Source organism: Mesorhizobium sp. C277A, from assembly GCF_040324395.1.
Classification (GTDB): Bacteria; Pseudomonadota; Alphaproteobacteria; order Rhizobiales; family Rhizobiaceae; genus Mesorhizobium.
Window position 1 is genome coordinate 2,189,519 of record NZ_JAMYVW010000002.1, and the last position, 56,370, is coordinate 2,245,888.

Sequence of the window (56,370 nt, forward strand, 5' to 3'; positions counted from 1 at the left end):
AGTGTCGGGATGTCCTGGCTCATTGTCGATCCTCCGCCAGCCCGGCGCCGGCACGACGATAGCGGAAATCGCGCCCTGCTCAACCTGCCTCGATGGCGAGTGTGAACCCGCCGCGCTACAATTTGGCCGGCGCTTCGGCCTGGGCGTTGGGCGACGGCGCCACGCGGCAGTTCTCAGCTTTCGGCACCGACTTGCAGATGCCGGGACCCGTCAGCGCATCCACCGGCTGGGGCCCGGTCGTCAGCCCGACCTCCAGCATCATATCAGGGTCGAGCTCACGCTCGGCGAAACGGTCCTGAAGCGCTGTGAACAGACGGGGGCTGATCGCCATCTCATTCAGATACGTCTTCACCAATTGCTTCTGTCCCATCAGGTAGAAGCTGAGTCGCGCCTGGGGGCCGACAAACCGTCTGGCGCCACCGGCCAGCATGAGCGCGCAGGCCGAATCGCAGTCGGCTCCGGCGTCGAAGCTCAGCCCGGCATAGATGCCGTCCTCGACCGGGTCACCGATATCGGTGCGGCCAACGGCGACGTCGAGCTTCTTTTCATGGATGATCCGTCCGGTCGCCAGAGCGCTGAACAAGTCTCCGCCTCGTGAGCTGATCACCACGGGCAGCCGCCGGTTGCCAAGCGTGTCGAGTAATTGGCGCAATTTTTGCGGTGTCTGAGGCGTGATCGCGCCTTGCGCAGAAATCCATTGCGGACACTGCGGCGTGCAATGCTGGTCGCTGCCGCGGACCACGACAAAGCTCATATCCACACGAGCCGCTGCGGGGTCCGGCAAAGGCTTTGTGACAGCGGCGGGCTTGGCTGCCACATTCGCGAGCTTGACTGCGACCGTCGTGGCAGCGACCGGCGGCGTCGGCTTGCCTGCCGGTCCAGGCACTTCCCGGCAGTTCGGAGCCGGCGGGTCGAACATGCACAAACTTGCTCTGGTAAACAGCTCAAGAGTGTCCGTGCTGGTCGCCAGTTTCATCGTCAGCATATCGTGGAGGCCGATCTGCCTGATGTCGCTCGCCGGCGTCGCCTTCATCAAGTCCAGCACGCCCTGCCCGATACCCATCTCTCGGAGATAGGCCGAGATCTTTCTCGCGTACCCCTTGCTCATCTCATAGGTCTTGTAGCTTTCACCTTGAGTGACCGTTTGCGTGGTGACCCGATATTTTTTGCCCCGTTTGACGCGATATGTGGTCCGGTAGTGCGTTGTGGAGGGGAACCAGGTGGTGGTGATCTGATGAACACCCAGATAGTTCCAGCCGCCGGCCACGCGGCGGACGCCACCGGCAAACATCAGCGGACAGGCGGAGTTGCAGCTGGCGCCATCAGACGCCCGGCCGAGATAGGCGGAACCTTTGCCGTAACTAAAACCACAACCATCCGTCCCGGGCCAACAGTCGGAAAACTCGGTCTTGCCTACGGCGATATCGAGCTTGTTCTTGCGGATTATCCGGCCAAGTTCGAGCGCTGCATTGACGTTGCCGCCAAAGGAATTGACGATGATGGGCAGTTTGCGGCTGCCAAGCTTCTTCAAGGTACGCTTGAGCAAGGCTGGCGTGCCGGCTGAGATGTCGCCTTCGGCGGAGATCCACTCCGGACAATTGGGCTCGCAGCCAGGTGCGCTGCTGCGCGTGACGACAAACTGCATCTCCGAGTGATCGTCGGTCCATATCGTCGGATCGGTCGGATAGAGCACTCCCTGCAGAGGGGGTACTGTCTGCCATGTCCCGGGGGAGGCATCCTCGGCCTTCGCGGCGAAGGCAGCCATCGCCATCGCGGCCACCGTCGACAGCCGGACCAGCCCGCGCCGCCACCGTCCCACAGTGTCTGAACGTTGTCCCAAAACCACGCCCGGCAAACCCCTCAATGCAATCCATAATAGTTGCGGCGACGGTGCTTGCAATAGCTTTGAAACAATCGTGCAATACTTGTGCCGCGCAACGCCGGAAACAAAAAGGCAGCCCCAAAGACCGCCCTTTTCCTGGTCCATCCGGCTGACACCGGCTCGACTATTTCTCGATGGTGATGACGACGCCGGCACGACGGTGCGGCCGCCTTCACGGAAGGCGAAGCAAGGCTTCTCTTCCATGACGATAGGCGCGATCAGCCATTGGACGACGGCACCACGCGGCAATTCTCAGGTTTCGGCGCCGATCTGCAGATGCTGGACCCCGTCAGCGCATCCACCGACTGGCGCCCGGTCGTCAGGCCGACCTCCAGCATCATGTCGGGTTCGAGCTGACGCTCGACCGAACTGCCCTGGAGCGCCCGGAACAAAGCGGGGCTGATCGCCATCTCGTCGAGGTAGGATTTGACCGCCTGCTTCTGCCCCATCAGATAGAGGCTGAGCCGCGCCTGGGAACCGACAAGCCGCCTGGCGCCACCGGCCAGCATGAGCGCGCAGGCCGAATCGCACTCGCCGTCGCCATCGACGCTCAGCCCGGCATAGGCGCCGTCCTTGGCCAGGCAATTCCACTCTGCCGGGTCGCAGCCGACGAAATCGGTGCGGGCAACGGCAACGTCGAGCTTCTTTTCATGGATGATCCGGCCCGCCGCCAGGGCGCCGGAGAGGTCTCCGCCTCGCGAGCTGATCACCACCGGCAGCCGCCGGTTGCCAAGCGTGGCGAGCAATTGGCTGAGTTTCTGCGGCGTCTGGGGCGTAATCGCGCCTTGCGCTGCAATCCATTCCGGGCAGTCGGGATTGCAGAGCGGGTTGCTGCCGCGAACCACGACAAAGCGCATGCCGTCATCGTGCGGCGCGCTCTCCGGCTTCACCGGCAGCGGCGCAGCCTTTGCCACGTCCGGCAGGCCGCCGGCTGGCTTGTTCTCCGGTATCTCCCGGCAATTCGGAGCCGGAAGGTTCAGCCTGCACAGGCTTGCGCTGGTCAGCAAATCTGCAGCGTCGTCGCTGGTGACCAGCTTCATTGTCAGCATGTCGCTGAGGTCGATCTGCTGGATGTCGCTGGCCGGCGTGCTCTTCATCGTCTCGATGATGCTGAGGTCGACACCCATCTCCTTGAAATAGGCGGACAGCTTGCGCTCCACCCCCTTGCTCATCTCGTAGGTCTTGTAGCTGCCGGTGTTCTTGCGGCTGACGACCTTCTTGCTGATGACCCGCTTCTTGCCTTTCACGATCCGGTAGCGGACCTGATACTGCACGTTCATCTGCACGATCGTGGTCGTGATCTGGTGGACGCCGAGATAGGCCAGCGGCCCGACCAGGCGCCTGGTGCCGCCGGCCAGCATCATTGGACAAGCGGACGCGCAATAGCTGCCGAGCACATAGGGGCTGCCGATATAGTGCGCGCCTCTGGCGTCGTTCTCCTTGCAGTTTTTCATCCCCGGCTCGCAGCCGACGAACCACGTCCTGCCGACCGCGATGTCGAGCTTGTTCTTGCGTATCATCCGGCCCATGGCGATGGCCGCATCGACATCGCCGCCCGGAGAGTTGATGACGATCGGCAATTTGCGGCCGCCGAGCGTTTTCAGGGCAGCCTTGAGCAGCGCCGGCGACTTGGCCGATATCGCACCCTCGGCCGATATCCATTCCGGACAGGTCGGCTCACAGCCCGCCGCGTCGCTACGCACGACGACGAACCGCATCGGCGGATCCGGATCCGGCTCTGAATTTTTTGTCTCGGCCGCCAAGGCGGCAGTGCCCATGGCAAACATCGACACCAGGCAGATCAGCCCCAGTGCCCACCATGACCGACTATGCAAACGGTGCTGTGGAACCATCCGACCAAGCCCTCAATGCAATCTATACTGTAGAGGCTCACAGACTTGCAACAGAGATTGGGACCCCAAAACAGGCACATCTGGCCAACGAAAAAGGGCGGCCCGAGGGCCGCCCCTATCCGTTTCGATCCGGCGATGCCGGGCTCGATTACTCTTTGATGGTGACGACGATGCCGGCACCGACGGTGCGGCCGCCTTCACGGATGGCGAAGCGCAGCTTCTCTTCCATGGCGATCGGCACGATCAGCTCGACATCGACCGTGATGTTGTCGCCGGGCATAACCATCTCCGTGCCTTCCGGCAGCGACACGATGCCGGTCACGTCGGTTGTGCGGAAGTAGAACTGCGGACGGTAGTTGGTGAAGAACGGCGTGTGACGGCCACCTTCGTCCTTGGTCAGGATGTAGGCTTCGGCCACGAACTTCTTGTGCGGCTTCACCGTACCGGGCTTGGCCAGAACCTGGCCGCGCTCGACGCCTTCACGATCAACGCCGCGCAGCAGCGCGCCGATGTTGTCGCCGGCCTGGCCCTGATCGAGCAGCTTGCGGAACATCTCGACGCCCGTGCAGGTCGTCTTGGTCGTCGGACGGATGCCGATGATTTCCAGTTCCTCGCCGACCTTGACGATGCCGCGCTCGACGCGGCCGGTCACGACCGTGCCACGGCCCGAGATCGAGAACACGTCTTCGATCGGCATCAGGAACGGCTTGTCCAGCGGACGAACCGGCGTCGGGATATAGGCATCGACCGCAGCCATCAGCTCGCGGATCGCGTCTTCGCCGATGGTCTTGTTGGAATCTTCCAGAGCAGCCAGCGCCGAACCCTTGACGATCGGAATGTCGTCGCCGGGGAACTCGTTCTTCGACAGAAGCTCGCGAACCTCGAGCTCGACCAGTTCGAGCAGCTCGGCATCGTCGACCTGGTCGACCTTGTTCAGGAACACCACGATCGACGGCACGCCGACCTGACGGGCAAGCAGGATGTGCTCGCGGGTCTGCGGCATCGGGCCGTCGGCGGCCGACACGACCAGGATCGCGCCGTCCATCTGCGCAGCGCCCGTGATCATGTTCTTCACATAGTCGGCGTGGCCGGGGCAGTCGACATGGGCGTAGTGGCGCGCAGCCGTCTCGTATTCGACGTGCGCCGTCGAAATCGTGATGCCGCGGGCCTTCTCTTCGGGCGCCGCATCGATCTGGTCGTAGCGCTTGTATTCGCCAAAATACTTCGTGATCGCCGCCGTCAGCGACGTCTTGCCATGATCGACGTGGCCAATCGTGCCAATGTTCACATGAGGCTTGTTACGCTCGAATTTACCTTTTGCCATAGTCTCTTTCCTTGGACGGCCTTGACCTTCAGTTCAGTCGAATGCGGGGCGATTAGCGACTACGGCCGAAAAACACAAGTGCCTTGTGGCCGGGTGCGCTGTCCACTCGGTGCGAACCGATGATCCGATTGCGGGGATGTGGCGCTGATATAGGAACGCGCGAACGGAAATGAAATGGGGGCTGCGGGCTCCAGCACCTGTTTGCTATTCCCGCCCATGTCCTGTCCCGCCCATGTCCTGGCCTTTGCCTGCCGGATGTGCAGCCGGCGCCTGGCCCATTGCCGCTGCGGCGGCGGTCTGATTTGGTTGCCCCATGCAATTCATACCGACCTCCATACGCGGCCCGCTGTTCATGATCGTTTCGACGGGGTCGTACCTCGTCAACGACACGATGATGAAGCTCGCCACAGCGGGATTGCCGTCCTATGAAGTGCTGTTCCTGCGCGGGGTCGCGGCCACGCTATGGGGCATGCCGCTGCTGTTCCTGCTGGGCTATGGCAGGCAGATCCCTTTGATCTTCGACAAACGCGTGCTGCGCCGCAACCTGCTCGAGCTGGCGGCCATCCTTTGCTACGTCGTGGCGCTGGCCAACATGCAGATCGCCGATTCGACCGCGCTCGGGCAGATCACCCCGCTTTTGATGCTGGTCGGCTCCTCCATCCTGTTCGGCGAACGGATCGGCGGCGTGCGCATGGCGCTGATCGGGCTCGGCTTCATCGGTGCGCTTATGGTGGCCCAGCCGACCATGCAGGGCATCTCGGTCTATGCGTTGCTGGCGCTCGGCAACGCGGCATTGGCGGCGGCGCGCGATCTTGCCGGCAGGCGGGTCGCGGCCGAAGTGCCGGGCATGATCGTCGCCATTTCCGCCGTCGTGGTGGTGCTGATCGGCGCGGGCGCCGCGCATCTCGTTTCCGAGCGCTGGGTGATGCCGGAAGCCCGGCACCTGCTGCTCATGGCCGGCGCCGGATTCTTCCTGATCTTCGGCCATTTCTTCATCTTCATGGCCTATCGCGTCGGTCCGACCGGCGTGGTGGCGCCGTTCTACTACTGCTTTACCGTCTGGGCGGTCATCTCAGGCGTGCTGGTATTCGGGCAGTTCCCGAATGCCCTGGCGGTCTGCGGCATCCTGCTGGTGGTCGCGAGCGGGCTGACCATCGTCTCGCTTGATGAACGCAAACGCAGGCTGACCGTCGTCGCCTGACCTTCAAGTCAACGCGTCGAAGCAGGTTTGGCCGTCCTGCGGTCAGCCAGTCGGCAGACTGGTGCCTAAAGCGTTCGCTTGCCGGAGAACTGGTGATAGGCCCACAGCACGACCACCGCGCCGATGACGGCGACGATCAGGCTCCAGATGTTGAGGCCGGTCACGCCCGTGGCGCCAAAGGCGCTGAAGATCAGCCCGCCGACGATGGCGCCGACAATGCCGAGCACGATATCCATGATCAGGCCCTGGCCGGTCTTGTTGACGATCTTGCTGCCGATAAAGCCGGCGATGACGCCGAGGATGATCCAACTGATAATGCCCATTTTTCCTCTCCATTCCCCCGCCGGCCGATCATGGTCACATGATTGTCAAAAGCTCAAGCCAACTTGAATTTCCGCCCGCATGCTCCATTGTAGCCGGCGGGACGGGCTTGGTCGTTATGGAGGATTGACCTATGGGACTTTTTGACAACGCCGTACCTGGCGGCAACATCACCAAACCGCTCATGATCGCGCTCGGCGCGCTGCTGGTGGGAAAGATGCTGAGCGGCAGAAGCGCCGAACAGACGAGTGCCGAAGAGACGGGCGAGCCCGCCCAGCCTCAAACGCCAGCCCCCACCGGAACCACGGCCTCAGGGGATGGCGGCCTGCTTGGCGGACTGGGCGGACTGCTCGACAAGCTCAAGACTGCCGGCCAAGGCAATGTCGCTGACTCCTGGGTCGGCACCGGACAGAACCAGCCGATCAACGCCAATGATCTCGGCAAGGCGATCGGCCCGCAGGTCATTCGAGAGATCGCGCAAAGGACCGGACTGGACGAGCAGGAGTTGCTCAAGCAATTGTCCACAGCCCTGCCCGGCATTGTCGACAGACTGACGCCGAACGGACAGGTGCCGCAGCAACACCAGGTCGCGTCCGCCTTCAACAGCTAGACTTCTGCGCCTGCATCACGCGCAAACACGCCCGGCACCGCCTTGCGGCTGTCGGGCGTTGCTGCGACCAGCGCCGCGAACCGCCTGGCAGTCGACGCATCGACCGGCGTGTAGACGGAAACCGAGAAATCACTGTCGCGGCCGCCCGGCTGCACGTGGCGAAATCGAACGACATCGCGCCGGCGACAGGGTGCCGGATGGATTTCCGCCAGATCGGTGGCTCGGCGATGTCGCGGCTGTTCCAGCACGTGGCGAACGCTTCGCTTGCCGCTTCCAGTGACGAAACCAGCGCAGCCAGCACCGGATCGCGAGTCATGGCGACAGTGGCAAGCCGGAACTGCGCCGCCGCCGAGCGCAAAACCTCCGGCCAGTCGACAAAGCGCTGCCGCCATTCCAGGTCGAGAAACAGCCGGGCGAGCAGGCTGCCGGACCACTCATCATCCGTCTCGAAATCCCCAAGCAGCACCGCCGCCGGATGGTTACAGGCGACGACCTGCCAGTAGCGATTGACGACATATGCCGGGTGCGGCGCCAGCCCGTCGAGCAGGCTGAGCAACGGCGCGCTGGGCAGGCCTTGCGCGCCGAGCCGGTTTCGCCAATCGAGATCGGGCCGCGCCAATTGGAAGAGATAGGCCTGCTCCGACCGGCTCAGTCTCAGCACCCGCGCCAGCGAGCGAAGCACCTGCGGCGACGCGTTCACCTCCCGTCCCTGCTCGAGCCAGGTGTACCAGGTGGTGCTGATCCCCGCCTGGGCGGCGACCTCTTCGCGCCTGAGGCCCGGCGCCCGGCGGCGGCCATTGGCGCCATCGATCCGCGGCAAGCGGTCCCGCCGCTCGCGCAGGAAGCGGGCAAGCTCATCGTGCCGTGGGCCGTCGTATGGCATGCAGTCACCTCCGATACCAGTATAAGCTATAGTCTTGTACTACTTTAAAGGAAAGCTAGGTTGCGGGCGATCGAACATCTGCCCACGGGACTTCGACAATGAATGCGCTCAATGAAATCCGTCAGATCGACTACACCGTCATCTTCGCCCGCGACATGGCCGCCATGCGGCACTTCTACGGGGATGTGATGGAATTTGATCTGCAGCGCGAACTCGGCGACAGGTGGATCGAATATCGGGTCGGCCCGAACACGCTGGCCTTGACCAGCCTCGGCATGATGTTCAACGACACGCCGCAGCAGCGGGATGCGCTGTCGCTTCAGCTGGCATTCCGGGTGGCGCCGGAGATGGTCGCTGCTTGCGCCGAGGCGCTTCAGGCCAAGGGCGTGCAGCCGGTCCTGCCGCTCACCGACCAGGAATGAGGCCACAGGACAGTGTTCTTCCGCGATCCGGACGGCAACGTTGTGGAGATATTCGCTGAGATCTGATGCGGAGTGGGGAGTTTGGAGCGGGTAGCGGGAATCGAACCCGCATATTCAGCTTGGAAGGCTGCTGCTCTACCACTGAGCTATACCCGCATCGTCCTCAAGGTTCGCGGGCTGGCAGTGGTGGAGAGGGTTGGATTCGAACCAACGTAAGCTAAGCTAACGGATTTACAGTCCGTCCCCTTTAACCACTCGGGCACCTCTCCAGCCTGCCGTCGAAGCCTTGCAACGAGGCATTCTCGCCGATCAGGTCGAAACCAGGGTTTTGTCCGAAATCAGCGAAGCGCCTTATGGCGGCAAGGCCAGTGGGTGTCAACCGCACCGCAAGGCAAAATGCGCTGATTTTGACAGCTCACCCGGCAAGCCGGCTTTCTGCCTGTATCCATGGCCCGGCGACGCGGCTATAGAAGCCGGCCATGAGCAATGACAACACGTCCAAGACCGCCAAAGACACCCACTACGCTAAGCTGCGTCGCGCTCATCGCGACGAGAAGGCCGGCGGCGCGCCTGCCTTCCGGCCGCGCCAGCCGGTGCCGCCGGGCGAGAACGCCGCCGACGGGCTGGTGCGGCTTTATGGCCTGCACACGGTGCGCGCCGCGCTCGACAATCCGCGCCGGCGGATCAGAAAGATGTTGGTGACGCGCAATGCCGCCGAGCGGCTGGCGATCGCCGACCTCGCCGCTTTGCCGTTCAAGGCCGAACTGGTCGAGCCGAAGGACATCGACAAGATCACCGGTTCGGACGCCGTCCACCAGGGCGTGCTGATCGAGGCCGAGCCGCTGAAGCCCAAGCGCCTTGACGCGCTCGGCGATACCAAACTGGTGCTGGTGCTCGACCAGGTCACCGACCCGCACAATGTCGGCGCCATCCTGCGCTCGGCGGTCGCCTTCGGCGCCGGTGCGCTGATCACCACGGCCCGCCACAGCCCGCAGGAATCCGGCGTGCTGGCCAAATCCGCCTCCGGCGCGCTGGAACATATCGACCAGGTCGAGGTGAAGAACCTCGCCGACGCGCTGGAACAGCTGCACGAAGCCGGCTTCCAGACCATCGGCCTCGATTCGGACGGGCCGGCCGAACTCGAAACGAGTTTTTCAGGCGAAAAGATAGCCCTGGTGCTCGGCGCCGAAGGCAAGGGCCTGCGCCAGAAGACGCGCGAGACGGTGACGACACTCGCCCGCCTCGACATGCCCGGCGCCATCCGCTCGCTCAACGTGTCGAACGCCGCGGCGGTGAGCCTTTATGCGGCACGGAAGTTCCTTGGAAAGTGAATAGTGAATGCTGAATGGAAAGCGTTCTTACCGTCACCGTTCACTATTCACCCACTTCATGCCCCGCCATCCGCTCCAGCGCCCGCACCAGCGCCGAATGATCCTCTTTCGCCCCGCCATTCGCCGCGCACGAGTTGAACAGCTGCTGCGTCGTCGAGGTGTTGGGCAATGAGACGCCGAGCGCCTTGGCGCCTTCCAGCGCCAGGCTGAGATCCTTCTGGTGCAGTTCGATGCGGAAGCCCGGCGCGAAGGTGCGCTTTATCATGCGCTCGCCATGCACCTCGAGGATGCGCGATGCCGCCAGCCCGCCCATCAGCGCCTGCCGGACCTTGGCGGGGTCGGCGCCGGCTTTTGCGGCAAAGACCAGCGCCTCGGCGACCGCCTCGATGGTCAGGGCTACGACGATCTGGTTGGCAACCTTGGTGGTCTGGCCGACGCCGTTCGGGCCGACAAGCGTGACGTTCTTGCCCATCTTTTCGAACACGGGCTTGGCGCGCTCGAACGCCTTGTCCTCGCCGCCGACCATGATGGTCAGGGACGCCGCCTTTGCGCCGACCTCGCCGCCCGACACCGGCGCGTCAAGATAGTCGCAGCCGAGATCGTTGATTTTCTTGGCGAAAACCTTGGTCTCGATCGGCGAGATCGAGCTCATGTCGATGACCAGCTTGCCCTTGCTCAGGCCGGAAGCGACACCGTTCTCGCCGAACAGCACCTCGGCTACCTGCGGGGTGTCGGAAACCATGGTGATGATGATATCCGCGGCCTTCGCCACTGCCGCGTGGCCGGTGATGCTTCTCAAGCCCTTGGCGACGAGATCGGCCGGCGGCTTCGAGCGGTGGTCGCTGGCAATGACGGCGTAGCCGGCATCCAGGAGATGCCCCGCCATCGGCGCGCCCATGATGCCAAGGCCGATGAAGCCGATGGTTTCCATTGTTTTCTCCTTTGTTGAGGCTGAGTTCCTTCGCGCCCCCTCTGGCCTGCCGGCCATCTCCCCCACTTGTGGGGAGATTGGCAGTTTCGGCGCCTCGCTCACCCTGCAATGTTGGGGAGCGAAAGCCGGGATGACGTCCGATCTCCCCACCTGTGGGGGAGATGGCCGGCAGGCCAGAGGGGGGCGCGAAGGAACGCGACTTCAATCGTAACAGCTAAGCCGCGGCACTCCCCTGCCCGTTAAGCTCCCGAAACCACCCCAGCCCAGCCTCCGTCCCCGCCTTCGGTTTGTATTCCGCTCCGACCCAGCCGGAATAGCCGATCCTGTCGATATGCTCGTAGAGGAAGGGATAATTGATCTCGCCCGTCCCCGGCTCGTGACGGCCGGGATTGTCCGCAAGCTGGATATGCGCGATGCGGCCGAGGTTGGCCTCGATGGTACGGGCGAGATCCCCCTCCATGATCTGCATGTGATAGATGTCGTATTGCAGGAACAGGTTCTTCGAACCGACGCGCTCGATCAGCGCCAGCGCCTGCTCCGAATAGTTCAGGAAAAAACCCGGTATGTCGCGCGTGTTGATCGGCTCGATCAAAAGCCGGATGCCGGCCTGCTCCAGTTTCTCGGCTGCAAACGCGAGGTTCTCGGCTAAAGTATTTTCCAGCACCGAACGATCCACGCCCTGCGGCGCGATGCCGGCGAGGCAATTGACCTGCTCGCAGCCGAGCGCATGGGCATAGCTGATCGCCTTGGCGATGCCTTGCCGGAATTCCGGCGCGCGGTCGGGCAAAACCGCGATGCCGCGCTCGCCGTTGCCCCAGTCGCCGGCCGGGAGGTTGAACAGCACCTGTGTCAGGCCGTTCTTCTTCAGCCGGGCCGCGACCACGTCAGGCGTATGATCATAGGGGCCGATATATTCGACGCCCTTGAAGCCGGCGCGGGCTGCGGCATCGAAGCGATCGAGGAACTCATACTCGCCAAAGAGCATCGACAGATTGGCTGAAAAACGCGGCATTCTTTTTCTCCTTCTTCTGCTTGGCCCTAGGCGTGTTGAGATTCAGGTCGGGCAGAGTCGAAAACGGTGACTTTCGAAAACCGGAGCGGAACGTACTTTCTGTACGTGAGCACCGGAAGCGCAGGAAGGCGCCGTTTGCAGGCCTGTCTCACCTGAATATCGGCGCGCCTAATCGAGCAACACAATCGCCGTTGGCGCATCCTCATGGCTTTCGGCAAGGTCCTCGAATTCGGTGATCTTGTCGATTTCCGTGCCCATGGAAATGTTGGTGACGCGCTCGAGGATGAATTCGAGCACCACCGGCACCTGGTATTCCTTCATCAGCCGCTGCGCTTCCTTGAACGCGCCGGCGAACTCTTCCGGTTTGCGCACCCGGACCGCCTTGCAGCCCATCGCTTCTGCGACCGCGACATGATCGACGCCGTAGCCGGCCTCCGGATCGTTGGCGCGGTTGACGTTCTCGAAGGCCAGGCTCACCTCGAAATCCATCGCAAAACCGCGCTGCGCCTGGCGGATCAGGCCGAGATAGGCATTGTTCACGACGACATGGATATACGGCAGTTTGTGCTGTGCGCCGGCCGCCAGTTCCTCGATCATGAACTGGAAGTCGTAGTCGCCCGACAGCGCCACGATGGTGCGATCCGGATCGGCGGCGCGCACGCCAAGCGCTGCCGGCAGCGTCCAGCCGAGCGGGCCGGCCTGGCCGCAATTGATCCAGTTGCGCGGCTTGTAGACATGCAGGAACTGCGCCCCGGCGATCTGCGAGAGGCCGATCGTGGTGACGTAGGTGGTGTCACGGCCGAACGACTTGTTCATCTCCTCATAGACGCGCTGCGGCTTCAGCGGCACCTGCTCGAAATGCGTCTTGCGCTTCATCGTCTTCTTGCGGGTCTGGCATTCCTTCGCCCAGCCCGACCAGTCGCGCAGCTTTCCTGCCGTCTTCCATTCGGTGGCGACGTCGAGCAGCATCTTTAGTGCCGCACCGGCGTCCGAGACGACGCCGAGATCCGGCGCGAACACCCGGCCGATCTGGGTCGGTTCGATGTCGACATGGATGAATTTCTTGCCCTTGGTGTAGACATCGACCGAACCGGTGTGGCGGTTGGCCCAGCGATTGCCGATGCCAAAGACGAAGTCGGCTTCCAGCATGGTCGCATTGCCGTAGCGGTGCGAGGTCTGCAGCCCGCACATGCCGGCCATCAGCCGGTGATCGTCGGGGATCGTACCCCAGCCCATTAGCGTCGGGATGACCGGCACGCCCGTTATCTCGGCGAATTCGATCAACAGATCCGACGCATCGGCGTTGATGATGCCGCCGCCGGCGACGATCAGCGGCTTTTCCGCGGCATTGAGCATCGCCAAGGCCTTTTCGGCCTGGGCGCGCGACATTGCCGGCTTGAACGGGACCAGCGGTTCATAGGCATCGATATCGAATTCGATCTCGGCCAATTGCACGTCGACCGGCAGGTCGATGAGCACCGGGCCCGGTCGCGACGAGCGCATCAGGTGAAATGCCTTCTGCAGCGCCATCGGCACGAGATAGGGCTCCATGACCGTGACCGCCCATTTGGCGACGGGTGCGGCTATGGCGGCGATATCGACCGCCTGGAAATCCTCCTTGTTGAGCCGTGCCCGCGGCGCCTGACCGGTGATGCACAGGATCGGGATGGAGTCCGCCGCCGCCGAATAGAGCCCGGTGACCATGTCGGTGCCGGCCGGGCCCGAGGTGCCGATGCACAGCCCGATATTGCCGGATTTGGCTCTCGTGTAGCCTTCGGCCATATGCGAGGCCGCTTCGACGTGACGAGCCAGGATGTGGCGGATCGAGCCCCTCGCCTTCAGCGCCGAATAGAACGGATTGATCGCCGCGCCCGGCACACCGAAGCCGCAGGAAACGCCTTCCTTTTCGAGAACGAGAACCGCTGCATCGACAGCGCGCATCCTGGCCATGTCCAGCCTCCTCAAGATTGTTGGTTGGTTGACAATGCCAGTGTCGTTTTCATTCTTCAATTTTTTCAGAATAATTTTTCATTTCGAGAAAACCGCTTCTAAATACTGATTCCCCTAGGTTTTTCGTTTTCCATGAATCCGGCCATCAAAATCGATGAAAAAGTTTTTCATTGCGATTTCGGCGAAACCGGCGACAATGCCGCCATGGAAACCAGCGAAAAACGCCAGCGCGGCCGGCCGCGCGCTTTCAACGGTCCGTCCGAGGCCGGTTCTGTACAGTCGCTGGACCGGGCCTTGCGCATCCTGGCCATCGTCGCTGAAGGCAGTGGCCTGTCGCTGAGCGAGATTTCGGCGCGTAGCGAGCTCGCGGCGTCCACCGCCTACCGCATGCTGACGACGCTGCAGAACCACGGCATGGTCGAGTTCGATACATCGGACCAGCTGTGGTCGATCGGCGTCGAGACCTACCGCATGGGTGCCGCCTTCCTGCGCCGCCGCAAGCTTGTCGACCGGGCCCGCGTGGTCATGCAGGAATTGATGGAGAAGACCGGTGAAACCGCCAATCTCGGCGTCGCCGAGGACGATTGCGTCGTTTTCGTCAGCCAGGTCGAGACCCATCAGGCGATCCGCGCCTTCTTCCGCCCGGGCACGCGCAGCTCCTTCCATGCCTCGGGCATCGGCAAGGCGGTGCTGGCGCAGCTCGAGCCGGAACGCGTCGCCGCCATCCTGCGCAAGTCGGGCCTGCAGCGCTTCACCGACAAGACGCTGTCCGACATTTCGGCGCTGGCCCATGACCTGGCTGTCATCAAGCACCGCGGCTGGTCGGTCGACGACGAGGAGCGGCATCCCGGCATGCGCTGCGTGGCCGCCGCCATTTTCAACGAGTTCGGCGAGCCGATCGGCGGTGTCTCGGTCTCCGGACCGACGGTGCGGGTGACGATGGAGCGGCTGGACGAGATCGGGCCGCTGGTGCGCGACGCCGCCGCTGAGGTGACGAGGATGATCGGCGGGTTCCGATTATAATGCGGAGAACGCTTCAGCTTTTGCTCGCCGCTTCACTGTGCGGATGCGTGGCGACGGTGCCCGAGCCCGCCCCTGTCTCCCAGCAAGTCAGCGAGATTCCGATCTCGCTCGCTTTGGAGGAGACAATCACGATCGGCATTCGCCAGCATTTACATGATCCTGTATCCGCCAAATTCGGGACGATGCGTGCCGGCGAGCGAACGCTCGACGGCCGCCGCGAAATCCTGGTCTGCGGCCATGTCGCTGCAAAGACGTCGTCCGGTGGTCATACAACAGACCAACCGTTCGCCGCCAAGATCTATCCGGATGAAGGAAGCAGCTTCGAACTCATCGCCATGGGCGATCAATCGCAGAATGCGAGTGTTGCCCGCATCTGCCGTGCAGCGGGATTGCCGATCTCCGAACCGTAGCCCGCACCGCGGCGCGCTCAAATCAGGAAGGAGGGGCTGCGTACAGCCCCTCCTTTCCGTGTGGGGGTGCCTCCTCCTAAAGGCGGCAATGGTGGCGGTAGCCGTCATAGCCGACATAGGTGTCGGAGTACGGATCGTAACTGGCGTAGCGGTTGGCGCAGCGGCGGACGTGCCAGGAGCCACCCTCGTCGTCGACATAGACGGTGCGGGGCTGCTGGTTGAGCAGGCTGCCGAGCACGAACCCGCCGACGCCGGCGGCGATGCCGATGCCGATTTCGCGGTTGTGGTGATGGCTGTGGGCGGCCGAGGGCTGGACGGTGCCGACCAGCGAGGTGGCGGCGACAGTGCTGGCGATAAGAGCGGAAGCGATTTTGCGCGTGAACATGACGATCTCCTTGTTTCGTTGCGAGAGGCGATCCGTCCGCCTCTTGATCATCTGTCGTTTCGGCGCGGAAAAAGGTTCGAAAGAATTTGGGATTTTCTTGAAGGCTGGAAATCAGCCGATGGAAACCATGATCTGATCGATCGAGCGCTCAACGCAAAAAAGGGCGGCCGAAGCCGCCCTTTCCGCGAGGCAGGTCGTCTCGCTCAAAGGAAGATGATCACCTTCCCGTGGTGATGATGATGCTTGTGGTGATGGTGCTTGTGGTGATGGTTCCACCACCACCAGGGCTTGTCGTGGTGCTTGTGATGATGGTGGTGATGATGGCCGTGAGCGGAGGACGACTGCACGGTACCGGCGAGCGCGCCGGTGGCGACGAAGATGGCGACCAGGCCCGAAGTAAGAGTGCGCTTCAACATGATGATCTCCTTGATCGAGGCGACCATTCGCCTCTGGAGATCAGTCGTCGCGGCGCGGCGAAAGGTTCGAGGTTTTTGGGGGAATAGGGAGTGGTGAGTAGGCATTAGATTGGACCCTGTCCGTGGCCCCTAAGCCCTACTCACTAATGACCACTGCTTGTCTCTCATCCCATCCCAGTCACATGCCGCAGCCAAAACGCCATCGCGATAAAACCGAGGATGGCGGCGATGCCGGTCCAGTCGACATTGGCGCTCTTCACGTCCTTGATGAGCTTTACCGCAAGCAGCCAGGCAATGACGACAAGCGGCAGGATGATGACAAGTCTGATCATGCGACACCCCATTCGATGCGTTTGCACCTGAGAAATATGTAGGGATCGCATTGGCGGTTTTCAGCATGGCGGCCCGCCCACCTCGGCGGGGTCCATTAGCGATCGAAAACGGAGTTTTGTCTTTACTGGCGCACGAAATATGCTAACCGGAGCGCCATGCCCTTGTAGCTCAGCTGGTAGAGCAGCGGTTTTGTAAACCGAAGGTCGGCGGTTCGATTCCGTCCGGGGGCACCATCCTTCGCTCTTCGAGCTTCGGATGGCGGGCCATCCTTCGAAGCTCGACCGATAGTTCAATTCGGGGCAGCTGGCAGCAGCGGCATCAGGCTAACTCGCAACCGTTGATCCTGCGACCTTCTAAGAAAACGTCGCAGCCTGAGTGGCTGCCGTACTGCCACCGAACGTGTTTCTCACCCTGACCGATCTGTATACATAGGCGGCCCAGACCCCTGTGACTATGAAGGATGCCAAAGGTGTAACCAGAGCCCCTCCGGCAAGCAAACGGTCTACCGGGACACCAAGCACAGTCGATATCCAAACTGCGTCCAGTATGAACAAGAGAGGGATCGCAAACCACAGACATATGAACAGCTGCGGGAAGCGGTGGCTTCGCCGCAGCATCGAAACAAGCACGACCAGCTGAAGCACCAGAAATGCCAGATTGAGGGCTGCCTCGCCATAGATGGCCAAGGCCCCGTTGGGCACTGTAACAAGCTGTTGGTAGGTTTTGACCAGACTGGCCATATCGACAAGTGTGCGCAACGGCGAAAGGGACAGGCTGATCGCCAGCAGGATCAGCCAGCCGCCGAACCCCACGAGGTCATCTGGGCTCTGTGAGGATTTGCGCGACGACCGGACGGCGAAGAAAACCGGCACGCCAATCAGCAACAGAAGTATCGCCCAATGCCACATTTACCCACCCTCGAATGCATCCCTGGGTTGTTTAGCTCGCCACCTCTGGATTGTGCAAGCGTTTTTACAGAGATCAAGGCATCGTAGAGATTTTCGGGTTTGCAGAGGACGCTTGCGTCGCTCGCAATGGCCGCATCTCACCCCAAGTCAAAATGCCGCGGAAAGGCCTGGTGCAGCAGGAGCAGCATGGTCTTGCGCAGCACGTCGGTGTCGCGGCTGGACGGGTTGAGATGGTCCCAATACCAGGCGCCGTGAACCAGATAATTCAGGCTCTCCGACAGCGTGTCTATGTCGACGCCGGTGTAACCGCCGCTGCGCGAAATCTCGATCAGCAGTTCGCGCGCTTCGGCCGTGTAGGCGAGATCGCTGGGCAGGCCTATCTCGTTGTAGAGCTGCATGCTCTTGCGGTCGCTGGAGAACACGACGAAGACCGACACCCAATTCGGATGCTGGCGGGCAAAGCGTTGCGCGCAATCGACCGCGCCCAAGACCCGCTCGACCGGCGACAGGCCGGGCGCCCGCACCAGCGTCAGCCACAGCGCGTCATATTGGTCGCTGAGATATTGCAGGACGGCCCGGAACAGGTTCTCCTTGCTGCGAAAATGAAAGACCACCAGTGCGTTGGACGAGCCGACATGCCCGGCAATGCGCTGCATGGTGACGCTGGCCAGCCCCTCCTCCGCGATGAGCTCGATGGTGGCGTCGATGATGCGCTGGACGCTCGCTTCGCCGCGCTCGCGCCGGCGGTCCTTGGGCGCGGCGTCGTTCGCCGCACCCTTGGCCGCCTTGCTTTTTCCCGCATCCGGAGTGGCTATGCGTTGCGCCATTGTCGTCAGGCCTTTCCCCGGCGGCCGAAACATCCCGCCGCTGCCTTGGCATGCCGGCGCTCTGCGGACTCACAGCGTCGGGCGTGTCCCGGCATTCGTGTACCACTGACCACGAGCCGTCTCATAGGCCATACCCGCCCGGAACACGTCAGCGTCGCTATAGGTGCGGCCGACAATCTGGATGCCTGTCGGCACGCCGTTGGCGGCGCGGCCCGACGGGATCGACAGAACCGGGCAGCGGCTCAGCATGTTGAACGGCGTCGTCATCACCCAGCCCAGCGACGGGTTCACCTCTCGTCCATTGATCTCGACCTTGCCTTTGGTCTGATCGAATTCCGCCGGCACTGCGGGAAGCGCATTGGTCGGGCAGATCAGCACATCGTATTTTTCCAGCAACGGCCCCAGCGTCTGGTACATCCTGGCCGCCACGTCCAAAGTTGCGACAAAGTCCGTGGCCTTCGACTTCTGGCCGTCCTGCGCAAACTGCCTGGCATAGCTGGTCATGTCCTTGCCGTGCTTGGCGAGCAGCGGCGACAGCGAGGCGCCGAAGAGATGTTCGAGATAGGCCATGCCGGCCTTGAGCACCTCGTCGCCCCAGCCGAGGTCCACCTCCTCGACGGTGGCGCCGAGCGAGCGGAACACATCGCAGGCGGCGAGCGTGTTCTTGCGCACGTCCGCATCGACCTCGAAGGACCCGAGATTCATGGAGAATGCGATCTTCCAACCCTTGATCTGCTTGTAGTCGAGCGGCAGGCGCAGTTTCGGGCGCAGCGTGGCGATGTCGAGCGGGCTCGGCCCGGCCATGACGTTCTGCAGCAGGATCGCATCCCCGACGTTTCGGGCCAAGGGCCCGGTGTGGCAGTAGAAATCGAGATTGAACGGCGGCTCATCGGGATTGCGGCCGTAAGGCGGCTTGAAGCCGACCAGGCCGCAGGCCGAGGCAGGGATGCGGATTGAGCCCGCTATGTCCGAGCCGGTTGCGATCGACGACGTGCCGGAGGCCAGCGTTGCCGCCGAACCTCCCGACGAACCGCCCGGCGTGAAATCCGGGTTCCAGGGGTTGCGCGTGACGCCCCAGCGCTTCGACCAGGTATAACCGGCGCAGCTGAATTCGGGCGTCGCCGTGCGGGCGTGGACGATGCCGCCGGCCTTCATGACACGCTCGTTCATCGTCGAGGTATGGCCGCCAAGCGCGTCCCCGGACAGCAGCGAGCCATGCGAGGTCGGCTTGCCCTTGATGTAGCTCTCATCCTTGATGCCGATCGGCAGGCCCTCGAGCGCGCCGGTCCTGGCGCCTCTGGCGTATTTCGCCTCGGCTTTTCTGGCGAGATCCATCGCCTCGTCGAAATGCGTGAAGGTGAGGCAATTGATCGTTTCTTCCGTCGCCTCGACGCGGCGGATGGTGGCCTGCATCAGTTCCACAGGCGACAGTTTCTTCGCCTTGAACAGCCGCAACGCCTCGCTGGCCGGCATGTAGCAAAGGTCGAGATCGGACATCGAAAATCTCCCGCGGCGGCTTTACGGCATCTGGCATTGGCGATGGCAGGGCCGCGATCCGCGGCCCGATGTTTGGTGGTCAGCTTCGGCTGGCGGGGCCGCTATTTCTGCAGATCGGTCCAGATCCTGGTGTAGAGCGCCTGGACGTCGGCGGGACAGGCCGACATGAATTGGCCCTTGTCGGCAAATTCGGCCGGAACCTCCACTTCAGGCGCGCCCTTCATATCGGCCGGCAGGAAGGGCTCGGAGCCCTTGATGCCATTGGCGTAGTGCGCGAAGGCCGAGATCATCGCTGCATTCCTGGGGTCCATGATGAAATTCTGGAAGAGCTTGGCGTTCTCGACGTTCTTGGCATCCTTGAGCACCGCGACATTGTCCATCCAGATTGGAAAGCCCTCCTTGGGATAGCCGTAGACGATCTTGTCGTTCTCCAGCCGCTCGCGCAGCGATATGCCGTTCCAGTTGACGCCGGCGGCAATGTCGCCCCTGCCGAGACCGTCGACGGCCGCATAGTCGAGCGACAGCCATTTCGCTTTCGCCTCGATGAGCTTGTCATGCACCTTCTTCAAAAGCACCTTGTCGTCGGTGCAGTACTTACCGCCCTCATAGGCAATGGCGAGGAACATGATGTCTCCCATTTCGGGCACGACATTGATCTTGCCCACGAGTTCCGGCGGCGGATCGAGGAAAATCGCCGAGGTGTTCGGATCGCCCGCATAGACCGATTTGTTGACCGAGATGCCGGTCGTGCCCCATTGCCACGGCACCGAATATTTGCGGCCGGGGTCGAACGGCACGTCGACCCATCTCGGATCGACGTTTCTAAAGTTCTCCATCGTGTTGGGATCGGTTTCCAAGAGCAGGCCTTCGCTGATCCAGATCGGCATCACGCTGGCCGATGGAACGACGATGTCATAGCCGGAAGCGCCCTGGCGGACCTTGGCCAGAGCCGTATCGTTGGAGTCGTAGTCGGTGACGGTAACCTTGACCTTGTAGCTTTCCTCGAACTTCTTGATCAGGTCCGGGCTGGTGTAGTTGCCCCAATTGTAGATTTGGAGTTCGCCCTCGGCGCGGGCAATGCCGGTCATCGCCAGCAGCGACAGGCCGAGCGCCGTGGCGGTCGATTTCAACTGCATGCTTGTGTCTCCCATTGTTGGGACCGGCGGGATTGCGCCTCGAGTCCCTAAGTTCCCTTCGTCCTGGTGATCATTCACCGGCGAATGCCGGCTGACCAACTCGGTATCTCGGGCAACGGTATTAATTACTAAACATACAGTCAATATCTTTTAGCGACACAACTGCATCATCGGCACCGGCAGTGCGCCGGCGAAGCCGACATGATATGGTCAAGGTTGGGCCATTGATGAATTGGGGCAAGCCGTGGCGTGAGCGCCGCAGCCTGCAGGGCTTGGATCACGGTCATGCGCCTTTTTCTGGCGGTCGTGCTGCTGATGACCATGGCGCTCTTCTCCGCTGCGCGCGGCGAAGAGCGGATAGCGCTGGTTGTCGCCAATCCGGCCTCTGAGGGCTCACCGGCAATCGCCAACGCCGACCTCAGTGCCGAACTCGTTGCAGCGACACTACGATCGCTTGGCTTCACCGTCCGGCAGGTGTCGGATGGCGACCGCGCCGATGTCGCGCGCGCCATGCATGATTTCGCCCAATCCCTGGCCAATCCGGACTCCGTCGGCATCTTCTACTATGTCGGCCACACCGCGCAGGCCAACGGCAGGAACTATTTACTGACGCGCGGCACCCGGATCGATTCAAAGGAAACGGTCGACCAGACGGCATTGCCCCTCGACCTGTTCATGCAGGCGCTCGAGGCAACCCCGACATTGAAGGTGGTTCTGCTCGACAATCCCGGCGATGGCCACAACCCTACTTCCGGCGTGATGCAGGGTCTGGCGGCGGTCGATCCCCTCACCCACGCCATCGTCGCTCTGTCGGCCAAACCCGGAACCGTTGCACTGGACGAAGCCCGCCCCGTCACCGTATTTGCCGATGCGCTCACCGCTGCGCTGGTCAAGCGCGGCGCGGACATAGCCATCATCCTCGCCTCGGTCAGGCAAACCACTATCGACAAAACGTCAGGCGCCCAGTGGCCATGGATGGCATATGGCCGCTCGGCAGACGCTGCCTTTGTGCTGACGCCGGACCAGGTGGCCGGCGCGTCACCGGCGCTGCCGCTTGTGCCGGAACCGGCACCGCCGGCGATGGCGAGCGGCGGCTACATCTCCGGGAGTGGCGGTTGGGAGCCTGATGGCAGCGACTACGCCGATGGCAGCGGTCAGGAGCCCTACCCCATGGACGTTGCCCCGGGCTCCGGCAGTCCCGATGCCGCGATGGGCGACAGCGCCAAGGAGGCGGCGCTCTACGAGGAATACAAACGCCAGGAACAGCAGCGCCAATTGCAGGAAGAGCAGGCTCGGCAACGATACGAAGAGGAAAAGCAACGTCTTGAAGACGCAGCTGCGGCCGCTGCCCAGAACAATCTCGGCGGGACCTATCCGCAGGATGGCGGAGCCACCGGCGCCGAACCGCCCCCCGATAAGGCAGGGATCCCCCCTGAGGACGGCATGACATCGGCCCCGCCACCCGCGACCGGCGCCGAAAGTCCGCCGGAGGCGCAGGCGCCACCGAAACCAGCGCCGCCGCCCATCGACCAGGCGCAAAGCCCTCCTTCCGGCGGCGCCCTTCCACAACCCGAGACGGGCGCTGTCGAGGTGGTGCGCCATCCAACCATCGATGCGCCGGATGAGATTGTCGCCGGCGAGACGGTGACCGTTTCGATCGCCCTTACCGAAGAGCAATTCACGCCCGAAGTGAAGGTGAAGGCAGCGCCGGGCTCGTCGGTGACGGAAGATGGCGCCCTGGCCATGGCGATGCCGGCGGGAACCGAGCAATGGCCGATCGATATCGATCTGTTCGCCTCCGGCTTCGATCTCGCTGACGGCGGCAAATGGAGCCGACGGACGACGCTCTACCGCCAGGGCGACAGCGACTTCGTCCGCTTCGACGTCAAGGCGCGGCCGATCGCCAAGGACAGCAAGCCGGCCCAGTTCATCGCGCGCATCTACAGCGCCGGGAGGTTCCTGGGATCGGCATCGCGGTCGGTTATCATTCGCCGCACCGCGCCTGTCGAGGCAGCCGCTCTGAGCGCCACAGCCGAACGCTCCGCAGCACCTGCCATGCTGATGCTGGCCGCAGCGGCGCCGCAGCCGGCGGTAACTGGCAATGTGACGCTCGGCGGCGCAGCCGGCGATGACGTCCCCGATCTCCACGTGACCATCCTCTATGACGATCCGAGCGGGCTGGGTTCGGGGCAGATCATCATCCATTCGCCGCATCTGGCCGGTCCGGTGACCGATACGTTCTCGACGCCACCTGAGATGGCGGCATGGCTGGACTCCGAATACCGCCGCCTGCTGCAGCTCGGATTGAGCCTGCGCGGCGCCGTTTCGCTGCAGCAGCCTGCCGCAAGCAGCGATACGGGGGCGCAAAAGCGCTTTGTCACGCTCGCCGCCGAAGGTTTTGGCGATGCGCTCTACCGCGACTATGTGCCGAAACCGTTCAAGGACGTGTTCTGGTCGCTGCGCGGCAAAGGCGAACTCCATTCGATCCAGATCACCTCGAACAGCCCGACGCTGCCCTGGGAATTGATCCGCCCGCGCAGCGTCGACGGCGCTATAGCCGACGGTTTTCTCGGCATGGGCTACCGGCTGGCCCGCTGGGCTCCGCGCAGCAGTGCCTCACAGGTCGACAACCCGCTCGACCGCATGACCTTCACCGGCGTCGCGGCCGTCGCGCCCTCCTATGTCGACAAGCGCTCGCTGCGCTTTCAGCAGGACGAGATCGCGGCACTGAGCAAGCTTGCCGGCTACCGCCGCTTCGATGGCGATTTCATCTCTTTCGAGAAACTGGTCGGCGAAGTCTCGACCGGTTTCATTCATTTCTCCGGCCATGGCGAGGTCAACCAGCCGAGCAGCGGCCGGCCGGTCTTTGCCATCGATCTCGTCGATCAGTCGCTCGACCCCGATACATGGGCCGCGCTGGTCGCGACCGCGCATGGCAAGGGCAATCCGTTCTACTTCTTCAACGCCTGCGACACCGGCCGTTCGCAGATGCTCGGCGGCTTCGTGCAGGGCTGGGGTCCGGCAGTGCTGGCGGGCGGCGCTTCCGGCTTCATCGGCGGCATGTGGCCACTGACCGACCGCGCGGCAGCGGCCTTCTCGACCGATTTCTATGGCGGCATCAGCACGCGGATCAAGGACGGGCCGGTCTATCTGGCCGAGATCCTGCAGGATGTCCGCAGAGAATTCTACCAGACCGGCGATCCGACCTATCTCGCCTACACATTCTACGGCAACGCCAATCTGAGGATTGTCGCGCAGTAGGCGACGGATCGTCGTTGGCAGATTGGCTTCAGCCTACAACGCGTTTTGCGGGCATGGCACGCCGGCGCCGCCGCAGCGTGAGGCCATCGGCCTGGAGCTCATGTCTTCGGACTGCCGCACAAGCTCCGCAAAGAGAAGGGCGAAACTTCCCATCACAAGGAAGACGATAATCAGGCGTGTCACCGGCAATAGACAGGTCTCGACTGGCTAGCCCCCCAGCCACCCATCCTCTGTCGGCTAACATGATCGATCAGGCTTTACGAGTGTTTAAGCTCGCTCTTAACCATCACATTCGCCGTTCCGGCGACATGAAGCGCGAGCCGCCGATTTCGTTTCGCCGCGGCCGCAACTGCGCCGGACGATGCCTCCCTTTGCAGATGCGCTTGCCCATGCTACCCCACGCAACCGCCGCCGACCGCCATCGGCCGACCGCCATCGGAATGTCATGAGCAAAGCCAATCTCGCCTTCGTCTCCTCCGACACTGCCGATGCCAAGGCGGCGATGGAGAGCCTGTCGGCCCGCTATGGCCAGGCATCCTTCGACGACGCCCAGGTGGTGGTGGCGCTGGGTGGCGACGGCTTCCTGCTGCAGACCTTGCGCGACACGATGAGCACGGGAAAGAAGGTCTACGGCATGAACCGTGGCACCATCGGCTTCCTGATGAACGAGTACCGCGTCGGGGGCCTCACCGAGCGCATCGCGGCCGCCGTCGCCGAAACGATCCGCCCGCTGGAAATGCTGGCGTTGACGCATGAGGGCGAGACGGTTTCGGCACTCGCCATCAACGAGGTGGCGCTGTGGCGTCAGTCCTACCAGACGGCAAAGATCCGCATCACCGTCGACGAGCAGGTCCGCATCGAGGAACTGAACTGCGACGGCGTGATGATCGCGACGCCGGCCGGCTCCACCGCGTACAATCTTTCGGCGCACGGGCCGATCCTGCCGCTGGATGCGCCGTTGCTCGCGCTGACCCCGGTCAGCCCGTTCCGGCCGCGCCGTTGGCGGGGTGCCTTGTTGTCAAACAAGGCGACCGTACGCTTCGATATTCTGGAGTCGGAAAAGCGCCCGGTGAACACCGCCGCCGACCATACCGAGGTCAAGGCGGTGGCTTCCGTGACGGTCCGGGAATCGCCGACTGCGACGGCGACGCTGCTGTTTGATCCCAACCATTCGTGGAACGAACGCATTCTCGCCGAGCAATTTCGCTATTGAGCCGGCGCAAAGAGTGACTACCTAATTAAGCATCGCGATTAAGCTTACGTTTTCACAATCGTGCCAATCCCGCCCGTTTCTGTTGACAAATCGCGGGCTTGCGCCTAATCGCAATACCAATCTTGCAGGCACGCTGTGCTTGCCGCGACGGATGCCGTTGCGCTTCCCCGAACCAGCCAAAGACAGCAACTCTTGTCCTCAGACACCACGACCGCTCTAGAAGCGTTGACCTTTTCAGACCTCGGCCTGTCGCCCAAGGTCCTTTCCGCAGTCACCGATGCGGGCTACACCGTGCCGACGCCGATCCAGGCTGGCGCCATCCCGCATGCCTTGCTCGGCAAGGATATTCTGGGCATAGCACAGACCGGCACCGGCAAGACGGCTTCCTTCGTGCTGCCGATGCTGACCCGCCTCGAAAAAGGCAGGGCCCGTGCCCGCATGCCGCGCACGCTGATCCTCGAGCCGACGCGCGAGCTCGCCGCGCAGGTCGAAGAGAATTTCATCAGATACGGCAAGAACCACAAGCTCAACATCGCGCTGCTGATCGGCGGCGTCTCCTTCGACGAGCAGGACAAGAAGCTGGAGCGCGGCGCCGACGTGCTGATCGCCACGCCCGGCCGTCTGCTCGATCACCGCGAGCGCGGCAAGCTGTTGCTCAACGGCGTCGAGATCCTCGTCATCGACGAGGCCGACCGCATGCTGGACATGGGCTTCATCCCCGACATCGAGCGCATCTGCGAGATGATCCCGTTCACCAGGCAGACGCTGTTCTTCTCAGCGACCATGCCGCCGGAGATCACCAAGCTCACCGAGAAATTCCTGCATGCGCCGGTGCGCGTCGAGGTGTCCAAGGCGGCATCCGCTGCCACCAACATCATCCAGCGCCTGGTCAAGTCCGGCTCCAAGCCGTGGGACAAGCGCGAGACGCTACGCAATCTGATAAAGGCCGAAGACGCCGAGCTGAAGAACGCTATCATTTTCTGCAACCGCAAGGTCGAGGTCGCGGAGCTGTTCCGCTCGCTGCTGAAGTATGATTTCGACGCCGGCGCCCTGCATGGCGACATGGACCAGCGCGCCCGCATGCAGATGCTGGCCAATTTCCGCGATGGCAAATTGCGCTATCTCGTGGCGTCCGACGTCGCCGCGCGCGGCCTCGACATTCCCGACGTAAGCCACGTCTTCAACTACGACGTGCCGATCCACGCCGAAGACTATGTCCACCGCATCGGCCGCACCGGCCGCGCCGGACGCTCGGGCAAATCCTTCACCATCGCCACCAAGTCCGACACCAAATACATCGACGCCATCGAGCGGCTGATCGGCAACAAGATCGAGTGGCATGACGGCGACCTGTCGACCGTGGTCGCCAGCGAAGGCGGCGAGGACGAAGCGCCCCGCCGTGGCCGTGGCGCTCCGCGCCGCGCCGGCCGCAAGGACGAGGACCGCAAGCCCCATGATCGCAAGGACGGTGGCGAGCGCAAGCCGCGCGAACGCCATGCCAAGCGCAGCGACGACGCGCCGGCGGCAGAAGCCGCGCGCGAGGAACAGCCGGTGGTAGCCGAGGCCGCGGTCGCCGACACCGGCGAACGGCATCAGCGCAAGGAAGCGATCCGCTCCGAAAACAGCGACCGCAAGGTCTCCGATCGCAACAACGAGAACCGCGCCCCGGAACGCGGCGACACAAGGCCGCAGCGCGCCAGCAACAGCCGCCCTGCCCGCGGCAACAACCGCGGTGAAGACAATGACGGCACCGTCGGCTTCGGCGACGACATGCCGGCCTTCATGAAGATCGTCGCCAAGGTCTGATCCCATGAGCCGCGGCGTCCCGAGGACGCGCGGCTTGCCTGGACGCGACTGGGATGTGAGATCTGGAGCCCGCTCCAGGATCGGCGCCATGCGCGGTAACCGCAAAACAGGCTCGATCTACCCGATCGCTTCCGGTCTGGAGGCTTAAATAGCCCGTCGATGCTACAGGCTTTTCAGTTCCAGGCGGGATGCCAATAAATCCAGAAACGCCCGAACCTTGGCCGAAGATGACCGGCCTTCCTGCCACAAGGCATGGATCGGCACCGGTGCCGGCTCGAATTCCGTCAAAACCAGTTCGACGAGACCGTCGTCGACCAAATGTCTTATCTGCCACAGAGGCGAGAAGCCCAAACCCAGTCCGTGGATTGCGGCGGCATAGACCGAGGTCATCAGATTGGAGCGAAAAGCGCCTGCGACCTTCACGGTCCGGGGTTTCCCGTCGATCTGAAACGTCCATTCACCTGGACGCTCGTTAGCGGTTCTGATTATGCAACTGTGCTCACTCAGCTGGAAGGGATGGGCCGGCCGGCCACACCGCGCGAAATAGGAAGGCGCGCCGAACACAACGCGCCGCAACGCCCCCAGGCGTTTGGCTTTCAAGTTGGAATCCGGCAAATCGCCGATGCGTATTGCCAGGTCGAGACCTTCGGCGCCAAGATCGGCAAATCCATCGGAAAGTTGAAGATCGACCTCGACCCGGGGAAATGTCCGCATGTATTCGGCGATGACAGGCATCAGGACGTTCGGGCCAAACAGAACCGGCGCCCCGATGCGCAGGACGCCTGCCGGCTCCGATCGTTGATTGATCGCCTGAAGTCTTGCGTCGTTTATTTCGTCGACCGCGGGTTTGATCCGGTTGAAAAAGGCTGCTCCGACTTCACTCGGTGTCGAGCGACGCGTTGTCCTGTGGATCAGCTCGACGCCGACTGATTCCTCCAGTGCCGCCAGAGACCGGCTGACCGACTGCAGCGAGCGGTTCAGCCGATGTGCGGCAGTCGTCAGACTTCCATGCTCGACGATCGCGATGAAAGCCTCGAAATCGTCCATCCGGCTCATGTATTCTCCCGATCTTCGACATAATATATCGCATAAACGGGTAATTGTAACGACAATTGCGACGTCGTACCTCTCTGCAAGTTGTCCCGCGAGGACAGGCTTGATGGAAGGGAATCGTCATGCAAGTAGCCAATCCAACTGTTCTGGTCGTTGGTGCCACAGGCCGAGTTGCGGGACTTGTCGTGCCTGAACTTGTCCGACGCAATGCCAATGTTCGAGCGCTCGTTCGCGACCCTGCGAATGCCGAAAAGGCCCGGAAGCTAGGGGCATCCGAGGTTGCGACAGGAGATTTGCGAAATCGTCAGAGCCTCGAAAAGGCGGTCGAGGGCGTCGACGGCGTCTTTCACATTGGGCCGGCTTTTGCTCCCGATGAAGCAGCCATGGGCGTTGCCATGGTTGAGGCCGCCACGCGAGCAGGAGTTCGAAAGTTCGTCTTCTCGTCGGTGATCCAGCCTACCAATACGCGACTGAAGAACCATGCCAGCAAGGTACCTGTCGAGGTTGCTCTCTACTCGACAACGATGGAATATACGATTCTGCACCCTGCCAATTTCATGCAGAACCTCGCAGCGGCGTGGCCGTCCGTCGTTGAACATGGTGTTTTCTCGGAACCGTTTCCAAAGACGGCGAAGCTGGCCCGCGTCGACTACCGCGATGTCGCTGAGGTGGCGGCGATCGCCCTAACCGAAGCGCGATTGTCCTACGCGACCCTCGATCTGTGCGCTGACGGCATGCACAGCCGGGAAGACATCGTTGCGATGATGAGTGAGGAACTTGGCCGACCCATCTCTTCTGGTGAGCCGACATTTGGCGAGTGGGCGGCCGAGGCACGCCTTCCCTACAATGACCGCCAAATGCAGGTGCTGGCCAAAATATACGCCCACTACGCCCACTATGGCCTTGGTGGGAACAGTCTGACATTGCGCGCCGCCCTGGGCCGCGAACCGCGTTCGTTGCGCGGCTTTATTCGAAACCTTGCCCAGCAAATGGCGCAGGCCGCCTGACTGCGCCCAGCCGCGCATACTTCCACTTTTCGAGAAGGAGATATTTGATGCGACCGTCATCCCACAAGGTTTTGAAATCGAGGAAGCTACCGGCCTCTTACAATGCGCTGGTGATGCCATTCGTTCTTTCCATCCTGATGTCGTGCATTGTTTCCGCGGTAGCGACGCTGATCAATGCGGGCTGGACAACCGGTTTCGTGGCGACCTGGCCGTATGCATGGGGAGCATCATGGCTAGTGGGCTTTCCAAGTCTGCTGCCGGTCTTGCCGATCGTGCGCCGTATCGTTGCGGCAATTTGTCGATCAGCCGACCTCGTAGGCCTTGATTACAGGGTCCGACATGCCAAACAAAAACGGCCCTTGCGGGCCGCTTTTACCTTCGACTGACGGCTCGCAGCGCCATTGTCGGCTTCCGCGACGACATCATGCGGGCAGCCTTCATGCGCGCCGGCCCTCATGCCGATCGTCGTCCGAGCCTGATCCCGAGCGCTCTCAAATGCAGCCGGCCAGCTTGCACTCTTGGCACGCTCCTATCCTGGCCCGTCCGTCACATCGGGCCGGGCATCATCTTGGTCGGTTTTTCCAGCATCGGAAACTCTGCCTTGCTGCATTTCACGTTCGGGTTGGTCGGACTGAACATGCCGTTCGGATTGTCTCTGAACAGCCAGGCATGAAGGTCGTAGTGGACGAACTCCCTCGGAATGAGCGGATAGTGCCCTTCCATCGGTCCCATGAAGGTCTGGCCAAATAGTTTTGGAGGTTCCTTGGTGTCTGGCGTCAGGGGCACCAGCCATTCCACGCCAACCAATTTCAAGCCTTTCTTGGTCGGCTCGTAGATCAGCACATTGGGGCGCATCGGATCGAGTTTCTGACCGACACTCGGGACGTTGACGAAATGGATGCCCATAGCGCCCTTCGGATAGTCCATTGCGCCCTCGATCCTGTCCCCGCTGTAATAGACGCACCCGACAGTCGACAGATAAAGGTCGCGGACGGCGACCGTGTAGTCTTCATATTTGGCGAGCGATTTCTTCAACGCTTCGATGTCGGCTTTGTTGGCGTCCTCGGCTCGAGCCGTGGCCGCTGCGCACCAAGCTGAGACCAGACCTGTCAAAATGAGGACGCCGCAACGCCCAAGACGAGCTGTTCTTGTCATGCATTCCTCCCAGATTTCCTATCTGGCCGTGCAGGACCGGGGCCGACTAAGTGACTGCGCGGCCGTTTGTATCGCCCCATCCCCTCTGGAACCGCACCAATGCTAATCCCTTCCAAGGCCTCCGGAAAGGAATTATTAGAAATCTCTAATGCGTTAGACCTTTTGGCGGACCACAGGAGCCCAAAAAGAAAGCGGCCCCTTGCGGGGGCCGCCTTCGCATTTCGATGCCGAACAATTCAGGTCAGCGGCGAAAGCTGGATCTCGACGCGCCGGTTCTGCGCACGGCCGGCCGCCGTTCCGTTGGACGCGATCGGACGGGTCTTGCCGAATCCGGTGACGGCGAAGCGGCGCGAATCGACACCTTGGCCTGAGAGATAGTTGGCGACCGCCAATGCGCGGCGCTGCGACAGATCGAAATTGTGTTCGTCGCCACCGGTCGAATCGGTATGGCCGAACACGTCGACCGTGGTCTGCTTGAACTTCTTCAGCACCAGCGCAACCGAGTTCAGCACCTGGTAGAAGCCGGGCTTCACCGCATCCTGGTCGACGTTGAAAGTAATGTCGGACGGCATGTTGAGGATGATCTGGTCGCCGGTGCGGGTGACGCTGACGCCGGTGCCTTCGAGCTGGCGGCGCAGTTCAGCCTCGTTCTGGTCCATGGTCGCGCCGATGGCGCCGCCGGCCAGCGCGCCGATACCGGCGCCGATCAGCGCGTTGCGGCGGTCATTGCCGCCGGCAAGCAGGCCGAGGCCCGCGCCCGCCAGGGCGCCAAGGCCGGCGCCGGCTGCGGTGTTCGAAACCTTCTGCTCCCCGGTGTACGGATCGGTCGTGGTGCAGGCACTCACCAGCACAGCCGTCGCAACGGCGACGAGCACAGTCTTTTTCATAAGGATCGTCCCTCTCCAAAGCGCGGCCTTTGCGGCTCGCGCATATAAGCCCTTCTCCGGTCTTGTAACATGAAATGCGGCGAAAAACCGAGCGGCGAAAGCGGCTTCTCCCCGCTCGCGCCACACTTCCGCTTCGGTGGCTGGTGCTGGCCTACCAGAGGTTCTTGCCGTCAATGACGACCACCTCGACCTTGTCGAGGTCGAAATCGTCGAACAGCCGCGAATTGACTGAGATCTTGGGATTGTCGAAGTCCGGTTTTCCGGTCGACCAGTCCGGCGTTTCGGTGAAGGTGCCGCAGCCGCAAATGGCGCAAAACCCGTGTTTGACGGTCTTCGATCCCCATTGATAGAAGGAAACGTTTTCCGGCGAGCTGGTGAGCTTGAATTGCGACGGAACGTAGTAAGCCCACAGCGAACCGCGCTTGGAGCAGAACGAGCAGGTGCATTGTGTTACCGTCTCGGGCGCCTGCGAAACCTCGAACGTCGTCGCCTTGCAATGACAGCTGGCCTTGATGGTCATGAAAAGCTTTCCTCTCCGTTGCCCGCCACCCATGCGGCAAGGCACCATAAAGGAAGGCTCCTGACAACTGTCTGTCAGCAGGCTCCGGTCGATCGAGCCGAGCGGCGCTCTGGCTGAAGCAGGCCCGTCGTCACCTCCCAATCGTCGTCACCTGCCGATATAGGCGGCCAGTTCGTCCGGCGTCCCGTTTGGGAAAGCCTGTTTCAGAAAATCCAGGAACGCCGACACGCGCGCGCTGAGCAGCCGCCGGGAGGGGTAGAGCGTCCATAGAGAAATTTCGGGGCCGTCAATATCCCCCCAATTCACCAGTGTGCCGTCAGCCAGGTCGTGGGCCACCAACGAAATGGGAAGCCGTCCTGCGCCGATGCCGGCTCGCACCGCATCCCGGACCATGATGAGCGTCGACAAGGCGAGGACCGGCTCGATTCTAAGTGTTGCCCGGCCACCTGGTGTCTTCACCTGCCATGTTTGCCGCTCGCCTGTCCCGCGCGCAACGCCAGGAGCGGCGAGCCCATCGGCCGGGCGAGGAAGGTCCGGGCTCGCCACAACGACCAGGCGGTCGCGGAGAAACGCCCGTCCGACCAGGCTTTCATCGGGATCCGGATTGACCCGGATTACCAGATCGTAGCCTTCCTCGATCATGTCGACATGCCGGTCTTCGGTGGTCACTTCAAGCCTCACCTCAGGATACCTCAGGGCAAATCCCGCGGCGATCCTCCCCATTGCAGTCTGCGAAAAATGCAAAGGCGCGCTGATCCGCAATCTGCCCTTGGGTCTCTGGCCGCCCGAGGCAATCGCCGATGCCGTCTCGTCCAGCTCGGCAAGCAACGCCCCCGTCCGCTCGAAGAGCGCCCGTCCTTCTTCGGTCAGCTTCAGGTTACGCGCACCCCGTTCGAACAGACGCAGATCGAGACTGCTTTCCAATTCGCCAACGCGCCGGGACAATGTTGCCTTGGGCCGGCCGGTGGACCTTGCCGCTTTGCCGAAGCCGCCATGGCGAGCCACGAGGTTAAAATCGGCAAGGGCTAAAAGATCCATGACTGTCCCACCAGTGAGACGACGTGTCTAAAATTGCCGTCTACTGGGCTCTTTGTGAGCCACACATATTGGGGCTGTCAAGCAACCCAACAGGAGAAATTCCATGACCATTCTCGTTACCGGCGCCACCGGCAATATCGGCCGCCAAGTCGTCGAACAGCTCGCCAAGCGCGGCGCCGATGTGCGTGCTCTCGTGCGCGATCCGTCGAAAACCAGTTTTCCGGCAGGCGTATCCGTCGTGCAAGGCGACTTTCTCGATGTCGATTCGCTGCGCAAAGCCATGTCTGGCGTTTCCACGCTGTTCCTCTTGAACGCCGTGGTGCCGGACGAATTCACCCAGGCTTTGATCGCCTTGAATGTCGCCCGATCGGCCGGCATCGAGCGGATCGTCTATCTCTCGGTGATCCACGCTGACGTCTATGTGAACGTGCCGCATTTCGCGGGCAAGTTCGGCGTGGAGCGAATGATCGAACAGATGGACTTCAAAGCTACGATCTTGCGCCCGGCCTACTTCATCCAGAACGATCTGACGGTCGAAGACGTCATCACCGGCTACGGCACCTACCCAATGCCGATCGGCCCCAAGGGTCTCGCCATGATCGATGCCCGCGATATCGCCGAGATCGCCGCTCTTGAGCTGCTGCGTCGCGAACGGTCCAAGGAGCCGCTTGCGTTCGAGAGGATCAACCTCGTCGGTCCGCAGACACTGACCGGGACGGACATTGCCGCAATCTGGTCAGACGTACTCGCCCGCCCGATCAGCTACAGCGGCGACAATACGGAGGGTTTTGAGCAAAATCTCAAGCAGTTCCTGCCCGCCTGGATGGCCTACGACATGCGCCTGATGGGCGAGCGTTTCTTTACCGACGGGATGCTGCCCGAGACCGGCGACGTCGAGCGCCTGACGGCACTTCTGGGTCGCCCACTGCGGCCGTATCGCGACTTCGCCTCAGCACTCGCTGCTTCCGTCTGACGCAAGCGCCTTCAGCACCAAGGCCGGCCTTCCGATGAGAACTGCCAACAGAACTCAGTAGGAACGCGGTGGCACGAACAGGCAGATCGTCTTGCCTGCGTCGAGGCCGGCCTGGTGCGCGCACCAGTGGAAATCGCCGTCGGGTGAGTCCTTGACCCGCTTGTCGCTCATCGGCACGACCTCCCCCGTTCCGGCGATGACATAGCCCTCCGGCTTTTCCAGCACCTCGCCGGTATGGGTGGTACGGCAGTCGTAGTTTGCGCAGCAGGCGAAGGGATAACTCCAGCCTTGCGGCTTCGCCGCCGTAGGCTTGGCGTCATGGGCGAAGGCGGGTGCGGTCAGCACCGCAGCAAGCATCGCGATTGCAAAGATCGGGGTCACGAACAAGGAAAACAGGAGTCGGCCAGCCGGTTGAACGGCTCTGGCCGATCGGAGAGTGGCAGCAGACATGGAAGCGTTCCTTTCAAACGAGCATCAAGCGTTTCGCTTGCCCGTTCCCGGAACGTGTCTTCCCAGTGGCCGGATCGTCAGGTCGCAGATATGCCGCGTCCGGCCATAAATGCTTTTTCTCTTCCAGCCCTCGGATGCTGGGCTGATTCCTAGGCTGGCGCAAGAAGTTGCTGCGCGAGGCCGCCACATCTACGCCGCTATCTGCAACCGCTGACGAGATCCAAGGCCAGGCTCAACTCCCGGCAGACGGGCATCGAAACAACGGGATTGGCCGAATGTGGTTCCAGCCTATACTTCGCCTGGACCGGCGACCACATGCCCTTCATATTGCGGCAAGTCGTCGGCGATGGTGAACCATGGCGCTTTGGAGCCGACGAAGATGTGCGCGGTCGGCCGGATCGTCGGATCGTCGACCAGCGTGCCCATGGCGACATGGACATAGGCGCCGTCGCGGACCAGCGAATACAGCAACGAGCCGCAGCGGCTGCAATGCGCATCGTGGCCGCTGTCATCGCCGAAATGGATGAGCCCGTGATGCCCTTCGGCAAGGGCAAGTTTCGCGCGCTCGATGCCGGCGAAGGGCTTGAAGGCGGAACCTGTGGTGCGCCGGCAGTTCGAACAATGGCAGATCGCGGCATAGACGAACTCGTCCGCCACTTCATACTGAACCGTGCCGCAAAAGCATTTGCCGGTGAGCCTGCGAGTCATGGTTCCTCCTTCGCTCCCCCGCCAAGGGATGTTCTTATTCAAGAAAGTGGCGGAAGCGCAGGTATCATCCATTCGCAGGCCGGCCTCAGCTGAATATGAACATATCCTAGTCGAGGTCGGCCACGGCTTCACCGGCACCGCCCTCGATGCGCTGCGACAACGAGGCTTCCATGAAGTCGTCGAGGTCGCCGTCGAGCACGCTCGACGGGCTGGTGCTCTCGACGCCGGTGCGCAGGTCCTTCACCAACTGGTAGGGCTGCAGCACATAGGAACGAATCTGGTGACCCCAGCCGATGTCGCTCTTCGACGCTTCTGTGGCATTGGCCACCGCTTCGCGCTTCTTCAGCTCTTCCTCGTAAAGGCGCGAGCGCAGCATTTCCCAGGCCTTCGCCTTGTTCTTGTGCTGCGAGCGTTCGGCCTGGCAGGCAACCGCGATGCCGGTGGCGATATGGGTGATGCGAACCGCCGAGTCCGTGGTGTTGACGTGCTGGCCGCCCGAACCGGATGAGCGGTAGGTGTCGATGCGTACATCGGATTCCGAGACGTCGATCTCGATCCTGTCATCGACGACCGGGTAGACCCAGACACTGGAGAAGGACGTGTGGCGGCGCGCATTGCTGTCATAGGGTGAAATGCGGACCAGGCGATGAACGCCCGACTCGGTCTTCAGCCAGCCATAGGCATTGTGGCCCTTGATCAGGAGCGTGGCGGACTTGATGCCGGCCTCTTCGCCGTCATGGACTTCCAGCACTTCGACCTTGAAACGGCGACGCTCGGCCCAGCGCGTGTACATGCGCAGAAGCATCGAGGCCCAGTCCTGGCTCTCGGTGCCGCCGGCGCCGGCATGGACTTCGAGATAGGTGTCGTTGGCGTCGGCCTCGCCCGACAGCAGCGTCTCGACCTGGCGGGCCTTGGCCTCGCCCTGCATCGAGCGGAGGGCTGCTTCCGCCTCGGCGATCACGCTCTGGTCGCCCTCTTCCTCACCCAGTTCGATCAGGCCGATATTGTCTTCCAGCGCCTGAGTCAGGCTTTTGACGCCGGCGATCCCGTCTTCGAGGCCCTGGCGCTCGCGCATCAGCTTTTGCGCTTCCAGCGGATCATTCCAGAGGCTGGAATCCTCGGCGCGCACGTTCAGGTATTCAAGCCGCTTTATGGCCTGATCCCAGTCAAAGATGCCTCCTCAGCAGGGTGATCGCCTGCCTGATCTCGTCGACAATATTCTGCGTTTCCGCGCGCATGGCTGGTTGTTCTGTCCTGTTTTTGAAGTGGCGCTTGGGTCGGCGCGATACATAGGCACGGCATTGCTGCCTGTAAAGCGAAATGGGCCGGCTCAACAAGCCAGCCCATTCGACGTAAAAAATCAGGTCGTCAGTAGAGTCCGCCGCCGGGTGCCTGGATGGCTTCCGTAGCCTGCGGCGATAGCGGTCCGCCGGCGCCGTTGGACCCGTCGGCGCCCATGCCGATCACCCAATAGCTGTCGGCGGGGCCGGTGCCGGGCTTGAAGGCTTCGATGATGGTGCCGGGATCGCCCGACGCGGCACGCATGCCGGTCTTGCGGTTGATCGCGACGAGGTTCATGCCTTCCGGCACCTTGAAGTCGACGTTCGGCGTGCCGTCCAGCGCAACGCGCATGAAGTCCTTGAAGATAGGCGCCGCCAGACCGCCGCCGGTGGCGCCATGGCCGAGACCGCGCGGCGTGTCGTAACCCATGTAGAGGCCGACGACGAGGTTCGGCGTATAGCCGATGAACCAGGCGTCCTTCTCGTCATTGGTCGTTCCGGTCTTGCCGGCGATGTGGCGGCCAAGCTCGGCGATGGTGGCGCCGGTGCCGCGCTGGACCACGCCTTCCATCATCGAGGTGATCTGGTAGGCCGTCATCGGATCGAGCACCTGCTCGGAATTGTCGACCAGTTCCGGTTCGGGCTGGTTGTTCCATTCGGGCGCGTTGCAGCCATCGCAGCCGCGCTCGTCCTGCTTGAACACGGTCTTGCCGTAGCGGTCCTGGATGCGGTCGATGAGCGAGGGTTTGATCGACTTGCCGCCATTGGCCATGATCGAATAGGCCGACACCATGCGCATCACCGTCGTCTCGCCGGAGCCCAGCGCCATCGGCAGATACGGCGCCAGATGGTCGTAGACGCCGAACCTCTCGGCATATTCCACCACCAGCTTCATGCCCATGTCGTTGGCGAGCCGCACCGTCATCAAATTGCGCGACTTTTCGATGCCGGAACGCAAGGTCGCGGGGCCTGCCACCGTGCCGTCATAGTTCTTCGGCGTCCAGGTCGTGGTGCCGCTCTGGATGGTGATCGGTCCGTCCATGATCACCGAGGCCGGCGTATAGCCATTGTCGAGCGCGGCCGAATAGACGATCGGCTTGAAGGACGATCCCGGCTGGCGCATCGCCTGCGTGGCGCGGTTGAACTCCGACTGCGCATAGGAGAAGCCGCCGACCATGGCCAGCACGCGGCCGGTATGTGGATCCATGGCGATCAGGCCGCCCTCCACTTCCGGCACCTGGCGCAGCGTGTAGGCGCCTTCCGACCCTTCGTTCTTCTGCACGAAGATGACGTCGCCGGGCTGCAGTACATCGGCCGGAGACTTGGCCTTGACCGTCTTGCCATCGACCACATGGCGCATGGCAAAGCTCATATCTTCCTTGCTGACGGCGCCTTCAATGCGTTCCTTGACGATATCGCCCGAAATCTGCCGCGTCGGCTGCAGGCCGATGGAAAGGCCAGTCGCCGAGCTGTCGAGCACGACGGCAAGCGACCATTCCGGCACGTCTTCCAGCCCCTTGACGTTGCCCAGCGCCACGCCCCAGTCGCCGGAAGCATCGATATGCGTCACCGGTCCGCGATAGCCGCGCAGCGTGTCGTATTTGAGCAAGCCGTTCTGCATCGACTTGCGGGCGATGAGTTGGATCTTCGGATCGAGCGTCGTGCGCACCGAAAGGCCGCCCTCATAGAGCGCGTTCTCGCCATAGCGCGAGATGATCTGGCGGCGCACTTCCTCGGTGAAATATTCGCCCGCAAACAAATAAGAGCCATTGCGGCGCGGAGTCACGCCGAGCGGCTCGGCCTTGGCCTTGTCGCCTTCCTCGCGCGTCACGTAGCCGTTCTCGACCATCTGGTCGATGACCCAGTTGCGGCGCTCGATGGCGCGGTCGGCATGCTTGAAGGGATGGTAGTTGTTGGGCCCCTTCGGCAGCGACGCCAGATAGGCGGCTTCCGCGACGGTGAGTTCGTTGACCGACTTGTCGAAATAGGTCAGTGCCGCGCCCGCAACGCCATAGGCGCCGAAACCGAAGAAGATTTCGTTGAGGTAAAGCTCAAGGATGCGGTCCTTCGAATAGGCCTGCTCGATGCGGAAGGCCAGGATCATCTCCTTGATCTTGCGCTCGTAGGTCTGGTCCGAGGACAAGAGGAAGTTCTTCGCCACCTGCTGGGTGATGGTCGAGGCGCCGACCTGGCGCCTGCCCGAACCCAGATTTTGCAGGTTGACGTAGATGGCGCGGCCGAGCCCGGTGATGTCGATGCCGGGATGGTTGTAGAAATTCTTGTCCTCGGCCGACAGGAACGCCGCCTTGACCCGGTCCGGAACCGCCTGGATCGGCAAATAGAGCCGCCGTTCGCGCGCATATTCGGCCATCAGCGAGCCGTCGGAAGCATGGATGCGGGTCGTCACCGGCGGCTCGTACTTGGCCAGCACCTCGTAGTCGGGCAGGTCTTTCGACAGATGGCTGATGTATATCGCCACGCCCGCGGCGACGATAAGCGCCAGCGTCGTGCCGATACCAAAGAAATAGCCGATAAGACGAATCATGCCCGCTCCAGTCCGAGGTCCGGGAATTTCCTAGACGAAGCCGCCTTTCGCGCAAGCCTTCGCAACTGTCCCGATCCGTGATGGAAAACCCATGTCGCCACCATGTGGGCAAAATACGGCAGTGCCCGGTTTCGGCATCCCCCACCGGAAATAAAAGCGCCTGGTGTTGTCCCCGTGCAACGCTGCCTCCGGTCGTGGGCGGCGGCGACCATCTCAGCCTCCGGTTCCCGTTCCCATCTTGGCGGAGGCAAACAGGGCGACGGCGTTGGTGATGCTCTGCGCCGCCTTGCGGCGCCAGTCGGCGTCGAGCAGTTGCGCCTCATCCTTGGCGTTGGAGAGATAGCCGAGTTCGACCAGCACCGACGGCACATCGGGCGCTTTCAGCACTTTGAAGCCGGCCGAGCGCTGCGGATTGTTGATCAGGCCGACGCTGGTGGACAACTGGCCGACCAGAGTGTGGGCAAAGCTCATCGAGAAATTATGCGTCTCGCGGCGGATCAGGTCGATCAGTATGTCGGTGACTTCCTTGTTGTCGTCCTTGATCACCATGCCGGCGAACTGGTCGGAGAGGTTTTCGCGGTCGGCAAGCGCCTGCGCTTCCGGGTCGGATGCCTTGTCGGAGACGGTATAGACGGTGGCGCCTCTGATACCCTTGACGCTGATCGTGTCGGCATGGATCGAGATCAAAAGGTCGGCCTCGTGCTGACGGGCGATGCGCACGCGGTCATCGAGCCGCAGGAACTCGTCGGTATCGCGCGTCATGAACACGTCGTAGTTGCCGACGGCGGCGAGCTTGTCGCGCAGTTCGGTGGCGAAGGCCAGCGTCACGTTCTTCTCGATGGTGCCGTTGAGGCCTTCGGCGCCACCGTCGATGCCGCCATGGCCGGGATCGATGACGATGGTGAAGCGATGCCCGGGATTGGAGATCGGCCCTGTGCCGACCCTGGAGCCCTTGTCGGTGGAGACGGTCGAGCCGGTGGTCAGCGCCTGGTTGGCAAGGGCTTCGTCGAACTCGCGGTCGGAGGCCGCCGACATGTCGATGGCGATGCGGTAGCCTGCGCCGTCATCGTTCTTGAGCACGTCGAGCTTGTCGACCGAGAACGGCCCCTTGCCGGTCAGGATCAGCCGCGATCCCTCGCCCTGATCGCCATAACGCACCGCCTTGACCAGGCCGCGGGCCTTGGCGTCCTTCGCGCTAATGGCGAATCGGGTGCGCGGCAGGTCCACGACCAGCCGGTTGGGGGCGCGCAGCAGGAACCATTTGATGTCGGGCTCGCGGTCGAAATCGATGACGATGCGCATCTTGGTTGCGTCGCCGGCCATCTTGTAGGCGGTGGCGCCGAGTGGCGCATCGTCGGCGCGTGAAACCGGCGCAAAAGCAAGGCAAAGCGCCAGCAACAACAGCACACCGGCAGCGCGCAGGAAACGGCCTGCACGGCCATGGCCCTTGTCTGTGGTGCCCGCCAGTCCCATTTCTTTGCAGTCGCTCCCGGTTTGGCGCCTTGCGCCCGCATGGTTGGTCGAAATGCCGGTCAGGCCGCAGACTCGATTAACGATTGGTATCCAGAGAAGGTTAACCAAGCCTTTTCATTGAGGATTAAGGCCTGTGCTTCCGTTACGGCACTGCTTTTTGCCGGCATCCGAAATCGGGGTTGCCTTCCACCCCGTCAAATCATAAAAGCGATGGTGGATCACTGCAATCCTGGAACCGCTTCTCCCGCAGCTTCCTGCTACAGGTCAGATGAAAGGCGGCTCCTTTCGCTTCCCGCGAAAAGGCTTCAGGTGATCGCGACGAATTTCGCAGGTGTGCGCCCGTGGCGGGGGAATCGCCTGCGTGAGGAAAACGGCCGGGTTTGTTCCCGTGCCGGCTCTGTATGAGCAAACAAGCTGGTCCGGTTCGTCCGGGCTTTGGTTCAAAAGGTTCTGCTGGTGACGATGGCTTCAAGCGCAATCATGGAAAGGTCCGCATCAAACCGCGCCATTGTGGCTGCGGGCGGCACCGCCATGGCGCTCAAGCGGCGTCCGGCGGACATTCAGACATCCGGCACCCACATCCCAGACACGCAGCAGCGGGCTTTGCCTCGCAAGCTGCGGCTGACGGCTGCCGGGAGGAAACGAAATAATGCCCAACAAAATGCTGATAGACGCCTCCCACCCGGAGGAAACACGCGTTGTCGTTATCCGCGGTAACCGTATTGAAGAATTCGACTTTGAATCTCAGGACAAGAAGCAGCTCAAAGGAAACATCTATCTCGCCCGCGTAACGCGCGTCGAACCTTCCCTTCAGGCAGCCTTTGTCGAATATGGCGGCAACCGTCACGGTTTCCTCGCCTTCAGTGAAATTCACCCCGACTATTACCAGATCCCGGTCGCCGATCGTCAGGCTTTGCTGCGCGCTGAAGCGCAGGAAGCCGAGGACGAGGAGAACGAGGACAATGACGGCGACGACCGCCAGAGCCGCGATCGCGGCCGGCGCGGCCGCCGGCGCGGCGGCAAGGGTCGTGAGCGAGGCGAACACAAGCGCGACGCCGGCGCCGATGATGAGAACGGCGAACATGGCGATGCCGGCAGCGATGCCGTCTCCGAAGCGCCTGCTTCCGAGCATGCCGCGGCCGATACCGCCGGGCATGACGATCATGCCGGGCATGGCGACAGCGAAGCCTCCGACGCCGAGACATCCAGGAGCGAACCGTCGGAAGGCGGCCCGACATCGATCGCGGCAAGCGTCGAAGCGGATGTGATCTCCGAAGCTGTCCCTGCGGCGGAGCCGGGTGACGAAAGGTCGTCCAGCGAGGCAAGTGGCGAAGCCACCTCCGGGGACAATGACCGCGGCATGCTGGAAGAGGTGCAGTCCTCGCATCCGGACGACCACGAGATCGAATCCGTAGGCGCCGAGGATGCGCTGGAAGAGGTGCGCAGCCGCCGCAAGCCGGTGCGCCGCCAGTACAAGATTCAGGAAGTCATCAAGCGCCGGCAGATCCTGCTGGTGCAGGTGGTCAAGGAAGAGCGCGGCAACAAGGGCGCTGCGCTCACCACCTATCTGTCGCTTGCCGGCCGCTATTCCGTGCTGATGCCCAACACCGCACGCGGCGGCGGCATTTCGCGCAAGATCACCAGTGCCGTCGACCGCAAGCGCCTCAAGGAGGTCGTTGCCGATCTCGAAGTGCCGCAGGGCATGGGCGTCATCCTGCGCACCGCCGGCGAAAGCCGCACCAAGGCGGAAATCAAGCGCGACTACGAATATCTGATGCGGCTTTGGGAAAACGTCCGCAATCTGACGCTGCAATCCACCGCCCCTGCCCTCGTCTATGAGGAAGGCAGCCTGATCAAGCGCTCGGTGCGCGACCTCTACAACAAGGATATTGACGAGATTCTTGTCTCCGGCGAGGAAGGCTACCGCGAGGCCAAGGATTTCATGCGCATGCTGATGCCGAGCCACGCCAAGGTGGTTCAGCCGTTCCGCGACACGACGCCGATCTTCGTGCGCAACGGGATCGAGGCGCAGCTCGACCGCATGCTGCAGCCGCAGGTGACGCTGAAGAGCGGCGGCTATATCATCATCAACCAGACCGAGGCGCTGGTCGCCATCGACGTCAATTCGGGCCGCTCCACCAAGGAGCACTCGATCGAGGACACCGCTCTCCACACCAACCTTGAAGCGGCGGAAGAAGTCGCCAGGCAATTGAGGCTGCGCGATCTCGCCGGCCTGATCGTCATCGACTTCATCGACATGGAGGAGAACCGCAACAACCGCTCCGTCGAGAAGCGGCTGAAGGATCACCTCAAGAACGACCGAGCCCGCATCCAGGTCGGCCGCATCTCGCATTTCGGCCTGATGGAGATGTCTCGCCAGCGCATCCGCGCCAGCGTGCTGGAATCGACCATGAAGCCCTGCCCGCATTGCGGCGGCACCGGCCATGTGCGCTCCGATTCGTCGGTGGCGCTGATGGTGGTGCGGGCGATCGAGGAATTCCTGCTCAAGGATTCGCGCAGCCACATCACGGTGCGGACCCCGGCGGCGACCGCTCTCTATGTGCTCAACCACAAGCGCGGCACGCTGGTGGAACTCGAAAGCCGCTTTGGCCTGACCATCACCGTCGAGGCCGATGATACGGTCGGTGTGCAGCACTACGCGATCTTCCGCGGCGCCATTGCCGAAAAGCCGGAAGGCTTTGTCGAAGCGCGAACCTTCCCGGCCTATGTCGAGCCGGAAGAGCCCGAGGACGAGATCGTCATCGAGGAGGAAGACGACGAGGTTGTGGTACAGGCAGAGCAGCCGCGTCAGGCGCAGCCGCAGTCGCAGCAGCAGCAGCCGAGATCGGCTGAGGACGGCGAAGGCCGCGATCGCAAGCGTCGCAAGCGCCGCAGGCGGCGCGGCGGCAAGGATCGCGAACGCGAACATGGCGATCGCGAGCATGGCGCCGAAGGTGCTTCGGTTTCGGCGGCAAGCGACGACTTTGCCGCTGAACCAGGCGATGACGATGCAACACAGCAAGACGAAGCCCAGGTTGGCGCCGTCGAAACGGTGGAAGCATCAGATGACGCCCAGGGCAAGAAGCGCCGTCGCGGCAAGCGCGGCGGCAAGCGCAATCGTCGCGAAGACGGCACGGAGACCGAAGCCGGCGAAACCGCCTCGGTGGCCGAGGCCGCTGAAGTCGGAACGGCCGCAAGCGAGCCCGTAGCAGCCGTAGCGGTTGAAGAAGCAGCGGCTCCCGCCGCGGCGAACGACGACGCTCCAGCCGAAAAGCCGAAGAAGAAGCGCGCTTCAAGGGCAAAGAAGGCTGTGGTGGAAGTCGCCGATGAGACGGCGGCCGAGGCTGCACCGGAAGCTGCCGTCGAAGCTGCCGCCCCCGCTGCGGCCGATGCCGCCACGGAAACGACCGTCGACGACGAGCCCGCCAAGGCTCGCCCGTCACGGCGCAAAGCCGTGGCCGCGGATACCTCCGCGGTGCCGGTGGTTTCCTCCAGCGTTGCCGACGAGGCAAAGGCCGAGGAAAAGCCGAAGCGCGCCGGCTGGTGGCAGCGGAAGGGCTTTTTCTAAGCTATTCAGCCGATTAAGATAGGTTCCTGACAAAAATCCCGCGCCGTTCAAACCACGGCGCGGGATTTTTGCATGCGCGAATGACGGAAGGCGTCAGGGGGCGAAAATCGACCAGTTCATCATCCTGGCCAGTTTTTCCAAGGCGATCGACCCCAGCTTGGAATTGCCGTTGGCGTTCAAGCCCGGCGACCATACGGCCAGCGAAGCAACACCCGGCACGATCCCCAATATGCCACCGCCGACGCCGCTTTTGCCGGGAATGCCGACACGGAAGGCGAAATCGCCGGAACCGTCATAGTGGCCGCAGGTCAGCATCATGGCGCCGATGCGCCGCGCCCGCTCGGCAGACACCACGGAGTACCCGGTTGCCGGGTTTCTGCCGCCATTGGCGAGGAAGCGGCCGGCCAGCGCCAATTGCCGGCAGCTCATGGCGATGGCGCAATGGTGGAAGTACACGCCCAGCGCCAGCTCCGGTGCATGGTTGAGATTGCCGAAGGATTTCATGTAGTTGGCAAGCGCGAAGTTGCGATAGCCGGTGGCGCGTTCGGAAGCCGCGACCTCGCGGTCGATGATGATGGTTTCGTCATCGGCAAGGAACTGGATGAAGCGCAGGATTTCGCCGATCGCCTCGCGCGGCTGGTGGCCGGCAAGCAGTATGTCGGACACGACGATGGCGCCGGCATTGATGAACGGATTGCGCGGAATGCCGTTCTCATGCTCGAGTTGCACGATCGAGTTGAACGGATTGCCCGACGGCTCGCGTCCGACACGCTGCCACAGCGCGTCACCGACATTGCCGAGCGCCAACGTAAGCGTAAACACCTTGGAGATGGACTGGATCGAAAACGCCTGGTCGGCGTCGCCGGCGACCAGCACGCGGCCGTCATTGGTCACGGTGGCAATGCCGAATTTCTTCGGATCGACCTTGCCGAGCTGCGGAATGTAGGTGGCGACGTCACCGCGATCGGTGCGCTCGGCCATCTCGGCGGCGAGATCGGCCAGCGCTTGTTCAAGATCCGGCATGCTCGTCCCCGCTATTTCAGCCAGCGCTCGATGCGCGCCATCGCCTCGACCATGTCGTCATGGCTGCCGGCATAGGAAAAGCGCATCGTGCGGTGGCCCTGAAGTGGATCGAAATCGCGGCCGGGCGTCGCCGCCACATGCGCCTCGGCCAGCATCTTGCGCGCAAAGGCCATGCTGTCATTGGTATGCCGGGTAACATCGCAGAAAGCGTAGAAGGCGCCGTCCATCGGCGCCGCCAAGGGAAATCCGAGTTCCGGCAGGCGCCGCATCAACAGCTCGCGGTTCCAGGCGTAGCGCGCCTTTACCGCTTCCAGCTCTTGCGTCGCCTTGAAGGCTTCGATCGCCGCGATCTGCGACAGTTCCGGCGGCGAGATGTAGAGGCTCTGGGCGATGCGCTCGATCGGCCTCACCAGAGCTTCCGGCAGCACCATCCAGCCAATGCGCCAGCCGGTCATGCAATAATATTTCGAGAAGGAATTGATCACCGTCACGCCTGAGCCATGGGCCAGCGCAGTGGTGTCGGGCGCGGCATAGGCCAGCCGATGATAGATTTCGTCCGATATCACCGCCATGCCGAGATCTTCGGCTGTCCTCACCAGTGCGGACAACTCGTCGACGGGAATGACCGCACCTGTCGGATTGGCCGGGCTGGCGAACAACACGCCCTTCAGCGGGTTTTCCTGGTGCGCCGATTTCAAATGCTCGGCGTGCAGGTAGGCGTCCGTGCCGAGCTCGATCTCGACGATCTCGATGCCGAGCGCGGCCATGATGTTGCGGTAGGCCGGATAGCCGGGTGATGCGATGGCGACGCGGTCGCCGGGATCGAACATCGCCAGGAAGGCCAGATTGAAGGCGGCCGACGATCCCGTGGTCACGGCGATCCGGTTCGGCGAGACATCGATCCCGTAGTGGTCGCCATAATGTCCGGCGATCGCCTTGCGCAGATCCGCCAGACCGAGCGTGTCGGTATAGCCGATGCGTCCGATCCTCAGCGCATTTGCGGCTGCTTCCCTCACGCCCACGGGCGCCGGATCGGATGGCTGGCCGACGGCCATGGAGACGACAGGCACGCCCGTCGCCTTCAGCCGGTTGGCTTCGGCCAGAATGTCCATGGCGTGAAACGGCTCGACTTCACCGCGGCGCGACAGCGAAACTACCATTTGACCTCCGTCCGGCCCGCCGCTCGAAGCCATCAACCGGCGGCAGCGCCGCACAAATGCCCGATTGATGTGAGGATCACAAGTTCGCCTAGTTTCGGTGCCGTGACTTTTCATCGTTCGCCCGCTCGTTTACCAGTGGACCTCATGCTGAGCCGACCCAAATCGACGATGTCCAAATCTTCCATCGGGAAGACAGTGCGCGGCTTCGCGACGCTTTTGCTTGCCGCCGCCGTCGCTGTCACCGGCTCGGTGACGGCCTTCGCCCAGGCGGTGCCGGTCGTGCGCGATGCCGAGATCGAGGCGCTGGTGCGCGACTATGCGCGGCCGATCTTCAAGGCGGCCGGTCTTGCCAATGACGGTGTCGATATCGTTCTGGTCAACGATCAGAGCTTCAACGCCTTCGTCACCGGGCGCCGGCTGTTCATCAACACCGGCGCGCTGATGCAGGCCGAAACGCCCAATGAGATCATCGGCGTCATCGCCCACGAGGCCGGCCACATCGCCGGCGGCCATCAGCAGAAATTGCGCGACCAGCTCGAGCGCGCCAAGACCATGGCCATCATCGCCACGCTGCTTGGCGCCGGCGCCATCGTTGCCGGCGCCACCACCAACAGCCGCGGCCTTGCCGGCGCCGGCATGGGTGTCGCCGCGGGCGGCGGCGAGATGGCGCAGCGCAGCATTCTTGCCTACCAGCGCACCGAAGAATCGACCGCCGACCGCTCTGCCATCACCTATCTCAATGCCACCGGCCAGTCCGGCATGGGCATGCTGAAGACCTTCGCCCGCTTCCAGAGCGCGCTGTCGCTTTCCGGCACGCAGGTCGATCCCTACCGCATCAGCCACCCGATGCCGCAGGAGCGCATCGCCAATCTCGAAGTGCTGGTCAAGCAGAGCCCTAACGTCGACAAGGTCGATCCGCCGGCACTGCAGCAGCGGCACGACATGATGCGCATCAAGATCGCCGCCTATATGGGCGGCCAGGCCGCCGCCACGCGGCTGATCCGCAAGGCCCTAGGCAGCCTCGCCTCGCGCTATGGCGAAGCGCAGATGGCCTATCTCTACGGCAATCTGGGTGCAGCACTGACCAAGGCCAATGCATTGATCAAGGAACAGCCGAAGAACCCCTATTTCCAGGAAATGCGCGGCGACATCCTGATGAAGGCCAACAAGCCCAAGGACGCCGCGGACGCCTATGCCAAGGCGGTCAGCCTCGATCCGGTGAGGTCGGGCCTGTTGCCCGTTTCTCTCGGCCAGGCGCTGATGGCCATCGGCACGCCCGACTCGCTGAAGAAGGCGGTGGTGCAGATCAACAACGGTCTCGGGCGCGACAAGGAAAACACGGTCGGATACCGCTATCTCGCCCAGGCCTATGGCGAGCTTGGCAACATTCCGGCGGCGGAACTCGCCACCGCCGAGGGCCACTTTTATTCCGGCGATTACACGAATGCCAAAATTTTCGCCATGCGCGCGCAAAAAGACTTGAAGCGCGGCGAGCCCGGCTGGATTCGGGCGCAGGACATCATAAACTACAACCCTTCAGGCAAACTCAAGAAATGAACCTTCCGGTCGCCCGCTGCGACTAGGATAGACCGGAACCGGCAAGAGGATCAGACGATGAACAAGGCAATATTGCTCGGCACGACGGGAGTGGCGGCTGCTCTTGCCATGCTGGCGTTCGGGTTCGTCGCCGGCAATCCGCAGGTGGCCAAGGCCGGCACGGCGCAGGCCGTGCAGACCGCCTCGGCCGACACCAAGATCGATCGCACTGAGGTCGAGGGCATTATCCGCGACTATCTCCTGAAGAACCCCGAAGTGCTGCTCGAAGTGCAGGAGGCGCTCGAGGCCAAGCAGAAGGAAGAGCAGCGCATAGCCAGCCTCGGCGTCATCGAGAAGGCCAAGTCCGAGATTTTCAACTCGACCTTCGACGGCGTCGTCGGCAATCCGAAGGGCAAGGTCACCATCGTCGAATTCTACGACTACAATTGCGGCTTCTGCAAACGCGCCATCGACGACATGCAGGCTCTGACAAAGGCCGATCCGGAGCTGCGCTTCGTGCTCAAGGAATTCCCGATCCTCGGGCCGGATTCGCAAAAGGCCAGCGTCGTCTCGATGGCTTTCCACCTGATGCATCCGGAGAAATACGGCGAGTTCCACAACGCCCTGCTCGGCGGCCAGGGCCGCGCCACCGAGGCGGCGGCCATCAAGGTTGCGCTGTCGCTAGGCGCCGATGAGGCGAAATTGCGCGAGAAGATGAAGGATCCGACCATCACCGAGGCTTTCTCCAAGACCTTCGACCTCGCCAACAAGCTGGCCATCACCGGAACGCCTTCCTACGTGGTCGGCAATGAGGTGGTGTTCGGGGCGCTCGGCCAGGAAGTGCTGGCTGAAAAGATCGAGGCGGCGAAAGCCGCGCTCTGATCTTGCACGCGAGCCTATTTCTCACGGGCACATTTCCGCCTGTTGTGGACAGTGAAAGATCGCACTTGTGCTCTTTCCGCGGGCGGCTATGCCCATTATAGAAGGCCCTGCGCGCCGGCTTGAGGCCGGCGTCGGAAAAGGTCGGCATTTTTGAAAACGATTTTCGTCCTGAACGGCCCCAACCTGAACGCGCTCGGCAAGCGCGAGCCGGGCATCTATGGCGGCAAGACGCTTGCCGCGATCGCCGACGACTGTAAGCAGGCGGGCGCCGCCCTTGGCCTCGAGATTGATTTTCGCCAGTCGAACCATGAGGGCGACCTCGTCGACTGGATCCAGGAAGCCGGCGACAAGGCAGCCGGCATCGTCATCAATCCGGGTGCCTACAGCCACACCTCGATTGCCATTCACGACGCCATCCGCGCTGTCGCGCCGCTGCCCGTCGCCGAAGTTCACCTCTCCAACATCCACGCGCGGGAACCATTCCGCCACGTCTCCATGGTCGCGCCGGTCGCTGTCGGCATGATCTGCGGGTTCGGGCCGCTTGGCTACTCGCTGGCGCTGCAGGCGCTGGCGGCACGCCTATGACCGGCCCACAAACAGAAGGCTCGAAAATGTCGATAAAGAAGACCGGTGTTGACCAGCAACTGATCCGCGATCTCGCGGGCATACTGAACGACACCAATCTCACCGAGATCGAAGTCGAGCTCGGCGACCTGAAGGTGCGCGTGTCGCGCCAGGCGCCGGCCGTCCACGCCATCGCCGCACCGCAGGCCGGTTATGCTCCGGCAGCGCAGCAGCCCGCGGCGGGCGCGGCTGCCGCACCAGCAGTGGCCGATCCGTCCAAGAACGCGGTCCCCTCGCCGATGGTCGGCACCGCTTATCTCGCGCCCTCGCCCGACGCCAAGGCCTTCATCGAAGTCGGCCAGAAGGTCAAGGAAGGCCAGACGCTGCTGATCATCGAAGCGATGAAGACGATGAACCAGATCCCTTCGCCGCGCGCCGGCACGGTGACGGCGATCCTGTTCGAGGACGGCCAGCCGGTCGAGTACGGCATGCCGCTCGTCGTGATCGAGTAGAGCGGGCCGGATGTTCCAGAAGATCCTCATCGCCAACCGCGGCGAAATCGCGCTTCGGGTGCTGCGCGCCTGCAAGGAACTCGGCATCCAGACCGTGGTCGTGCATTCGACCGCCGACGCTGACGCCATGCATGTCAGGCTCGCCGACGAAAGCGTGTGCATCGGTCCGCCGCCGTCGCGCGACAGCTATCTCAACATCCACCAGATCGTCGCAGCCTGCGAGATCACAGGCGCCGATGCCGTGCATCCGGGCTATGGCTTCCTGTCGGAAAACGCCAAGTTCGCCGACATTCTCGCCGCCCACAACATCACCTTCATCGGCCCGTCGGGCGACCACATCCGCATCATGGGCGACAAGATCGAGGCCAAGCGCACCGCAAAGCGGCTCGGCATTCCGGTTGTGCCGGGCTCCGACGGCGCCGTCACCGATCAAAAGGAAGCCAGGCGCATTGCCGCCGAGATCGGCTATCCCGTGATCATCAAGGCATCGGCAGGCGGTGGCGGGCGCGGTATGAAGGTCGCCCTTACCGAGGCTGACCTCGAGATCGCCTTGCAGACAGCGAGCACGGAAGCGGGAGCCGCCTTCGGCGACGATGCCGTCTACATCGAGAAATACTTGGAAAAGCCGCGCCACATCGAGGTGCAGGTATTCGGCGACGGCGCCGGCCGCGGCGTGCATTTCGGCGAGCGCGACTGTTCGCTGCAACGCCGCCACCAGAAAGTCTGGGAAGAGGCGCCCTCGCCGGCCCTCAACGCCGAGGAGCGCGCCCGCATCGGCAATATCTGTGCCAAGGCCATCGCCGACCTCGGCTACTCCGGCGCAGGCACCATCGAATTCCTGTACGAGAATGGCGAGTTCTACTTCATCGAGATGAACACGCGGTTGCAGGTCGAGCATCCGGTGACGGAGGCGATCACCGGCATCGATCTCGTCCACGAACAGATCCGCGTTGCCTCCGGCGGCGGGCTTTCGGTGCGCCAGGAGGACATCAAGTTCAACGGCCACGCCATAGAATGCCGCATCAATGCCGAGGACCCGCGCACCTTCACGCCTTCGCCCGGCACGATTACGCATTTCCACACGCCTGGCGGTCTCGGCATCCGCGTCGATTCCGGTGTCTATTCCGGCTACAAGATCCCGCCCTATTATGACAGCCTGATCGGCAAGCTGATCGTGCACGGCCGCAACCGCGTCGAATGCATGATGCGGCTGCGCCGGGCGCTCGACGAATTCGTCGTTGACGGCATCAAAACGACGCTGCCGCTGTTTCGCGACCTGGTCGGCAATGCCGATATCGCCAATGGCGACTACGACATCCACTGGCTGGAAAAGTATCTGGCCAAAGAGGAATAGCGCCCGACTTGCCGCTATGATGCCGCGATGACCCGTCCTTACGCTCCCGGCTATCGCATTCCGACCGACCTGTTGCTCAAGGCCTATGCCTCGGGCGTCTTCCCGATGGCCGAGAGCGCTTCCGACCCGGAAGTGTTCTGGGTGCGGCCGGAGACGCGCGGCATCATACCGCTCGATGGCTTCCACACGCCGAAGAGCTTGCGGAAGACAATTCGCAAGCACCCGTTCGACATCCGCTTCGATTTCGATTTCGAGGCGACGATCGACGGCTGCGCCGAAAAGCGCGAGGAGCGCCGCTCGACCTGGATCAACGCGCCGATCCGCGAAGCCTATATCGAGCTGCACCGTCTGGGGCACTGCCATTCGGTCGAGGCATGGCGCGAGGAACGGCTGGTCGGCGGCCTCTATGGCGTCTCGCTCGGTCGCGTGTTCTTCGGCGAAAGCATGTTCGCCCGGGAAACCGACGCGTCCAAGACCTGCCTGTATCATCTGGTCGAGCGGCTGAAGGCGCGCGGCTTTGCCCTGCTCGACACGCAATTCACCACTGAGCATCTCAAACGCTTCGGCGCGGTCGACGTGCCGCGCGTCAAATACGAGAAGATGTTGGCCGACGCGCTGAAGGGCGAAGCCGTTTTTTATCCCTGACCGGAGACCGAGCGGCCGAGCCGGCTCGACCGGTGAAAGGGGTCAGCCCTTCGCGGTTTCCATCGGCGTCTGCGAATGGAACATCATCTTCCAGCCGTTGACACGATGAACATAGCCGGTGCTAACCAACGCGGCGTAGGGCTCGCCGTTTTCTCGTGTCGCATGAGCCTCATAGGTCAGCATGATAATGTCGCTGCCGGGCTCGATGATACCCTTGAGGTCGATCTGAAGGTCGCGCCAGCGGTTGGGCTTGGTCGCGGTCTTGGCCAGATCGGCATTGTCCATTGCCTGTGCCATCTCAGGAAATGCTACCAGGCATTCTGTGTCGACATTGGCGGCGTAGTAAGCTTCGTCGCCCGTCCAGAACCCCTTTTCGAGTTCGAGCAGGTCGTCTTTGCTGGCCGTGATCCGTTTGCTGTCCGACATCAGAATATCCTCCAAGCGCATAAATGCGTCATCGTCCATGGCCCAACGCATAGTTGCCACCACGGTTCCGGAGGATCAGTTGGTGTTGGTCGCGTCAGGTTCCGTAGGGTCCGGCTGTTCGGCGGCCGGAGCAGCGGCGGGCTTTGGCTTGGACGTGTCGACCTTGGGCGTCTCGGCATTGGCCGCGTCGGGCGGCGGCACATCCGACTTCTGCTTGCAGCCCTTTAGCCAGACGTCATAGACGGCGTGCTCGACGGCGTTTAGGCCGGGGCTCTCGGCGAACATCCAGCCGGTGAAGATGCGGCGGATCTTGCGGTCGAGCGTGATTTCGTCGACTTCGACGAAGGAATCGGTCTTCGGCTCTTCATTCTCCGGCCGCGAATAGCAGATGCGCGGCGTCACCTGCAAAGCGCCGAACTGCACGGTTTCGTCGATGTAGACATCGAAGGTGATGATACGGCCGGTGATCTTGTCGATGCCGGCAAATTCGGCGACCGGATTGGTGATGCGATCGGAGATTGCGGGTGCTGCCGCAGGCGCCTGCGCCGCGGCAAACGCTGTCGGGAACATGGCGACAGCGCCAATTGCCGCCAGTCCGGCCATCGATGTCAGGCTGAAAATGTTCATGCGGAGATACCGGTGGTTTGGGCCCGGGTGATTCTGTCACGCCCAAGGCTATTCGCCGTTGTCATATCAGCAAGCAGCTAAACGCCAATTGTGGCGACAAAGGACCGGCCGGCGGTCAAGAACCAGGCGTCCACGCATCGTAGTCGCCCGTCACCTGCGGACGGTGCTGATTGGTGAGCACGGAACCCTTCGGGCGATAAGCCGCCGGTGTTCCCGTGAGGTTCGGCTCATGCGCCTTTTCCCATTCGCGCGGCCGATAGTCGTCGCTTGGCGGCGCCACATCGACGCGGTGATGCATCCAGCCGTGCCAGCCCGGAGGGATCGCCGACGCCTCCGAATAATTGGCGTAGATGATCCAGCGGCGGGTGCGGCCTTCCGAATCGACGCCGCCTTCGTAGTAGACATTGCCGGCCCCATCCTGGCCGACCTTGTTGCCGTGGCGCCAGGTGTGAAAACGGGTTCCCAGCGTCTGGCGGTTCCACCAGGTGAAAAACTGCAGAAGGAAAGTTTTCATTCAGATCCTCGCGGGCGCGCGGCGGTGGCTGTTCCCTGCTTATGGCGTCAGGCCTTGGCGAAGGCAAGGGTTTTGCGGCGCCTGCGGCACTGACGGCATGCCGAAACGCTCGGTCATTGGCCGATCCATTTCGCACCTGCGAACCGACGCTTGCCAAGCCGGCTGCGTCTTCCTAAAGCTCTCATCGCCCGGCGCTGCCGCATGACCCCGAAAATCGAAATCGATTTTCGGAAAGGATCATGCGCAAACCAAAGTGCTACAGCGTCCTTTGCGCGTCCACGGGACGCGCGGCGCTGTAGTCAACGCCGGCTGCGGGAGGTGAGGAATGGCCTTAGCTGTCGCCAGGATCAGTGCGGAGACAATACGCGCCCGCAAGGGCGGCGTGCCGGTCGTATGCCTTACCGCTTACACCTATCCCGTCGCCCGCCTGCTCGACGATCATGTCGACCTTCTCCTGGTCGGCGACAGCGTTGCCATGGTGCTGCATGGCCACAAGACCACGCTCGGCGCCTCGCTGGAGATGATGATCGCCCATGGCCAGGCCGTGATGCGCGGTTCGTCAAAGGCCTGCGTGGTGGTCGACATGCCGGCCGGCAGCTACGAGACTTCGGCCGCGCAAGCCCTTGCCTCGGCGCGCCGCATCTCTGAGGAAACCGGCTGCGAGGCGGTGAAGCTGGAAGGCGGCGTCGAAGTAGCCCTCCAGATCGCCGCAATCGTCACGGCCGGCATTCCAGTGATGGGCCATATCGGCTTGCAGCCGCAATCGGTGGAAAAGGACGGTGGCTACAAGATCAAGGGCCGCACGCCGGAGAATGTGGCCGCGCTCATGCGCGACGCCGACGCGGTCGCAAAGGCCGGCGCGTTTTCGCTGGTCATCGAAGGCACGGTCGAGACCGTTGCCGCCGACCTCACCCGGCACATTACCATTCCTACCATCGGCATCGGCGCCAGCCGCGATTGCGACGGCCAGATCCTGGTCATCGACGACATGGTCGGCCTGACGGTCGACCGGGTGCCGAAATTCGTCAAGGAATACGCCGATTTGCGCAGCGCTGTCGCCGATGCCGCGGCGCGTTATGCGGCGGAGGTGCGCAGCCGCACCTTCCCCGGGCCGGGCCACGTCTTTTCAGCCGCGAGCGACAAGGACAAGGCATGAACCGGCCCCCCATCCGCCAGCCGCTCGTCGTCGGCACCGTGCCCGGCCTTCGCGCGCAGATCCGCGAATGGCGGCGCGAAGGCCTGAGCGTCGCCATGGTGCCGACCATGGGCGCTTTGCATGACGGCCATATCTCGCTGGTCGGGGCTGCGCTCGCAACGGCCGATCGCTGCGTCGTCTCCATCTTCGTCAACCCGGCCCAGTTCGCCCCCACTGAAGATCTCGACAAGTATCCGCGGCAGCTGGCCCGCGATCTCGACCGGCTGACCGAGGCCGGCGCACAGCTTGCCTTCACGCCTACGGTTTCCGAAATGTATCCGGCAGGCTTTGCGACGAAGATTTCGGTCGGCGGCCCGTCTTCTGGCCTGGAATCGGATTTCAGGCCGACCTTCTTCGAGGGCGTCGCCACGGTCGTGGCCAAGCTCTTTCTGCAAGCCCTGCCCGACTACGCCATCTTCGGCGAAAAAGACTACCAGCAGCTTTGCGTCGTCCGAAAGCTCTGCCGCGATCTTGACCTTCCGGTGGAAATCGTCGGCGCGCCAACCGTGCGCGATGCGCATGGCCTGGCAATGTCGTCGCGCAACGCCTATCTCGACGCCGCCGAGCTCGACGTCGCGCGACAGCTCAATGTCATCTTGCGCCAGACGGCGGCAGCGCTCGCGGCCGGTGCCGATGAAAACGGCGTGACCGGTAAAGCCACTGCCGCGCTTCTCGAGGCAGGCTTCGACAGCGTCGACTATGTCGCCGCGCGCGAGAGCCTGACGCTCACCTCGTGGCGGCGTGACGGCGATGGCCGCCTGCTTGCCGCGGCGTGGCTTGGCAGAACCAGGTTGATCGACAATGTGGAAGTTTACTCATTTATTCCCTGAAAAATTCCAATTCCGTTCACTTTGATTTGTATCGCAGAGCGGCCCGAGCGCTCTTAGACAACGGCTCATCAGGTACGTTCTGGCCAGCCCGTAAGCGCTCACGATACACCGAACGCCGCTGTGAGACGTTTCACAGACGTAACCAAGCCGGCTATGTTGTGTGCGACCCCAGGCAGAGACAGTGTGTGACCTGCCACTACGCTGCAATCCTTACGAGGCTCTACGTGTCTGTCCAGGCCAACATAGTCGGTCGCGCCCTGCCGCAGATCGTCGAGGCAATCTACGATTCGATTGTCGATGTCGGCCGTTGGCCATCGACGCTTGAATCAATCTGCAAATTGGCGCTCGGCCGGCTTGCCATGCTGGCGGTCGTCGATACGGCGAGAAACTCGGCCCGGTTTTCGACTTCCTGCGGCGATCCGGTTCTGCTTGAGCCGCTGCAGCGCGACTACGCCTGCGAGGTGCCCTTTTTCAAGGCGGTGCCGAAGATGGAAGTCGACATACCGTTGACCGTCGACAGCGTCTACGCCCTGCAAGGCCCTGACGCCCGCCAGAACTGGCTCGAAAGCCGCATCGTGCGCGAGTGGGTGGAACCCAACCGTCTCGACGATTTCTTCTGGGTAGCGCTGATGAAGCAGCCGGCGCGCACCGGCACGCTGATGGTGGTTACCGACAAGGACAGGCCCCAGATTTCAGCCAGGGATATCGACCTGATGTCCAGGCTCGCCCCCCATGTCCGGCGTGCGGTGACCATCGGCGACCTGTTCGAGGCCGAGCGGCGCAAGGCCGACATCTTTCGCTCGATCCTTGAGAGCCTCGACCATCCAGTGCTGATCGTCGCCGACGATATGCAGATCATTTTCGCCAATCCGGCAGCCGAAGCCCTGCTCACCGAAACCGCCTCAGTGTCCTCGGTGCGCGGCCAGCTGTCCTTCGCTTATGCCAACGCCAACACCGCCATCGGTCGCGCCGTCCAGCTCGGCACGCGCGACGAATTCGCGCTCGGACCGTCCGGCATCAACATTCCGCTGGTGAAGGCCATGTCTCCGGCGGTGGCGCATGTCATGCCTCTGGCGCGACGCGACATTTCGGCCCGCATATCGCCGCGCGCCGCCGCGGCCATTTTCATTGCCGCCGCCGGCGCCGCATCAGTGCCGGCGCTGGAAGCGATCGCTGCGCTGTTCGGACTGACCGCAGCGGAAAAGCGTGTCGCCGGCCATGTCGCCGCCGGGCTGACACGGCGTGAAATCGCGGCTGCCAGCGGCGTCTCGGACGGCACCGTCAAATCACAGCTGGCAACCATCTTCGACAAGACCGCCACCGGCGACCAGCGAGAGCTGGAACTCCTGATGCGCGAATTGACGCCGCCGCTGCGCTCGGCCTGAAGCCATACTCGGAGACAATCGTCAAATTTTTCAACTATTTGCCGGTACGCAGGCGTAATCCACAATACCAAGCCGGCATCGTTGCAATTCGGCCAAAATCATGGTGCGGTTCTGCTCCGGTCCGA

The 56,370-nt window shown here is 62.6% G+C and carries 52 protein-coding genes, 3 tRNA genes and 1 pseudogene (1 of these 56 running past the window's edge); 23 read left to right on the forward strand and 33 right to left on the reverse strand.

Going from position 1 to position 56,370, the window contains the following annotated elements; translation table 11 throughout:
• The 4 genes from NKK52_RS11000 to tuf all read right to left on the reverse strand — a co-directional run.
• Positions 1-23: the 5' portion of a group II truncated hemoglobin gene (locus NKK52_RS11000; RefSeq protein ID WP_023686027.1), read on the reverse strand. Its footprint begins 460 nt before the window's first position; the window shows 23 of its 483 coding nt (coding positions 1-23); its start codon is at positions 21-23; the stop codon falls past the left edge of the window.
• A gap of 92 nt (positions 24-115) precedes the next feature.
• Positions 116-2,131 carry a COG3904 family protein gene (locus NKK52_RS11005; protein ID WP_245263181.1) on the reverse strand — a complete coding sequence of 672 codons (2,016 nt, stop codon included), beginning with the start codon at positions 2,129-2,131 and terminating at the stop codon, positions 116-118.
• Positions 2,101-3,735 (reverse strand): COG3904 family protein, encoded by a 1,635-nt coding sequence (locus NKK52_RS11010; protein WP_023686029.1) that lies wholly within the window; start codon positions 3,733-3,735, stop codon positions 2,101-2,103. Before NKK52_RS11010 ends, NKK52_RS11005 begins: the two co-directional genes overlap by 31 nt.
• A 148-nt stretch (positions 3,736-3,883) precedes the next feature.
• Complete coding sequence (gene tuf, locus NKK52_RS11015) at positions 3,884-5,059, reverse strand: elongation factor Tu (protein ID WP_023723394.1); 1,176 nt, start codon at positions 5,057-5,059, stop codon at positions 3,884-3,886.
• 313 nt (positions 5,060-5,372) lie between these two features.
• Between tuf and NKK52_RS11020 the strand changes: the two genes are divergently transcribed.
• The gene (locus NKK52_RS11020; protein ID WP_023681464.1) at positions 5,373-6,260 is read left to right on the forward strand and encodes a DMT family transporter; all 888 of its coding nucleotides are present in this window, start codon (positions 5,373-5,375) and stop codon (positions 6,258-6,260) included.
• A 65-nt stretch (positions 6,261-6,325) separates the two neighbouring features.
• Here the strand turns inward: NKK52_RS11020 and NKK52_RS11025 are convergent, their stop codons facing one another.
• Positions 6,326-6,583 carry a GlsB/YeaQ/YmgE family stress response membrane protein gene (locus NKK52_RS11025; RefSeq protein ID WP_023667446.1) on the reverse strand — a complete coding sequence of 86 codons (258 nt, stop codon included), beginning with the start codon at positions 6,581-6,583 and terminating at the stop codon, positions 6,326-6,328.
• Positions 6,584-6,714: 131 nt separating this feature from the next.
• On the opposite strand from NKK52_RS11025, the gene NKK52_RS11030 reads away from it, so the two are divergent.
• Positions 6,715-7,191, forward strand: coding sequence for a YidB family protein (locus NKK52_RS11030; protein WP_023681465.1), 477 nt, complete (start codon positions 6,715-6,717; stop codon positions 7,189-7,191).
• On the opposite strand, the gene NKK52_RS11035 is transcribed toward NKK52_RS11030, so the two are convergent.
• Positions 7,181-8,074, reverse strand: coding sequence for a helix-turn-helix transcriptional regulator (locus NKK52_RS11035; RefSeq protein WP_023681466.1), 894 nt, complete (start codon positions 8,072-8,074; stop codon positions 7,181-7,183). The genes NKK52_RS11030 and NKK52_RS11035 overlap by 11 nt on opposite strands.
• A 98-nt stretch (positions 8,075-8,172) precedes the next feature.
• Between NKK52_RS11035 and NKK52_RS11040 the strand changes: the two genes are divergently transcribed.
• A complete protein-coding gene (locus NKK52_RS11040) occupies positions 8,173-8,496 on the forward strand; it encodes a VOC family protein (protein ID WP_306413607.1) in 324 nt (107 codons plus the stop codon).
• Positions 8,497-8,578: 82 nt separating this feature from the next.
• Here the strand turns inward: NKK52_RS11040 and NKK52_RS11045 are convergent.
• Positions 8,579-8,652, reverse strand: a tRNA-Gly gene (locus NKK52_RS11045).
• Between the two features lie 28 nt (positions 8,653-8,680).
• A tRNA-Tyr gene (locus tag NKK52_RS11050) sits at positions 8,681-8,765 on the reverse strand.
• Positions 8,766-8,975: 210 nt separating this feature from the next.
• Here NKK52_RS11050 and rlmB point away from each other — a divergent pair.
• Positions 8,976-9,827, forward strand: a complete 852-nt coding sequence (gene rlmB / locus NKK52_RS11055; protein ID WP_023681467.1) for a 23S rRNA (guanosine(2251)-2'-O)-methyltransferase RlmB — start codon at positions 8,976-8,978, stop codon at positions 9,825-9,827.
• A 43-nt stretch (positions 9,828-9,870) separates the two neighbouring features.
• On the opposite strand, the gene NKK52_RS11060 is transcribed toward rlmB, so the two are convergent.
• The 3 genes from NKK52_RS11060 to gcl form a co-directional block, all read right to left on the reverse strand.
• Positions 9,871-10,758: a 2-hydroxy-3-oxopropionate reductase gene (locus NKK52_RS11060; protein ID WP_023681468.1), complete on the reverse strand. Its 888-nt coding sequence runs from the start codon at positions 10,756-10,758 to the stop codon at positions 9,871-9,873.
• 214 nt (positions 10,759-10,972) lie between these two features.
• Positions 10,973-11,770 carry a hydroxypyruvate isomerase gene (hyi, locus tag NKK52_RS11065; protein ID WP_023681469.1) on the reverse strand — a complete coding sequence of 266 codons (798 nt, stop codon included), beginning with the start codon at positions 11,768-11,770 and terminating at the stop codon, positions 10,973-10,975.
• 168 nt (positions 11,771-11,938) lie between these two features.
• Positions 11,939-13,720 carry a glyoxylate carboligase gene (gene gcl, locus NKK52_RS11070; protein WP_352628914.1) on the reverse strand — a complete coding sequence of 594 codons (1,782 nt, stop codon included), beginning with the start codon at positions 13,718-13,720 and terminating at the stop codon, positions 11,939-11,941.
• A 204-nt stretch (positions 13,721-13,924) separates the two neighbouring features.
• Between gcl and bhcR the strand changes: the two genes are divergently transcribed.
• Together bhcR and NKK52_RS11080 are read left to right on the forward strand one after the other, a co-directional pair.
• Entirely contained in the window at positions 13,925-14,743 is an 819-nt protein-coding gene (gene bhcR, locus NKK52_RS11075) for an HTH-type transcriptional regulator BhcR (protein WP_023681470.1), read from the forward strand.
• A gap of 20 nt (positions 14,744-14,763) precedes the next feature.
• Positions 14,764-15,153, forward strand: coding sequence for a hypothetical protein (locus NKK52_RS11080; RefSeq protein ID WP_245263038.1), 390 nt, complete (start codon positions 14,764-14,766; stop codon positions 15,151-15,153).
• Between the two features lie 76 nt (positions 15,154-15,229).
• Here NKK52_RS11080 and NKK52_RS11085 read toward each other — a convergent pair whose 3' ends face one another.
• The 3 genes from NKK52_RS11085 to NKK52_RS11095 all read right to left on the reverse strand — a co-directional run bounded on the left by NKK52_RS11085 (position 15,230) and on the right by NKK52_RS11095 (position 16,286).
• Positions 15,230-15,538 carry a BA14K family protein gene (locus NKK52_RS11085; protein WP_023681472.1) on the reverse strand — a complete coding sequence of 103 codons (309 nt, stop codon included), beginning with the start codon at positions 15,536-15,538 and terminating at the stop codon, positions 15,230-15,232.
• 203 nt (positions 15,539-15,741) lie between these two features.
• Complete coding sequence (locus tag NKK52_RS11090; protein ID WP_023681474.1) at positions 15,742-15,954, reverse strand: hypothetical protein; 213 nt, start codon at positions 15,952-15,954, stop codon at positions 15,742-15,744.
• 164 nt (positions 15,955-16,118) lie between these two features.
• Positions 16,119-16,286, reverse strand: coding sequence for a hypothetical protein (locus tag NKK52_RS11095; protein ID WP_023681475.1), 168 nt, complete (start codon positions 16,284-16,286; stop codon positions 16,119-16,121).
• 158 nt (positions 16,287-16,444) lie between these two features.
• On the opposite strand from NKK52_RS11095, the gene NKK52_RS11100 reads away from it, so the two are divergent.
• Positions 16,445-16,520: transfer RNA gene (locus tag NKK52_RS11100), tRNA-Thr, on the forward strand.
• 120 nt (positions 16,521-16,640) lie between these two features.
• On the opposite strand, the gene NKK52_RS11105 is transcribed toward NKK52_RS11100, so the two are convergent.
• The 4 genes from NKK52_RS11105 to NKK52_RS11120 all read right to left on the reverse strand — a co-directional run bounded on the left by NKK52_RS11105 (position 16,641) and on the right by NKK52_RS11120 (position 20,655).
• The gene (locus NKK52_RS11105) at positions 16,641-17,171 is read right to left on the reverse strand and encodes a DUF2569 family protein (RefSeq protein WP_245263039.1); all 531 of its coding nucleotides are present in this window, start codon (positions 17,169-17,171) and stop codon (positions 16,641-16,643) included.
• Positions 17,172-17,332: 161 nt separating this feature from the next.
• A complete protein-coding gene (locus tag NKK52_RS11110; protein WP_023681477.1) occupies positions 17,333-18,022 on the reverse strand; it encodes a TetR/AcrR family transcriptional regulator in 690 nt (229 codons plus the stop codon).
• A gap of 69 nt (positions 18,023-18,091) precedes the next feature.
• Positions 18,092-19,519: an amidase gene (locus NKK52_RS11115; RefSeq protein WP_023681478.1), complete on the reverse strand. Its 1,428-nt coding sequence runs from the start codon at positions 19,517-19,519 to the stop codon at positions 18,092-18,094.
• 101 nt (positions 19,520-19,620) lie between these two features.
• Positions 19,621-20,655 carry an extracellular solute-binding protein gene (locus tag NKK52_RS11120; RefSeq protein WP_023681479.1) on the reverse strand — a complete coding sequence of 345 codons (1,035 nt, stop codon included), beginning with the start codon at positions 20,653-20,655 and terminating at the stop codon, positions 19,621-19,623.
• A 285-nt stretch (positions 20,656-20,940) separates the two neighbouring features.
• On the opposite strand from NKK52_RS11120, the gene NKK52_RS11125 reads away from it, so the two are divergent.
• The 3 genes from NKK52_RS11125 to NKK52_RS11135 all read left to right on the forward strand — a co-directional run bounded on the left by NKK52_RS11125 (position 20,941) and on the right by NKK52_RS11135 (position 26,935).
• Positions 20,941-23,916, forward strand: coding sequence for a caspase family protein (locus tag NKK52_RS11125; RefSeq protein ID WP_156939223.1), 2,976 nt, complete (start codon positions 20,941-20,943; stop codon positions 23,914-23,916).
• A gap of 445 nt (positions 23,917-24,361) precedes the next feature.
• Positions 24,362-25,129 (forward strand): NAD kinase, encoded by a 768-nt coding sequence (locus NKK52_RS11130; protein ID WP_023681482.1) that lies wholly within the window; start codon positions 24,362-24,364, stop codon positions 25,127-25,129.
• Between the two features lie 192 nt (positions 25,130-25,321).
• A complete protein-coding gene (locus NKK52_RS11135) occupies positions 25,322-26,935 on the forward strand; it encodes a DEAD/DEAH box helicase (protein ID WP_031203684.1) in 1,614 nt (537 codons plus the stop codon).
• 162 nt (positions 26,936-27,097) lie between these two features.
• Here the strand turns inward: NKK52_RS11135 and NKK52_RS11140 are convergent, their stop codons facing one another.
• On the reverse strand, positions 27,098-27,991 hold the full coding sequence (locus tag NKK52_RS11140; RefSeq protein ID WP_023681484.1) for a LysR family transcriptional regulator: 894 nt from the start codon (positions 27,989-27,991) through the stop codon (positions 27,098-27,100).
• Between the two features lie 119 nt (positions 27,992-28,110).
• Here NKK52_RS11140 and NKK52_RS11145 point away from each other — a divergent pair, with 119 nt between their 5' ends.
• Together NKK52_RS11145 and NKK52_RS11150 are read left to right on the forward strand one after the other, a co-directional pair.
• Complete coding sequence (locus NKK52_RS11145) at positions 28,111-28,995, forward strand: NmrA/HSCARG family protein (protein ID WP_023681485.1); 885 nt, start codon at positions 28,111-28,113, stop codon at positions 28,993-28,995.
• A gap of 47 nt (positions 28,996-29,042) precedes the next feature.
• A pseudogene (locus tag NKK52_RS11150) lies at positions 29,043-29,291 on the forward strand (DUF2798 domain-containing protein); the annotation flags it as partial.
• Between the two features lie 250 nt (positions 29,292-29,541).
• Here NKK52_RS11150 and NKK52_RS11155 read toward each other — a convergent pair.
• From NKK52_RS11155 to NKK52_RS11170, 4 genes are all read right to left on the reverse strand, one after another.
• A complete protein-coding gene (locus NKK52_RS11155) occupies positions 29,542-30,150 on the reverse strand; it encodes a hypothetical protein (protein WP_023681486.1) in 609 nt (202 codons plus the stop codon).
• Between the two features lie 236 nt (positions 30,151-30,386).
• On the reverse strand, positions 30,387-31,037 hold the full coding sequence (locus NKK52_RS11160) for a YiaD family glycine zipper/OmpA-like lipoprotein (protein ID WP_023667470.1): 651 nt from the start codon (positions 31,035-31,037) through the stop codon (positions 30,387-30,389).
• A 151-nt stretch (positions 31,038-31,188) separates the two neighbouring features.
• Positions 31,189-31,557 carry a GFA family protein gene (locus NKK52_RS11165; protein ID WP_023667471.1) on the reverse strand — a complete coding sequence of 123 codons (369 nt, stop codon included), beginning with the start codon at positions 31,555-31,557 and terminating at the stop codon, positions 31,189-31,191.
• A 147-nt stretch (positions 31,558-31,704) separates the two neighbouring features.
• Positions 31,705-32,595 carry a LysR family transcriptional regulator gene (locus NKK52_RS11170; protein WP_023681487.1) on the reverse strand — a complete coding sequence of 297 codons (891 nt, stop codon included), beginning with the start codon at positions 32,593-32,595 and terminating at the stop codon, positions 31,705-31,707.
• 103 nt (positions 32,596-32,698) lie between these two features.
• Here NKK52_RS11170 and NKK52_RS11175 point away from each other — a divergent pair, with 103 nt between their 5' ends.
• Positions 32,699-33,568: an NmrA/HSCARG family protein gene (locus tag NKK52_RS11175; RefSeq protein WP_023667473.1), complete on the forward strand. Its 870-nt coding sequence runs from the start codon at positions 32,699-32,701 to the stop codon at positions 33,566-33,568.
• A 54-nt stretch (positions 33,569-33,622) separates the two neighbouring features.
• On the opposite strand, the gene NKK52_RS11180 is transcribed toward NKK52_RS11175, so the two are convergent.
• The 5 genes from NKK52_RS11180 to NKK52_RS11200 form a co-directional block, all read right to left on the reverse strand.
• Complete coding sequence (locus NKK52_RS11180; protein WP_023667474.1) at positions 33,623-34,018, reverse strand: hypothetical protein; 396 nt, start codon at positions 34,016-34,018, stop codon at positions 33,623-33,625.
• Positions 34,019-34,306: 288 nt separating this feature from the next.
• Complete coding sequence (locus tag NKK52_RS11185) at positions 34,307-34,726, reverse strand: GFA family protein (protein WP_023681488.1); 420 nt, start codon at positions 34,724-34,726, stop codon at positions 34,307-34,309.
• Positions 34,727-34,832: 106 nt separating this feature from the next.
• Positions 34,833-35,964, reverse strand: a protein-coding gene (gene prfB, locus NKK52_RS11190; protein ID WP_155922402.1) for a peptide chain release factor 2 whose coding sequence is annotated in 2 segments (ribosomal slippage) — positions 34,833-35,897 and positions 35,899-35,964 — 1,131 coding nt in all. Because the reading frame shifts where the segments join, the coding sequence is not laid out codon by codon here.
• Between the two features lie 130 nt (positions 35,965-36,094).
• A complete protein-coding gene (locus NKK52_RS11195; RefSeq protein WP_023681489.1) occupies positions 36,095-38,551 on the reverse strand; it encodes a penicillin-binding protein 1A in 2,457 nt (818 codons plus the stop codon).
• Between the two features lie 213 nt (positions 38,552-38,764).
• Positions 38,765-40,024, reverse strand: coding sequence for an N-acetylmuramoyl-L-alanine amidase (locus NKK52_RS11200; protein WP_023681490.1), 1,260 nt, complete (start codon positions 40,022-40,024; stop codon positions 38,765-38,767).
• A 649-nt stretch (positions 40,025-40,673) separates the two neighbouring features.
• Here NKK52_RS11200 and NKK52_RS11205 point away from each other — a divergent pair.
• Positions 40,674-43,592 (forward strand): ribonuclease E/G, encoded by a 2,919-nt coding sequence (locus NKK52_RS11205; RefSeq protein ID WP_023681492.1) that lies wholly within the window; start codon positions 40,674-40,676, stop codon positions 43,590-43,592.
• Between the two features lie 93 nt (positions 43,593-43,685).
• Here NKK52_RS11205 and NKK52_RS11210 read toward each other — a convergent pair whose 3' ends face one another.
• A complete protein-coding gene (locus NKK52_RS11210; protein ID WP_023681493.1) occupies positions 43,686-44,615 on the reverse strand; it encodes a glutaminase in 930 nt (309 codons plus the stop codon).
• An 11-nt stretch (positions 44,616-44,626) separates the two neighbouring features.
• Positions 44,627-45,775 carry a pyridoxal phosphate-dependent aminotransferase gene (locus NKK52_RS11215; protein WP_352628929.1) on the reverse strand — a complete coding sequence of 383 codons (1,149 nt, stop codon included), beginning with the start codon at positions 45,773-45,775 and terminating at the stop codon, positions 44,627-44,629.
• A 144-nt stretch (positions 45,776-45,919) separates the two neighbouring features.
• On the opposite strand from NKK52_RS11215, the gene NKK52_RS11220 reads away from it, so the two are divergent.
• From NKK52_RS11220 to aat, 6 genes are all read left to right on the forward strand, one after another.
• Positions 45,920-47,332: a M48 family metalloprotease gene (locus tag NKK52_RS11220; RefSeq protein WP_023681494.1), complete on the forward strand. Its 1,413-nt coding sequence runs from the start codon at positions 45,920-45,922 to the stop codon at positions 47,330-47,332.
• A 57-nt stretch (positions 47,333-47,389) separates the two neighbouring features.
• Entirely contained in the window at positions 47,390-48,193 is an 804-nt protein-coding gene (locus NKK52_RS11225; RefSeq protein ID WP_023681495.1) for a DsbA family protein, read from the forward strand.
• A 150-nt stretch (positions 48,194-48,343) separates the two neighbouring features.
• Positions 48,344-48,778 (forward strand): type II 3-dehydroquinate dehydratase, encoded by a 435-nt coding sequence (gene aroQ / locus NKK52_RS11230; protein WP_023667485.1) that lies wholly within the window; start codon positions 48,344-48,346, stop codon positions 48,776-48,778.
• Positions 48,779-48,804: 26 nt separating this feature from the next.
• Positions 48,805-49,269, forward strand: a complete 465-nt coding sequence (gene accB / locus NKK52_RS11235) for an acetyl-CoA carboxylase biotin carboxyl carrier protein (RefSeq protein WP_023681496.1) — start codon at positions 48,805-48,807, stop codon at positions 49,267-49,269.
• A 10-nt stretch (positions 49,270-49,279) separates the two neighbouring features.
• Positions 49,280-50,623, forward strand: a complete 1,344-nt coding sequence (accC, locus tag NKK52_RS11240; protein WP_023681497.1) for an acetyl-CoA carboxylase biotin carboxylase subunit — start codon at positions 49,280-49,282, stop codon at positions 50,621-50,623.
• 27 nt (positions 50,624-50,650) lie between these two features.
• The gene (aat, locus tag NKK52_RS11245; RefSeq protein WP_023681498.1) at positions 50,651-51,268 is read left to right on the forward strand and encodes a leucyl/phenylalanyl-tRNA--protein transferase; all 618 of its coding nucleotides are present in this window, start codon (positions 50,651-50,653) and stop codon (positions 51,266-51,268) included.
• Positions 51,269-51,310: 42 nt separating this feature from the next.
• Here aat and NKK52_RS11250 read toward each other — a convergent pair whose 3' ends face one another.
• From NKK52_RS11250 to NKK52_RS11260, 3 genes are all read right to left on the reverse strand, one after another.
• Entirely contained in the window at positions 51,311-51,694 is a 384-nt protein-coding gene (locus NKK52_RS11250) for a hypothetical protein (protein WP_023667489.1), read from the reverse strand.
• A 75-nt stretch (positions 51,695-51,769) separates the two neighbouring features.
• Positions 51,770-52,321: a DUF2155 domain-containing protein gene (locus NKK52_RS11255; RefSeq protein ID WP_023681499.1), complete on the reverse strand. Its 552-nt coding sequence runs from the start codon at positions 52,319-52,321 to the stop codon at positions 51,770-51,772.
• 115 nt (positions 52,322-52,436) lie between these two features.
• Complete coding sequence (locus NKK52_RS11260) at positions 52,437-52,835, reverse strand: NADH:ubiquinone oxidoreductase subunit NDUFA12 (RefSeq protein WP_023710575.1); 399 nt, start codon at positions 52,833-52,835, stop codon at positions 52,437-52,439.
• A gap of 325 nt (positions 52,836-53,160) precedes the next feature.
• On the opposite strand from NKK52_RS11260, the gene panB reads away from it, so the two are divergent.
• The 3 genes from panB to NKK52_RS11275 all read left to right on the forward strand — a co-directional run bounded on the left by panB (position 53,161) and on the right by NKK52_RS11275 (position 56,245).
• The gene (gene panB / locus NKK52_RS11265) at positions 53,161-53,991 is read left to right on the forward strand and encodes a 3-methyl-2-oxobutanoate hydroxymethyltransferase (RefSeq protein WP_023681501.1); all 831 of its coding nucleotides are present in this window, start codon (positions 53,161-53,163) and stop codon (positions 53,989-53,991) included.
• The gene (panC, locus tag NKK52_RS11270; protein WP_502902992.1) at positions 53,988-54,860 is read left to right on the forward strand and encodes a pantoate--beta-alanine ligase; all 873 of its coding nucleotides are present in this window, start codon (positions 53,988-53,990) and stop codon (positions 54,858-54,860) included. Before panB ends, panC begins: the two co-directional genes overlap by 4 nt.
• A 224-nt stretch (positions 54,861-55,084) precedes the next feature.
• The gene (locus NKK52_RS11275) at positions 55,085-56,245 is read left to right on the forward strand and encodes a helix-turn-helix transcriptional regulator (RefSeq protein ID WP_023681503.1); all 1,161 of its coding nucleotides are present in this window, start codon (positions 55,085-55,087) and stop codon (positions 56,243-56,245) included.
• Positions 56,246-56,370: the final 125 nt, after the last annotated feature.

Excerpts from the sequence above, each read along its gene's own strand:
- NKK52_RS11095 (WP_023681475.1), bottom strand. The coding sequence starts at position 16,286 with ATGATCAGACTTGTCATCATCCTGCCGCTTGTCGTCATTGCCTGGCTG.
- NKK52_RS11175 (WP_023667473.1), top strand. The coding sequence starts at position 32,699 with ATGACCATTCTCGTTACCGGCGCCACCGGCAATATCGGCCGCCAAGTC.
- NKK52_RS11025 (WP_023667446.1), bottom strand. The coding sequence starts at position 6,583 with ATGGGCATTATCAGTTGGATCATCCTCGGCGTCATCGCCGGCTTTATC.
- NKK52_RS11040 (WP_306413607.1), top strand. The coding sequence starts at position 8,173 with ATGAATGCGCTCAATGAAATCCGTCAGATCGACTACACCGTCATCTTC.
- NKK52_RS11125 (WP_156939223.1), top strand. The coding sequence starts at position 20,941 with ATGCGCCTTTTTCTGGCGGTCGTGCTGCTGATGACCATGGCGCTCTTC.
- NKK52_RS11200 (WP_023681490.1), bottom strand. The coding sequence starts at position 40,024 with ATGGGACTGGCGGGCACCACAGACAAGGGCCATGGCCGTGCAGGCCGT.
- NKK52_RS11195 (WP_023681489.1), bottom strand. The coding sequence starts at position 38,551 with ATGATTCGTCTTATCGGCTATTTCTTTGGTATCGGCACGACGCTGGCG.
- NKK52_RS11115 (WP_023681478.1), bottom strand. The coding sequence starts at position 19,519 with ATGTCCGATCTCGACCTTTGCTACATGCCGGCCAGCGAGGCGTTGCGG.
- NKK52_RS11060 (WP_023681468.1), bottom strand. The coding sequence starts at position 10,758 with ATGGAAACCATCGGCTTCATCGGCCTTGGCATCATGGGCGCGCCGATG.
- NKK52_RS11165 (WP_023667471.1), bottom strand. The coding sequence starts at position 31,557 with ATGACCATCAAGGCCAGCTGTCATTGCAAGGCGACGACGTTCGAGGTT.
- NKK52_RS11250 (WP_023667489.1), bottom strand. The coding sequence starts at position 51,694 with ATGTCGGACAGCAAACGGATCACGGCCAGCAAAGACGACCTGCTCGAA.
- gcl (WP_352628914.1), bottom strand. The coding sequence starts at position 13,720 with ATGGCCAGGATGCGCGCTGTCGATGCAGCGGTTCTCGTTCTCGAAAAG.
- NKK52_RS11255 (WP_023681499.1), bottom strand. The coding sequence starts at position 52,321 with ATGAACATTTTCAGCCTGACATCGATGGCCGGACTGGCGGCAATTGGC.
- NKK52_RS11160 (WP_023667470.1), bottom strand. The coding sequence starts at position 31,037 with ATGAAAAAGACTGTGCTCGTCGCCGTTGCGACGGCTGTGCTGGTGAGT.
- NKK52_RS11130 (WP_023681482.1), top strand. The coding sequence starts at position 24,362 with ATGAGCAAAGCCAATCTCGCCTTCGTCTCCTCCGACACTGCCGATGCC.
- NKK52_RS11145 (WP_023681485.1), top strand. The coding sequence starts at position 28,111 with ATGCAAGTAGCCAATCCAACTGTTCTGGTCGTTGGTGCCACAGGCCGA.
- NKK52_RS11210 (WP_023681493.1), bottom strand. The coding sequence starts at position 44,615 with ATGCCGGATCTTGAACAAGCGCTGGCCGATCTCGCCGCCGAGATGGCC.
- NKK52_RS11120 (WP_023681479.1), bottom strand. The coding sequence starts at position 20,655 with ATGCAGTTGAAATCGACCGCCACGGCGCTCGGCCTGTCGCTGCTGGCG.
- NKK52_RS11170 (WP_023681487.1), bottom strand. The coding sequence starts at position 32,595 with ATGGATCTTTTAGCCCTTGCCGATTTTAACCTCGTGGCTCGCCATGGC.
- tuf (WP_023723394.1), bottom strand. The coding sequence starts at position 5,059 with ATGGCAAAAGGTAAATTCGAGCGTAACAAGCCTCATGTGAACATTGGC.
- NKK52_RS11205 (WP_023681492.1), top strand. The coding sequence starts at position 40,674 with ATGCCCAACAAAATGCTGATAGACGCCTCCCACCCGGAGGAAACACGC.
- panC (WP_502902992.1), top strand. The coding sequence starts at position 53,988 with ATGAACCGGCCCCCCATCCGCCAGCCGCTCGTCGTCGGCACCGTGCCC.
- NKK52_RS11225 (WP_023681495.1), top strand. The coding sequence starts at position 47,390 with ATGAACAAGGCAATATTGCTCGGCACGACGGGAGTGGCGGCTGCTCTT.
- NKK52_RS11215 (WP_352628929.1), bottom strand. The coding sequence starts at position 45,775 with ATGGTAGTTTCGCTGTCGCGCCGCGGTGAAGTCGAGCCGTTTCACGCC.
- NKK52_RS11090 (WP_023681474.1), bottom strand. The coding sequence starts at position 15,954 with ATGTTGAAGCGCACTCTTACTTCGGGCCTGGTCGCCATCTTCGTCGCC.
- NKK52_RS11020 (WP_023681464.1), top strand. The coding sequence starts at position 5,373 with ATGCAATTCATACCGACCTCCATACGCGGCCCGCTGTTCATGATCGTT.
- NKK52_RS11220 (WP_023681494.1), top strand. The coding sequence starts at position 45,920 with ATGCTGAGCCGACCCAAATCGACGATGTCCAAATCTTCCATCGGGAAG.
- hyi (WP_023681469.1), bottom strand. The coding sequence starts at position 11,770 with ATGCCGCGTTTTTCAGCCAATCTGTCGATGCTCTTTGGCGAGTATGAG.
- NKK52_RS11110 (WP_023681477.1), bottom strand. The coding sequence starts at position 18,022 with ATGGCGCAACGCATAGCCACTCCGGATGCGGGAAAAAGCAAGGCGGCC.
- rlmB (WP_023681467.1), top strand. The coding sequence starts at position 8,976 with ATGAGCAATGACAACACGTCCAAGACCGCCAAAGACACCCACTACGCT.
- accB (WP_023681496.1), top strand. The coding sequence starts at position 48,805 with ATGTCGATAAAGAAGACCGGTGTTGACCAGCAACTGATCCGCGATCTC.
- NKK52_RS11155 (WP_023681486.1), bottom strand. The coding sequence starts at position 30,150 with ATGACAAGAACAGCTCGTCTTGGGCGTTGCGGCGTCCTCATTTTGACA.
- NKK52_RS11260 (WP_023710575.1), bottom strand. The coding sequence starts at position 52,835 with ATGAAAACTTTCCTTCTGCAGTTTTTCACCTGGTGGAACCGCCAGACG.
- bhcR (WP_023681470.1), top strand. The coding sequence starts at position 13,925 with ATGGAAACCAGCGAAAAACGCCAGCGCGGCCGGCCGCGCGCTTTCAAC.
- NKK52_RS11085 (WP_023681472.1), bottom strand. The coding sequence starts at position 15,538 with ATGTTCACGCGCAAAATCGCTTCCGCTCTTATCGCCAGCACTGTCGCC.
- NKK52_RS11010 (WP_023686029.1), bottom strand. The coding sequence starts at position 3,735 with ATGGTTCCACAGCACCGTTTGCATAGTCGGTCATGGTGGGCACTGGGG.
- panB (WP_023681501.1), top strand. The coding sequence starts at position 53,161 with ATGGCCTTAGCTGTCGCCAGGATCAGTGCGGAGACAATACGCGCCCGC.
- NKK52_RS11140 (WP_023681484.1), bottom strand. The coding sequence starts at position 27,991 with ATGAGCCGGATGGACGATTTCGAGGCTTTCATCGCGATCGTCGAGCAT.
- NKK52_RS11185 (WP_023681488.1), bottom strand. The coding sequence starts at position 34,726 with ATGACTCGCAGGCTCACCGGCAAATGCTTTTGCGGCACGGTTCAGTAT.
- NKK52_RS11030 (WP_023681465.1), top strand. The coding sequence starts at position 6,715 with ATGGGACTTTTTGACAACGCCGTACCTGGCGGCAACATCACCAAACCG.
- accC (WP_023681497.1), top strand. The coding sequence starts at position 49,280 with ATGTTCCAGAAGATCCTCATCGCCAACCGCGGCGAAATCGCGCTTCGG.
- aat (WP_023681498.1), top strand. The coding sequence starts at position 50,651 with ATGACCCGTCCTTACGCTCCCGGCTATCGCATTCCGACCGACCTGTTG.
- NKK52_RS11180 (WP_023667474.1), bottom strand. The coding sequence starts at position 34,018 with ATGTCTGCTGCCACTCTCCGATCGGCCAGAGCCGTTCAACCGGCTGGC.
- NKK52_RS11035 (WP_023681466.1), bottom strand. The coding sequence starts at position 8,074 with ATGCCATACGACGGCCCACGGCACGATGAGCTTGCCCGCTTCCTGCGC.